Raw genomic sequence first — 57671 nt, forward strand, 5'->3', positions numbered from 1 at the left:
TGCGGTATGCTGTAAACTTGTCAATCGAATTTTTGCTGTAATCCGAAGACAATCACCCTTTGTTGAAGTTTATGAACAAAATTTTATCAATTGATTTGGTTTTCTCTTAGAATTCGCAAAAGAAAAATCCACTCGACTTGATTTGAGAATGGTCGAAACAAAAAAGAGCGAAGCAAATTTTCGTTTAGCAATCCTATATCATTTACTATATAAATCCGCTTACGAGTGATAACTATTTTAATGGAAAATTATAGGTTTTACAGCAAACTTTTTCAATGTTTACTGGGGTTTCCAGCGTTTTTACAGTAAACTTTTTAACGACACATTTTAAAAATGCAATAATTTGAAGTCGTAAACTTCTCATTTTCAGTTTCATGGATGAAATATCTAAACTAGTAACATCGCTTTAGCGTGTTGCCCTCTTGCTATTCAAATCTTCTCCGTTTCACTCCCAAGTTTTGAATACACCCTACGATACTTTAAAGAACAAATAGCAGGATGCGCCCTATCCTGTTTTTGCTTAACGCTTATCTACCGGAACACTACAAAAACAGGACAGGAACCATGTGCAAAGTTTTGGGTAAGATCTGGGGTCTTGTTTTTATTACATAACTCTCATTTAATATTTACCAACTATCCGCTTCATATCATTCATTAATTTCTTATCAATAACCATAGCATAAATTTGTGTCGTCTTTAAAGACGAATGCCCGAGCATTTTACTTACGGATTCTATTGGCACTCCATTTGCCAAAGTCACGGTTGTCGCAAAAGTGTGCCTAGATAAATGAAATGTTAGCTTCTTCTCTATATTACAAATTGCAGCTATTTCCTTTAGGTAAGTATTTAACTTTTGATTACTGATTACGGGAAGTAACTTATTTTGATTGTTATCTAAAGTGGCACTATATTTTTGAAGTATTTTCTCAGCTATCGGAAGCAAAGGAACACTGCTTTTTGTATCGGTTTTCGAACGATTGATTTTTATCCACTTTTCACCTTTTATATTAAGGACTATATGATTGTCCGACAGTTTTTCCACATCTATATAGGACAAACCGGTAAAACAACAGAATATAAAGATATCTCTTACTTGTTCCAGTCTTTGCAATGGCAATTCGGTTTCCATCAAAATTTTCAGCTCTCTTTCATTAAGAATATCACGTTCTACTTTTTTCCATTTTGCTTTCCAATGATAAAAGGGGTCTTTGCTTATCCAATCATTGGCATAACATATGCGCATAATCTTTTTTAGGTTGGTTACATATTTAGTCACCGTATTCTGTCCACAGGCTTTTAAATTCGTTTTTAAATAGTGTTCAAAACGGTTGATAAACTTTAAATCTACTTCCTTGACATATACATCCTCTTGGCCATACTCCTTATCGATAAAAGCTTTTAAGTGTCGAAGTGTTCTGAGGTGCCTTTGGTAAGCTCCTGAAGAGAATTCCCTGCCGACTATTTCGGATATTTCCTTGTTATGACCTTCATAGATGTTCAATAGTGTTTTATGTCTAGAGCTTTTTCCTTGAAAAGAGTTTTTTATCATTTGGGACGTGTATGACCTGCCGTCCGCTTCGTATTTTCCTTGAATTCGATATAATCGGGCACGCAGATCTTCCAAATATTTGTTCAATTCACGATTGGAAGGCTTGGAGTTTTTGGCACGCCCAGAAGCACAGTTCCAATCATCAACTTTCACTTTTCGTTTTGCACTTATTTCGGAGCGTTTTCCGCTTACCGTAATCCTGAGATAGATGGGACACAAACCGTTTCTATCAGGCATGTTTTTCCTGATATAGAATAAAATAGAGAAGGAATCATTCATTTTTTTAAGCTTTTAAGTTGTTCAATTTCAACTAACTTTTTGCTTAAAAAACTGATTGTCAATTTTTTAACATATTATCATCGGTGTTTTTGCGAATATGAAAACTACTCACCGAATTACTCACCAGATAGGGTGATTTTATATGATATCAAACGATACTTGTTAAAATGAAAAAGTCCGTAAATCATTGATTTACAGACTTTTTGAATTTAATTGATAAATCTAAGTGACCTCGACAGGATTCAAACCTGTAACCTCTTGAGCCGTAATCAAGTGCGCTATTCAGTTGCGCCACGAGGCCGTTTTTCCCTTTTAAAAGGGCTGCAAATATATTTCTTTTTACTTTTAACGCAAAATAACTACTGACAAAAGAAATGGATTTTAATAGCTACATACGCGATATCAAAGATTTCCCCAAAGAAGGAATTGTTTTTAAAGATATTACACCCCTTTTAAAAGATCCCTCTGCTTTAAATAAAGCGGTGAATGCCTTATATGAACTGGTGGGAAATCAAAAAATCAATAAAGTCGTAGGAATGGAAAGTAGAGGTTTTTTCTTTGCACCGATTTTAGCTACGAAACTCAATGCTGGTTTTGTACCTGTACGTAAGTCTGGTAAGCTTCCTTATAGAACCATCAGCGAAGTGTATACATTAGAATACGGAGAGGATATTTTAGAAGTACACGAAGATGCAATTGCCCCTGGCGAACGTGTTTTAATCCATGATGACGTCTTGGCAACAGGTGGCACAGCACAAGCAGTGTGCAAGCTAGTTGAAAAAATGGGTGGAGAAATTGTTCAGTTCAATTTCTTGATTGAATTGGATTTTTTGAATGGTAAGGACCAAATAAGAGGATATGAGGTAAAATCCCTTTTACATTATTAGTCCAACGCATTCGTAGTCACGAAATATCGCCATCCAATAATTGCCAATTGAAATTTTGAAGCCTTGGCCAAATTCAATCTTTTTTTGGTGTAGGATGGAAGTAGTAACTTGTTTGCCTTCGCCAGGAATTTAAAAATCGATTTTTTCAAGAGTTTGGTTTTTTCAAAAATACAAAATAAAAAATGCGGTCATCGACCGCATTTTTCAGATAGAAATTGTGTACTATTTTTGACCATTGGATTCCATCATCTTTTTGGCCAAATCTGCTCCAATAAGAGACTGAAGTAGATTGCTATCGGTGCTTTTAGAACTTCCTCCTTCAATGAATATTTCAGGAAGACTTAACTCCTTTAGTTCTCTAGCGACTCCTACAGAAGTTTTATATTCCCATTCCGCTTTTTCCTGCGGCGTAAGTCCGGCGCTTACTAGTTTAGCATTCTGATACGACTCCGCATCAGCAGCTACTTTTTTACTTAAGGCCTTGAACTTTTCCACTTCAAATTGCTTCTTCTCTTTGACTAAATTGAATTCAGCAACTTTAGCTTCGGTTTCTGCAGCAATGGTTTTTTGTATTTGCTCCTTTTCTAATCGGGCCCTTTCGGTAGCTTTATCGGCTTCACCTCGGGCTTTTTCCTTCTGGGCTCTATAAAACTCACGCTCAGCTTGTTGTTTCTCTAATTGGGTTTGCGCCACCTCTTCCTTTTGCAGTTGTAGGCGCTTATCAAAAGTTTGTTCCCAATCAATTTCAGTTACCACTGCCTGTATGACGGTTAGCCCATAAGCTTTCAATGAGTTTCCTTTCTCACGAACGGGTTCTCCATTTCTTATTTGAATACGAAACCTTTTATGCTTCGTTTCCTTATTGACAATCGTTCGAACAGTACTACTATCTCCAATTATCTCACGGGTTTGATTATCTGCATATTCCTCAAGTACATACATACCATTTTCTAATTGGTCTTTGAAGTACCTATCAAAATCAGAAGCTTGTCCGGAGATGTAGTCTTGGGCATCCATCAATTTACAGGTGTTTTTTATGGACTGGTCAATATTTGGGATGACCCTAGAGCGAATCATATTTTGTTCTGTCTTATTGCGATCGGCCACGGATAAGAATTGATCCTTATCGTCGGTATTTATGCTTATAACCACAGAAGTAGCGATTCTCGCTTTTACCGCATCGCTAAACGCCCAATACTTTGCCGCATCAACATTGGCGTATTCGCTTTGATCTCCAAGATTACCTTCCGAATTCGGAATGACGTATTTAATGGGTAATTCAAATTGTAAGGGAATCAGTCTACCCCACATTTTAGTGTTTATACCTTGGCGAAAAACCGCTTTTTGACCTCCCCAGGGATATTGAACCGCATAAGCGGTGCCAGGTTCAGCATAAAAGAACGCACCAGAGATTATGCTTAACGCGATTCCCAAGACCATAAGCTGCAAACTCCGCTTAATGGTAAATTTGGTCAAAATCTCATTGGTTTTGAAAATGGGTTTAAGTATCAATATGATTGCGCCTGTTAGCGCTATTAAAATTCCAATATATAGTATCATAATGTTTTGAATTAAGGGTTATCATAAACGTGTGAATGGTCAATTGAATTGAAAAGACCGCCTATTAGGCGGTCTTTTATATATAGGCCTATATGATTCTACTTAAGCTATTATCGTGATCAAGGATAACAACAAGAACAACAAAATTTTAGCTAGTGTAATCATAACAAAGGTTTTTTAGGGTTAATAAATAGTTGCTGATAATCGATTATCCAAATAAGATATATTTAAAAAATGTTCACTTGCAACTATTTTGACCAAAATCAATACAAGTGAATACACTATTGAAATCAAAATAACGAATCATATTATACTTTTTTAATGAGTTTCTTGATTATTGTTATAAACTGTAATTATTTATTACTGAAAACATTATAAAATTTAACATTTGTAGAGGTGTTTTCGTTGCTTTTTAATTTAGCAAGGCAGTTTTGGGCTCAAAAAAGGTGATTTTTGATGATTTCGTTTCAGGATTCAAAAAAACCGACTAAAAAAAAGTCGGTTCATATGATTAAATTTTGGTAACAAAAGTGTATCTCCTTAATTATTTTTCGTGGTTATTTCCACAACACCGTTCTTAGCTTTTTTACCGTATTTTTCTTTAGCACTCTCGCCTTTCGATACTTCGATTTTCTCAATTTTATCTTTTGAAAGCGCTTTAAATTCTTTCTTTGTGGTTTGTTTTCCGTCAATATAATATATGGGGTCACCATCACCATCTTCATGAAGGAAGAAAAAAGAATTCCCACCCTCTTCTATCCATTCGATATCGTCATCTTCATTATCATCGGTACTTTTGATTATGATTATACGATTATCTTCACCATTTTCTGATTTTTTGATTTTAATATGATGTCCATCAGACTCTTCATCTTCCTTTAGTTTATTATACTCCTCTTCGCTCACTTTTTTACCATTCACACGTATGGTTTTCTTCCCATTCTCTTCTGATATGTTTACCGTTTTAATTTTTGTACTGCCATTATGTACCCAGACTGAATGATCTTCGTCTTCATGTATAACTTCTGCATTCTTATCACCCATAAAAATCATGGTGTTCTCATCGTCCATAACCAAGGTAACTGGATTAATGGGCTCCTCGTCATTATAGAAAGTTGAAGAACCGCTCATTTGTTGTTTTTTGGAGCCTTTTGACTTTACATCTATTGACAGGCTAATAATTTCGTTATTTTCATTATGGACCGCGGTATAGGAAAAATCAAAACCTTTTTCTGCGAGGTCTTGTTTAATTTTTTTAAGCTCTTCATCCGATGTGTCTTTGTCTATTCGGATTTCAATCTTTTTTTCGGTATCTGCCCTAGTCTTTACCAGATTACCAACCGTTCTGAATGGAATCTTGCTTTCAGGGTTAATGGCCTTTCCAGAATTTAAAATCTCAAAATGTAAATGAGGTCCGGTGGATTTTCCAGTATTCCCTACATGACCTATAATAGCACCCATTTCAACTTTTTCGCCACTTTTGACATTCCTGTTCTTTAAGTGCATGTATTTTGTACTATAACCGGATTCATGTTCAATAACAATATAGTTTCCACTGGATGGCGTCTTGGAAGATACTTTGACAGTTCCCGAATTACTTGCCAGAACTTTTGTTCCAGTCGAAGCCACCAAGTCGATTCCGTTGTGGAATTTATCCTTTTCAAGTTTATGTTGCCCTAGTCCGAAACGGGCCGATATCTGCTTGATGTCCTTTTGATTTAATGGACTTTGAAATTCGACAGTCTCAGTTTTGTAACCGGAGGTTAAACTAGTAGGTTCATAAAACTTAACTTCCTCACGAACGTTGAAAGCCAATAAAAAACCCATTAGGCACGGAAGAACAATGAATAACTTTAAAAAATTTCCTTTTTTTGATTGATTTTGATTTAACATGACTATTCGTTTTTTGATGAGTGAATTAAAAAATGGATTCGCGATAGTAACCTTATTCGCTCCGACCACTTTTTGCAATAAGAGATATTGGTAATGTTTTTTGCCTTTTTGATCTATGCAAGTGTATGCATCCGCTAGGTATTCTAAATTTTCTTTTATAGATTTTCGATACAACCAAATTACAGGGTTAAACCATTGCAAAATCAAAACGATTTCAGAAAGTAGTATGTCTAATGAATGTAATTGGGTAGCATGAACTTTCTCATGATTCAAAATGATATTTAAATCACTCTTTTTGAACAACTGCGGATTATAGAAAATGTATTTGAAAAAAGAGAAGGGTGATATCTCTTTTTCAGTTTTTATATGAGTTAAATTGTCTTGTTTTGTAACATTAGCATTCTTTTTTATCTTTTGAAGTGCCCGAAGTTGTACTAAAAGACGAAAACCAAAAGCAACAATCCCAATAGCATATATAAATGCCAAAAGTCCGAACCAATTAAAAGGCTGAGTTACTTCGGTAGTCGTGAAAACAATTTCAGAAGGGGAGAAATTACTTTCAGCAAATGGCTTGGGTTCAATAAATATGGTTCTGGTAAAGGTGATAAAAGGTAATACGAAAGAAGCGACTAACCCGAATACCAGAAAGATTCTATTGCTAACAAAGAAGGTTTCTTTCCTTAGAAAAAGCTGATAGGAAATTAAGAACAATGCTAAGACTGCCCCTGACTTTAAAAGGTATAGAAGAAAAGGTTCCATCTATTTTTTATTTTCAATGAGGTTAATAATTTCTTTTAATTCTTTCACCGATATTTTTTCCTCCTTAGCAAAAGAAGATACCAGGTTCTTGTATGAATTGTCGAAATAATCAACGATGCTTGAGTTGATGAACTTTTTTCGGTAGGCATCTTTAGTTATCAAAGGGTAGTACCGATGTGTATTTCCGAACGCTTCATGACCAACATATTTCTTGTCCTCTAGATTTCTTACAATCGTGGATAAGGTATTGTAGTGCGGCTTCTCGCCATCTAGCTCAGCCCTGATTTCTTTGACAAAAGCTTTTTCAAGCTGCCAAAGAATTTTCATGATTTCTTCTTCTTTATTGGTCAGTTTTTGCATAAAAATTCAAATTTGAAATCAAACTTATTACTATTTTTTTAGTTGAACAACTATTTTAGTAGTTATTTAACTATTTATGCAGGAGTTCAATGGGTCCTCGTAGCAAATAGTTAATGATTTAAGTTAAAATGTTCTGTTATCTTTGTGAAAACCTAACCAATGCAAAACCCCCTTTTTATACTTGCAGGTCTTGCCCTATTAATCTTAGGGGGCAATTGGCTATTGAAGTCTGCGGTCGCATTATCCTTAAAATTAAATATTCCAAAGATTGTTATTGGAATGACTGTGGTATCTTTTGCCACTTCTGCTCCAGAACTAATTGTGAGTGTTAACTCAGCCTTAGAAGGATACCCTGATTTGGCTCTAGGTAATGTGGTCGGATCTAATGTTGCGAACCTAGGATTGGTTTTGGCCGTTACTATAGTACTCGGAAGTATTGACGTAAAAAAGAGTTTTTATACTACGGACTGGCCAGTGATGATGCTTGCCTCACTTCTCTTTTTTGGCTTTATTTATTTCGATGGTGTGCTTGTTCGTTACGAGGGTATTATTATGTTGATTTTTCTGTTTGTGTTTTTGGTTTATTTATTACGTTTTCAGAAAACCGCTGTCATTGATGAGCTTCCGGAAGATGACGTTCCTTTGCCATTATATAAGACCGTCTTGTTTTTAGGTCTGGGAGCAATTGCACTTTGGGGCGGTTCTGAACTTTTAATAAATGGTGCAGTTGGTATGGCAATGAAGTATGGTATAAGTGAAAGGATAATTGCGATTACAGTAGTATCGATTGGCACAAGTATTCCCGAACTGGCAGCCTCTATAATTGCTGTTATAAAAAAGGAAAAGGCAATTTCTCTGGGAAATCTTATCGGGTCGAATATTTTCAACTTATTGGCAGTGTTAGGAATAACTTCAATAATCACGCCCATAAAAGTTATGGATGAAGGTTTACTAAGCAACGACATCTTCTGGATGTTGGGTATTTCTTTTCTTATCCTTCCCTTGGTATTTCTGCCAAATAAATTACGTTTAGGCTGGCGCGATGGCTTGGTGCTTTTAGCGGTCTATTTCACCTTTGTATATTTTACGATTCAATAGTTTTCCCTCAGAATCCTGCCTGCCAGCAAGCACGGCGACATTTAAAATATCCTGAGTTTATATACTTGTTAAATGGTATAATTTTTGTGGCTTAATATTTACTTTCCCCCTCCAAAAAGCCAAACTATCAATGAAGCAACATATTTACGGAATTGCTGTATTTCTTGTACTATTTCTCATTTCAAATCCTGCTTTCTCGCAGCAACGTGAATATATTACAGGAAAATTACTTGATACCAAAACCCAAGAGCCCATTGCTTTTGCCAGTATTCGAATTAAGGATAGAGCTTTGGGCATTATTTCAAATACCGATGGTAGTTTTAAGATTCCTTTAAAGTATAAGGAGTATGGTGATGTTATTGAAATTTCTTCGATGGGGTATCAAAAAAAGGAGGTGCCTTTACTGGAATTCTCATTAACTGATTTCAATACAGTAGTTCTGTCGCCGAGTATTCTTGAACTCTCCGAGGCGGTCGTTCAGGCCAAAAGAAGAAAAAAGGTCAAAGGACCTAAAAGACTCTCTGCAGCCCAAATTGTTAGAAAAGCCATAGAAGCAATACCAGAAAATTATCCTTCCCGTACTTTTTCCTCTATTGGCTATTATAGGGATTACCAAGTTAAAAAGGACAAGTATGTTAATCTGAATGAAGCTGTATTGGAAGTTGTCGATTCAGGTTTTCAACAACATGACCTTGCGACCACCCAAGTAAGAATCTACAATTACCAAAGTAATGAAGATTTTGATCAGGATCTCGAAGGGCGTTTTAAATATGATTACAAGAAGTACAAAAAATATATTGACAAGGCCTACCTCTTTAATTATGGGGGTAATGAGTTTACCATTCTAAGAATACATGATGCTATTCGAAATTTCAAATACAATTCATATGATTTCATAAACGTAATGGAACGTGATTTTGTAGATAGTCACTTTATTAAAAAGGAAGAGGAAATCAATCTTGACGGGGAAGTACTATATGCAATTAGCTTCGCTAAAATCTTGGTTAAATATAGAATCATCGGTAAAATATATATTTCAAAGAAAGACTTTGCGATTCATAAAATGCGGTACACCCTTTATGACAAAACAAGAACAACGGAAAGTGGAGAATTTGATGAGAATGATGTTAATGAAGTAACACTCTTTAAAGTAATCTCAGAATACGCCAGAAGTTACAATAAAATGTATCCCAATTTCATTTCATTTTTCAATACTTTTCAAGTGAACAAACCTCCAAAGTTTATTTTAGAAGAGACCTACCTTGATACCGAGTGCACATGCTTTCAATTGACTTTTAATAACAGGGTTGACCAACTGCGGGCAAAGACCAAAGAATACTACGATATTAGGTTTCATGGGAAAAAGATACCTATCGATAAGATTCTAACGAAAAAAGGCTTTGAAGATTTAGTGTTTATATATCCTAAAATAAGTAGAAAAGAATTTTTGAATATGAGCAGTGAACTAAATGTAGCTTCCAGAAAAAGACTAGAGTTCACTGATTTATTGACGGTAGAAGTTACGGGATTGCGAGATGAATATTCAAATGTAATAAACGAAATGGAGTATAATACCTACAAACAGTTTCGTGAATTTTTTATCCAAAAAATACAGCCCAATGGTAGCACTTTGAAAGATACCCTTTACATGAAAAAAGACATTCCTATTTTTAAAGACCAGCCCATCGTAAAACCAGATAATTTTGATGACTATTGGATGAATACACCGCTCCAAAATTTGAAAAACTAAAAGCTTTCCACAATGCAAAAAAGAGTTACCACCATCATGTCTTTTCTTCTATTATTGCTAGTATTTAGTTCCGCTTTGGCGCAGCAACGGGAATATATTATCGGAAAGTTGCTTGACGCCAAAACACAGGAGCCTGTTGCCTTCGCTAGCATCCGAATTAAGGATAGAGCTTTAGGTATTATTTCAAATACCGATGGTAGTTTTAAAATTCCTTTAAAGTACAAGGAGTACGGAGATATTATCGAGATATCTTCAATGGGCTATCAAACTCAGGAAATACTAATCCAAGACTTTTCTATCTACGAATTAAATAATGTGAGACTGCAACCTGCAATTTTCGAGTTGCAGGAAGCCATCGTATCTGCCAAAAAGAAAAGGAAACTAACAGCAAAACAAATAGTGCGCAGGGCCATACGAGCGATACCAGAGAACTACCCATTAGAGCCTTTTTCAACGGTTGGTTACTATCGCGATTACCAATTGGACAGCCTACGGCAGTATGTAAACCTCAATGAAGCCATACTAGAAGTATTTGACCAAGGGTTCGACGCTACGGATTCCGTGACCACTAAAGTTAGAATATATGACTATTCGGAAAATACCGATTTTAAACGTGATACGTCAGCCTTAAGGTCATATAACTACAATGCCAATAAAAGACGGAAAGTAATCGAGAAAGCTTTTCTGCCCGCATATGGCGGTAATGAATTTAATATCTTAAGGGTTCACGATGCAGTAAGGAATTACGATATTGATTCATATTCTTTTGTACATCGGTTGAAGTCCGACCTGATTTCAGAGCATCAGTTCAAAAAAGAAGCTGATACCTATTTTGATGGTGAACCTTTATACACGATTGGTTTTACCAAGTTTCTTCTGAATTATAGCGCCTATGGAAAGCTCCATATTTCTAAAGATGATTTTGCTATTCATAAGTTGGAATACTCAGTTTACGATCGTAATAAGAAGCGAGGTGATGGTAATTTGAACAAGCATGAAAATGAAAATGAACTGATTTTTGAAACGAATACGGAATATCGAAAGAATAGTACTAAAATGTATCTTAGCCATATTTCTTTTCACAATACTTTTAAGCTTTGGGACCCACCCAAATTTGTGCCTGAATATATTATCCCAGACTTTGAATTAAAATGCTTTGTTATAGGATTCAACAACAAAGTGATACTGGAAGATGCTTCTTCTTTAGATAATTATGAGGTCAAAGTGAAGGGAAAGTCTATTGAATTGGGAAAAGCCGAACTATTAGATTCTCAGAATGTAGTTCGGTTATACCCTAAAATGTACCCAAACAGGGCTGAGAAAATGTTGCGAGAAATTGAAATCGCTGCACGCAAAAGGAAAATCACCAATGCCCTTTTTGAAATAAAAATTTCGAACATTAGAGATTTTGAAGGGAACCTAATCAATCAATGGACTTCTCGAGACTTCAATCAATTCCGTGAGTTTTTTGCCCAAGAGCTAAAGACGAGCTCCTTTGCTCCCGTAGACGCACTTTATATGAAAAGACAAAATCCTATTTTCAAGGATCAACCGATAGTTAAACCAGAGAATTTCAATGATTATTGGATGAATACCCCACTCCAAAATATTGATAACTAAAAAAGTATACAGATGCAAAAAAGAACCTATCCATTTCTAGTATTCGTCGTAATCTTCTTGGTTTCTTGGCATGCTCAAGCACAAGAGCGGGATTTTATCTCAGGAAAACTTATGGATTCCAAAACAAATGAACCTGTTGTGTTCGCCAATATAAGAATCAAGGACCGGGCTTTAGGAATTATTACAAATGTTGATGGAAGTTTTAAAATACCCTTGATATATAAGGAATACGGAGATATTATCGAAATATCATCTATGGGTTATCAAACCAAGGAGATTGGCATAAGTCAATTGGTTCAAGATAAACTCAATATACTAACCATAGATCCTTCGGCAATAGATTTACAGGAAGCCGTGGTTAAAGGAAAAAGGAAAAGAAACCTAACTGCGAAACAAATAGTTCAAAAGGCTATAGATGCCATACCTAGAAACTACCCATCTACTTCTTTTTCAACGGTGGGTTATTATCGTGACTATCAGTTTAAGGACCAAGAATATATTAATCTTAACGAAGGTATTTTAGAAGTTTTTGATCAGGGTTTTGACCAATTGGATGATGGTACAACAGAAACTAGGTTATTTAATTTTGGACTAAACCGAGACTTCAAACAAGATTCATTGGCCCGAATGCCCTATGACTATCAAACCAATAAAAAAGTAATTAGAAAAGCACATTTGGATGCTTATGGAGGCAATGAATTTCGAATTTTGAGAATTCATGACGCCATTCGAAATTACAATGTTGGTTCCTATGATTTTATTGGTGCATTGAAGACTGATTTGTTAAAGAACCATTCTTTTTTAAGAAGCAAAGACACCAATATTGATGATGAGGAACTTTATGGTATTAAGTTTTGGGTGAGGTATGTGGATTATAGTGCCCACGGAATGATCTACATCTCAAAGACTGATTATTCCATTTATAAACTAACATATACTATGTATGATGAAACTAAAAGAATCAAATCAAAGGAGAAAAATAAACACGGACATCGACAAAAGGCCATATTCGATATTGTGACTGATTATAAAAAGATGGACCAAAAGATGTATTTAAATTATATTTCATTTCATAACAGTTTTGAAGTTAGAAAACCACCCAAGTTCGTTTTGGATTCTACTCTTGTAAATGCTCCTGGTGCTTATTGTATGTTATATTTCAATAATCCTGTGGATTCTATATCTGCAATAAAACCTAAGAATTATGATTTTTTTTTCAAGCAAAGAAAGTTCGGAATTGAAAAGATTGAAGCATTTCAAGACTCGGTTAAACTTTATGTTGACCCTAGTTTTAAAAAAGCAATGGCTATTTACAGGGGCGAGATGAGTACATTATTTAGAAAGGAAAGAAGTGAAGAGATTGAAGCGTTATTTGAAATAAATGCCAAGAAAATTATTGATGTTGACGGTAATCTACTTAATGACCCACAGATTTTTGATTATTTACAGTATCGGGAGTTCTTCGCACAAAGAGTAAAACCAGACTCTAGAGCACCTTTAGATGATCAGTTTATGGACAAAAGAAAACCAATATTTGAAAACCAACCCATGACCAAGCCAAAAGAGTACAAAGAGTATTGGATGAATACTCCGTTGCAAAAGAATGTCAACTAAAGAAATCGATTCGTGTTCAAAAAGCATTTTATAATTCTATCGTTTTTGACATCGGCCTTTTGTTTTTCGCAACAAGGGGATTACATTTTTGGCCAGTTGGTTGACTCCACTCAAAATGAACCGATTCCTTTTGCCAGTATTCGAATAAAAGAAAAGGCTTTAGGTGTCATTACCAATGTCGATGGAACCTTTAAAATTCCTTTTAGATATAACGATATAGGAGAGGTTTTGGAAATTTCTTGTCTGGGATATGAGACCAAAGAAATTAATATTCAAGGGTTAGACAATTCAAAAAGTAACATCATTATTCTTAAACCAAGTGCTTTTGAGCTTGAAGGAGCTGTAGTATCAGCAAACATTAAAAAGTTGAGTGCCAAACAGATTGTGAAAATCGCGATAAATAGTATTTCACAGAACTATCCTCAAGATGATTTTGGCCTTGTAGGGTATTATCGAGATTATCAAGTTAAAAATAGCACTTATACCAATCTCAACGAGGCAATTATCAAGGTTTTGGATAAAGGTTTCGGTAAAAAGAACAGTTTTTACAATCAATACCAATTGTTATCCTATGGAAAAAATCTAGATTTCAAGATTGACAAATTCGCCAAGCAGCCATACGATTATGAAGGTTACAATAAAATTGTGCCAAACGCGAAAATGAAAAATGACGGAGGTAACGAGTTTATTATGCTCGGCATGCATGATGCTATCCGTAATCATAAAGAAGAGTCCTTTTCATTCATTAATGATTTGAATTCTGATTTTACAGACAACCACCAATTTCGATTGATAGGTAAGTCTAATTATAAAAAAGAGCCCGTCTATGAAATTGAAATTCTACTTAAGAACAATAATTATATGGCAACAGGGAAAATTTTTATTAATTCAAAGGATTTTTCTATTCATAAATTGGACTATGCGCTACATAAATTGGACTATGACTCTATTAAAAGTAAGAAAGCCTTTGATTATAGTATCGCAGATAATGCATCAGAAAGATTTTCAGATGGTTTTAAGAAAATGAATACTGAAGTATTGTATCATATAACAACAGAATATGTTCGTAATTTAAACGGAAAAATGTTCCTGAATTATATTTCATTTTATAATAAGGTTCTGATTCAAAGACCTGCCAAATTTGAATCTAAATTTGTAATTAATTTAAAGGACAAATCTTTTCGTATAAGGTTAAATAACTTACCGGTAAACTTGGGTAAAATAAAGAACAAGGATTTTAGGATAAGGTACAAGAAGGATTTGGTGCCTATAAAAGAGTTCTATTTTCTTGAAGACGAACGCACTTTTGTGGTTTGCCCTAATTTGGATAATTCAAAAACAGAAAATTTTTTTAATCGCCTTTTTGAGGAAAGAGATGATTTGCAGGTTGCCGATGTAAAGTATTCATATCGGAATATAAGGGACAGCATTGGCAATAAACTTGATGAAAGAAAATGGGAGTACCTGCATCAATATCGGGAATTTTTTACACAAGAAATTCAGGCTAATGGTGGACAGATAGATAAAAATGATTTGATGATAAAAGGGCTTCCCTTAGACAGCGAATTACAACCAATATCAAGTGAACCAATGAAGAGTGACTATTGGAAAAACACACCATTACCAACACTTAATAATTAAAAAAACCGCCTCTGAGTAATCAAAGGCGGTTTCAATCACAACAATTTAATTTAACTATACATCAGCAGTTTTAACTGTTTTCACAATTCGAGCTGCAATTTTGTACGGATCTCCATTAGAAGCTGGTCTACGATCTTCCAGCCATCCTTTCCATCCTTTTTCAACTGTAATAATCGGAATACGAATAGAAGCACCTCTATCTGATATGCCGTAGCTGAAATCATGGATAGAAGCAGTTTCGTGAAGTCCGGTCAAACGCTGGTCATTGAACTCCCCGTAAACTGCAATATGTTCGGCAGTAACAGGTCTGAACGCTTCACAAATTTTCTCATATACTTCTTGAGAACCGCAAGTTCTTAGTGTAGTATTTGAGAAATTCGCGTGCATTCCAGAACCGTTCCAGTCACCTTTAACTGGTTTTGGGTGGTATTCGATGTACCATCCGTAGCTTTCTGTCAAACGGTCTAGTAAGTATCTAGCAACCCAGATTTCATCACCTGCTTTTTTAGCGCCTTTGGCGAATAATTGAAATTCCCATTGTCCACTTGCAACTTCTTGGTTGATACCTTCAAAGTTTAATCCGGCAGCAATACATAGATCGGCGTGTTCTTCAACAAATGATCTTCCGTGTGTGTTTTTTCCACCTACGGAGCAGTAGTACATCCCCTGAGGACCAGGATATCCACCAACTGGGAAACCTAAAGGCAATTGTGTAGCCGTATCCATAATGAAATACTCTTGTTCAAAACCGAACCAAAAATCATCATCTGCATCGTCAATAGTTGCTCTTGAATTTGATTCATGGGGAGTTCCGTCTGCATTCAACACTTCGGTCATTACCAAGAAGCCGTTTTCACGTGCTGGATCAGGATAAATAGCAACAGGTTTTAATAAACAGTCAGAAGATCCACCTTCTGCTTGTTTGGTTGAGCTTCCATCAAAAGACCACATCGGGCAGTCTTCCAATTTACCACTAAAATCTTCTTCGACTTTCGTTTTACTTCTAAGGTTAGCTGTTGGCTTGTAACCGTCCAACCAGATGTATTCTAATTTAGATTTACTCATAATATGGGATAGTTATTTTTTTGAAATTATAAAGACAGACAAAAATATGTTTTTTGATGAATTATTGTCATTTTCAAGGGGGTAATTTTATCAAAAGTTATTATTTTTTTGGTTTACCCCATTTTTTGTGGGGTAAATTGTGAAATATCTATTATTTGATAGTAATTTTGTCATATTTGTAAATAGCCATGGGGTAATTTGCCAAAGCATTCGTAAGAAAACGACCCAAAAATACTGAAGCACACCTCGGAAAATTTAAATCTCACCGTGCCTGGCGGCAGGCAGGATTATCGAGTAAAGAATTATAGCTTCTTAAGCACAAAGAATTATGTCAAAAATAAGATTCAAGGCTATCGAAGAAAGCCAAAAAAGAAAACGTATAACTATTGAAGAAAAGGGGAGACGCTCAAAGCTATTCGCTCAAAACGTTTTTAATGAAGAACGCATGCTTCAATATTTGACCAAAGATGCGCTTGATAGTGTACAAAGCGCTATTTTTTCTGGTTCGAAAATCGACCGCAAAATTGCAGACCAAGTTGCCGAAGCAATGAAAGGCTGGGCGATTAGCATGGGAGCTACGCACTACACACATTGGTTTCAGCCCTTGACAGGTTCAACGGCTGAAAAGCATGACGCTTTTTTTGATTTACTACCGGACGGAAGAGCATTGGAAAAATTTGGTGGAGGGCAATTGGTACAACAAGAACCCGACGCATCGAGCTTCCCTAGTGGAGGAATTCGGAACACGTTCGAGGCTAGGGGATACACGGCATGGGACCCAACATCACCTGCTTTTATTTATGAGACTACATTGTGTATTCCAACCATATTTGTTTCCTATACCGGAGAGGCTTTAGATAACAAAGCACCGCTTCTTAGAGCCCTACATGCCGTTGATGAAGCGGCAACGGCGGTAGCCAAATATTTTGACAAGAATGTTTCAAAAGTCAATGCGACCCTAGGATGGGAACAAGAGTATTTTCTGATTGACAAAGCGCTCGCGAATTCAAGACCTGATATTAGTTTGACTGGCCGTACGCTGGTGGGCCAATCCGCCGCAAAGGGGCAACAACTTGATGATCACTACTTTGGAGTTATTCCTGGTCGGGTTTTAAGCTTTATGAGCGATTTGGAAAAGGAATGTACTAAATTAGGAATTCCTGTAAAGACCCGACACAATGAGGTAGCCCCAAATCAATTTGAATTGGCCCCGGTTTTTGAGGAGGCCAACTTGGCCGTAGATCACAATCTATTGTTAATGGATGTGATGGACAAAATTGCTGACAAACATAGCTTTAAAGTTTTATTTCATGAAAAGCCTTTCGCAGGAATTAATGGGTCAGGTAAGCATAATAATTGGTCATTAGCCACTGATACAGGAGTGAATCTGTTGAGTCCGGGTTCCACACCCATGAAGAACCTTCAATTTTTAACCTTCTTTATCAATACCATAAAGGCAGTCGATACCTATGAAGAGCTAATGCGTTCATCAATAGCTTCGGCAGGAAATGACCATCGTCTAGGCGCAAATGAAGCTCCTCCCGCGATTCTTTCTATTTTTATTGGAACGCAATTAAGTCGCGTTTTGGACGAGTTAGAGGGAGTTTCAAAAGGTAAGCTATCCCCTGAAGAAAAAACGGAACTCAAATTGAATGTAGTTGGTAAGATCCCTGAAATCTTGATGGATAATACCGATCGCAATCGAACATCTCCTTTTGCATTCACCGGAAACAAATTTGAAATTCGGGGCGTGGGTTCCAAGGCAAATTGTGCCAAACCTATGACCATTTTAAATACAATCGTCGCAAAGCAATTAATAGCTTTCAAAAAAGAAGTTGATGCTTTAGTGGATAAAAAAGGTTTGAAGAAAGATGAGGCAGTCTTTAACGTCCTTCGAGAGTACATAAAGACTTCTAAAAGAATTCGTTTTGACGGTGATGGCTATAGTGATGATTGGGAAAAAGAAGCTAGAAAAAGAAAACTTAGCAATAACAAAACTACACCCGAAGCACTTCAAGTTTTGACTTCGAAGGAAAGTTTAGACCTTTTCAAATCGATGAAAGTGATGAGCGAAATTGAGGTGAAGGCACGACAAGAAGTTGAGCTTGAAGCTTATATTTTACACATTCAGATTGAAGGCCGCGTATTGAACGAATTGGTGTACGGACATATAATTCCAGCAGCTATTGAATATCAAAATACGCTTATTAAAAATGTTTTAGGATTGAAAGAGATTTATGGTGCGGCACATAAAAAGCTTTCAGAAGGGCAATCGAATATTATTGAACTGATGGCGGAGCATATGGTTGCTTTGAAAAAGCAAACAGACGGAATGACCGATGCTCGAAAGAAAGCAAACAAATTATCAGATAGTCATAAAAAAGCATTTTCATATTCGGAAAACGTCAAACCTTATTTTGATGAAATTCGCTATCATTCTGACAAATTAGAACAGTTGGTAGATGATGAAGTTTGGCCATTAACAAAATATCGAGAGCTTTTGTTTATAAAGTAAGTTCTAGTATGTGTTCTGATTTCATCAATTCAACTATTTTTGCCACAAACTTCAAAGAATGAGCTCATCACATAGTGAAAGGTACAACCAGCGAGGTGTCTCAGCTTCAAAGGAAGATGTTCACAATGCTATAAAAAATATTGATAAAGGCCTTTTTCCGAATGCCTTTTGTAAAATAGTACCAGATTATCTGACTAATGATGATGATTACTGTTTGATAATGCATGCGGATGGTGCAGGTACAAAATCTTCCTTAGCCTATATGTATTGGAAAGAAACGGGAGATGTTTCTGTTTGGAAAGGCATTGCCCAAGACGCACTTATCATGAATATTGATGATTTGATTTGTGTGGGAGCAACGGATAATATTATGCTTTCCTCAACTATCGGGCGTAATAAGAATTTGATTCCCGGGGAAGTGATTTCAGCTATTATTAACGGGACAGAAGAACTTATTTCAGATTTGCGGCAGCACGGCATAACCATTCATTCCACAGGAGGTGAAACCGCTGATGTTGGTGATTTGGTTCGAACCATTATTGTCGATTCCACGGTTACTGCACGAATGAAACGAAGAAATGTAATTGACAATTCAAATATTAAAGCAGGTGATGTTATAGTTGGTTTGGCTTCTTTTGGACAATCGACTTATGAAACAGAATACAACGGGGGAATGGGAAGTAACGGATTGACGTCTGCCCGCCATGATGTGTTTTCAAAATATTTAGCTGAGAATTATCCAGAGAGTTTTGATGCTTCAGTGCCTGAAGATTTAGTGTATTCAGGAAAAATGAAGTTAACTGATGCTGTTGCCAATTCTCCTTTAGATGCTGGTAAATTGGTGCTATCTCCAACAAGAACTTATGCTCCAATAGTAAAGAAAATTCTTGAGAAATATACATCTGAAGATGTTCACGGTATGGTGCATTGCAGCGGTGGTGCGCAAACAAAAATCCTTCATTTTATTGACCAATATCATATCATCAAAGACAACCTATTTCCGATTCCTCCTTTGTTCAAATTAATTCAGGAACAATCGGGTACGGACTGGAAAGAAATGTACCAAGTTTTCAATTGCGGACATCGTTTGGAGTTATATGTGAACGAGTTCGTGGCACAAGATTTGATTGGTATATCAAGCAGTTTTGGCGTCGAATCTCAAATCATTGGTCGTGTTGAGGAAAATCCGGAGAAGAAACTGACAATAAAAAGTGAGTTTGGAACCTTTGTCTATTAAGGCATACGATAAGAGCAAATACTGCGTTTTGTATAGTAAATATCAGTACTATGGAAAGAAAGCAGTTTTTAAAAACCCTAGGTGCAGGTGCCGCTTTTGCACTCACTTTTCCATGCGTTCATGGATGCTCAAAGGATGAAGCCCCAACGGGAAATATCGTAGAAGAACCAACAGGGGTAGACTTCACCATAGATTTGACCTCCTCGGAGGCGGCTAATTTAGCTTCAAATGGAGGTTTTATTTTGAAAAACTTAGTGGTTGTTGTCAAGAACCTTGAGGGAGAATACATTGCTGCGAGTCAAGTTTGTAGTCATCAAGCCTATGATCAGGTCAGGTTTGTAAATCAAGATGGTGGTATTTTTTATTGTGATGTTCATGGTTCTCGTTTCGAGCAAAACGGAACTCCATTGAATCAAGTAGATGGAAATCCTGCGAAAGTTTTAAAAGTGTATAATATTGAACTTACTGGAGATATGCTTCGGGTTTTTGAATAGTTCATTTAAATAGTCGGTATTGAAAATAGTTGCCCCAATACTATTCTTCTTCTTTTCCATTTGCACATTTGCGCAGGATTGGGAAGATACCTATGCTGAAACGGTAGCCACCTCAGTTGATCAAAATAAACCAATTGTTTTGGTTTTTGCAGGCTCGGATTGGTGCGCCCCTTGTATTAAGTTAGACAAAACCATTTGGCAATCTGAAGAATTCAAAACCTATTCGAAGGAGAATTACATTTTATATAAAGCAGATTTTCCAAGAAAGAAAGCAAATCAGCTTAGTGCTGAAATGGCTCAGCAGCATGCCTTACTTGCTGAACGCTTTAATCCCAAAGGTCATTTTCCTTTAGTTGTAGTTTTAAACCAAGAGGAAAAAGTTTTGGGCAAGATGGGGTACAAGAAAACTACACCTGAAGATTATATTTCACTTTTAAATAACTGCCTTAAGTGAAAACCTTCCTCATTATATGTTTTAGTTTTTTTACCCTAACGGGATATACACAAGAACGTGATTTGGTTACGGTAAAGAAAACTCTCAAACTAATGGGCAGTCGGTTTAGTATCACCGTAGTTTCACCCAGTGAGGAATTAGGACATATAAATATTGAGGAGGCCATTGCCGAGATTACCAGAATTGAAAAAATGATTTCTTCTTGGGATTCAGAATCGGAGACCTATCGCATCAATTCGAATGCAGGAATCAAACCTGTGAAAATAAGCGATGAATTGTTTAAGCTGATCGAGCGCTGCAAGCAGATTTCAGAATTAACTGATGGTGCTTTCGACATCTCGTATTCTTCCATGGACAAAATCTGGAAGTTCGATGGTTCGATGAAAGAAATGCCATCTGCGGAACGAATTAAAAAATCAGTAGAAAAAGTAGGTTATGAAAAGATTATTCTAAATAGCGATAACCAAACCGTTTATTTAAAGGAAAAGGGCATGAAAATTTCGTTTGGTGCTATTGGTAAGGGATATGCAGCTGACAAGGCAAAAGCATTTTTGGTCTCCAAACAGGTGCCCGGTGGTATTATTGATGCAGCAGGAGATCTATCTACATGGGGCACTGATGTTACAGGCAAAAAATGGATTATCGGAATTGTGAATCCACTCGCAAAAGATAAAATTGTTTCGTGGCTGCCCGTTGTGGAATCCTCTGTGGCAACTTCAGGTAATTATGAAAAGTATGTGACCTTTAAGGGCAAACGCTATTCCCATATTATCGATCCTCGAACTGGTTATCCATCCTCCGGAATACGTCAGGTTTCCATTTTTGCCAAAAGCGCAGAACTCTGTGATGCTTTGGCAACAGCTATTTTTATTATGGGAAAAGATGCGGGACTTTTCCGGATCAATCAACTCGACGGGGTTGAGGTAATTCTATTTGATAATTTTAACAAAGTCCACAAGAGTGATGGAATATTGTTTGAAAGAGATCCTTAACTTTAACGTATATGAAGAGAGTAATTCTAGTACTTTGCTTGACCTTTTTTGTAACCTCATGCGTTGCAGTTAAAGAATACGATAGAGCATATCTAAACGATGAAGAAATGCTTTTATCTGCTAAAGGGATGGAGCGTTTTGAAACCAATTTTCAGATTTACCGTGAAGCAGCAGCTGGTGCAAATGGAGGTAAGAGTGGTGGTGGTTGCGGTTGTAATTAAGTAGACATTTTCAAACTAAAAACATTTGAAAAAAAATCTTTTTTTTCTATTCATTCTAAGTACTTTCATGGGATTTGCTCAAGAAGAAACTTCCTATAAGAAAAGAGTTCTTGAAGCGGCTGAAATCGATTTGTTATTTAGCTATTACGGTCAAGACGGACAGAACGCCGCGGTAACAGGTGGAGAAGGTACTGAGGAGTTGACTGATGCTACTTCAAGTATAGTTGTCCGAATTCCGATTGGTGAGGATGATATCATAACCGTTGATGCAGGTATATCGGCTTACACTTCGGCATCTTCAAGCAATGTGAATCCTTTGGATGGCGATGTAAATCGAAATGCGAGTCCTTTTAGCGCTTCATCTGGGGCATCGCGGCAAGACGTGTTGGCCTATTTTAATCCTACCTATTCCCATAGTTCTGATGATCGCAATTCCATTGTAAACGCAAAAGCTTATGTTTCCTCGGAGTACGATTATTTCTCCGTGGGATTTGGAGGGGGGTACACGCGATTATTCAACGAAAAGAACACCGAAATTTCCATAAATGCCCAAGTGTTTTTGGACAAATGGAATCCGCAGTACCCTATAGAATTGCGAGAAGGGTTTTTCGACTCGCGAATTGCAAGTGATGAAACTTTTGAAGGAACCTACAATCCGAATTTTACTAAGTTTACGGATGAAACTAGAAATTCGTACTCCGTCTCTATAGGATTCTCACAAATACTGAGTAAAAAATTACAAGCATCGATTTTTATGGATATCGTCTCACAAAGTGGATTGTTGAGCACACCGTTTCAACGGGTGTACTTTGGAGATTCTCCCAATTTTTTCATTGAAGATTTTCAGCTGGCGGATGATGTCGAACGTTTACCTAACACACGTTTTAAAATTCCGATAGGGGCACGATTAAACTATTACCTGAGTGATACATTTGTACTTCGTACGTATTACCGCTTCTATACCGACAATTGGGGAATTACCGCCCATACAGCAAACTTGGAAGTACCTATTAAATTGAGCGATAAGTTCACTATTTATCCATCCTATCGTTATTATCAACAGACCGCCGCTGATTATTTTTATGCAAAGGATATTGCTTTGTCAACAACAGAGTTTTATACTTCAGATTATGATTTATCAGGCTATAACGCCAATCAATACGGAATGGGAATTCGTTACAAAGACATTTTTACCAAAGCCAAAATCCTCACTTTCGGATTGAAGACCTTAGACCTTCGGGTCAACAAGTATGACCGTAGCGACGGACTGAACGCATTTATAGTTTCAGTAGGTACTACGTTTGTTGGGGATTAAAACTGATATATCCTTCATTTTCCAAATCTTGTTGCGACTGTATCAATTTGGATGATCCATTTTTAATTAGGTAAATCGTATCGCTGACATCTAAGATTTCTCTATAAAAATGATCTGTGATGAGTATGGCACTTACATTTTTCTTCTCCCGAATGATATCTTTGAACTTTTCAACATAAAGAGGGGCTATAAAGGAAAAGGGCTCATCTAACAAAATAATTTCCTTGCCAGAATCTAGAACAAGATAAGTTTCAACAACTCTAAGTTCTCCGGAGGAAATTTCATTGATTTTGCTATTGCCATATATTTTAAAGGAATCAAAGATAGCTGTAAAGGTCTTCCAGTCCGATTGAAATAAATGAAAAGCCTTTTTAAGGGAAAGATTATTTGGTAATAATTGGTGCTGTGGAAGATAGGCAACTTTACCGGTGTTAAATAGGTTGGTTTTTAAATATTTCCCATCAAGTCTTACACTTTTGTATTTTGGTTTTAAATCACCAAAAAGAATACGCAAAAGACATGTTTTTCCACAACCATTTCTACCTAACACCCCAGTTACTTTTCCAGTCTCCGTTTTTAGATAAACTCCGTAAAGTATCTTTTTGTTATCAAAACTTAGTTCGACGCTATCAATTTCTATTTTCAAAATTGATTTCGTATTAAAACTATGATGCTAGTAATTATGGTGTCAAAAAAGAAAGAAGTAAAAAAGAGCGGCATCGAAGAAATCCCGAAGTTTTTATAAAAAATCAATTTTTTCCTTAAGCTTGGTTCAATATGAGATGCTAACACTATTCCAAGGAGCAAAAATTTCAATGTTATCATAAGCAGCAATGACATTTTTAAAAACACAAACCATAGCGTAATTAGAAGGCTGGTAAGCAGAAATTTTCTGTAAAAGTGAAAACCAAGTTGAAGTGTTTTTAAACTAAAAAAGTGCTGCATGAAGTACTTGTGATATCTTTAAATGTACAAATTTATTGTAAATTCGCAGTCCAAGTGATGCTACACTATGATCGACAAATTAAACATTGTAAAACAACGTTTTGATGAGGTTTCTGACCTGATTATTCAACCTGATGTGATTTCAGACCAAAAGCGTTATGTGAAATTAACTAAGGAGTATAGTGATCTCAAAGAGCTTGTAGCGAAACGCGATCAATATGTTGAGCTGACAAGTAATCTCGAGGAAGCCGAGGAAATAATTGCAGATGGTAGCGACCCTGAAATGGTTGAAATGGCCAAAATGCAGTTGGATGAAGCCAAGGAAGGCATTCCTAAGTTAGAAGAGGAAATCAGATTGATGTTGATTCCTAAAGATCCTGAAGATGAGAAAGATGTGGTTATGGAGATTCGGGCTGGAACCGGTGGAGATGAGGCCAGTATTTTCGCTGGAGATCTTTTCCGTATGTATACCAAATATTGTGAATCAAGAGGTTGGAAAACCAATGTAATTGATTTAAGTGAGGGAACCAGCGGTGGTTACAAAGAAATTCAATTTGAAGTTTCTGGAGCGGATGTCTACGGGACGCTGAAATTCGAAGCTGGCGTACATCGTGTGCAGCGTGTGCCACAAACTGAAACCCAGGGCCGAGTGCATACAAGTGCTGCTACGGTAATGGTGCTTCCTGAGGCCGAGGATTTTGATGTGCAGATTGACCCAAAAGATGTTCGAATCGATTTTTTCTGTTCCTCTGGTCCTGGAGGGCAATCTGTGAATACAACCTATTCGGCGGTTCGCTTAACGCACATTCCAACAGGATTAGTAGCACAATGTCAAGACCAAAAATCACAACATAAAAATAAGGACAAAGCTTTTCGGGTTTTACGTTCACGTTTGTATGATTTAGAACTTGCCAAAAAGCAAGAAGAAGATGCTGCCAAACGAAATTCGCAAGTGAGTAGTGGTGACCGTTCTGCGAAGATTAGAACCTATAACTATGCCCAAGGCAGGGTTACAGACCACCGTATCGGACTTACGCTTTATGATTTACAGAATATCATTAATGGTGATATTAAAAAAATAGTAGAAGAACTTCGCGCCGTTGAGAATACGGAGAAATTAAAGGAGGCCTCAGAGACCTTCTAATCGAAATTGAATGACTACAGAAGAGCTAGTACAGCAAATCCATAAAAAACAATCTTTTCTCTGTATTGGTTTAGACACTGATTTAGAGAAGATTCCTAATCATTTATTGGAAGAGGAAGACCCTATTTTTGCTTTTAATAAAGCGATTATTGACGCTACTCATCATTTGTGTGTTGCTTATAAACCAAACATTGCTTTTTATGAAGCCTACGGTATCAAGGGTTGGCAGGCTTTAGAAAAGACCATAAAATACCTGAATGTAAATCATCCAGAGATATTTACCATTGCTGATGCAAAACGGGGGGATATTGGGAATACTTCAACACGATACGCAAAAGCATTTTTCGAGGATTTAGAGTTTGATTCGATTACCATTGCCCCTTATATGGGTAAAGATTCCGTAGAACCTTTTTTAGCATTTGAAAATAAGCATACCATACTCTTGGCCTTAACTTCTAACCAAGGGGCTTATGATTATCAAACTAAAATGATTGATGGTAAAGAATTGTATAAAACAGTTTTAGAAACCTCTCAAAGTTATGAGAATGCTAAAAACCTGATGTATGTGGTAGGAGCAACAAAAGCTAGTTTCTTGACTGAAATCCGTGAATTGATTCCCAATAGCTTTTTATTGGTGCCAGGAGTAGGAGCCCAGGGTGGAAGCTTAGAAGAAGTATGCAAATACGGGATGAACAATCAAGTAGGATTGCTCATTAATTCCTCAAGAGGAATTATATACGCTTCAAATAATCAGGATTTTGCGGAAGCCGCTGCAGAAAGTGCTAAATATATTCAGGTCAAGATGGCAGGGGAACTGGGGAAACTAAAATAGTTATACCAAATTCTCTAAAATCTTTTTGATTTTTTGAGCTTTTCCTTCAAAATACTCTACAAGCTTTGCATCATTAATACTTGATGCTCTTTCCATAAAGTTTTGGTACTGATACTCCAAAATGTGAACTGCTTGTCTTCCGTTACTCATAGGTGTTACTGCACCTACTTTGCAATATTGCTTTTCCATAGTCTTAATCTTTGTTCTGATAAAGATACGTGCAGAATGCATTTTTGGACGTAAAGAATCGTCATATTTGTCTATAAATCAGTTCTTTTGATAATTTCTTAACACTTTCGTAATCAGACGTAACAAACGTCGTTCGATGATTATGTTAAATTATCCGTTAAAAGGGAATGCTCTAGTAAAAGTTTTTTTACCTTGCAATGTTGCTCTTTTAGCAACGTCGAGAGAACACTTTGTTAAATTATACTACATATACTCATCAAGAGTCTACTATTTGGGTGACATTCGTGCATGGTGCGGGTGGTAGTTCTTCTATATGGTTTAAGCAAGTACGTGAGTTTCGAAAGCACTTTAATGTTCTTCTTTTAGATTTGCGAGGACATGGCGATTCGAAACCTACTTTAAAGGACGCCTTTAGTGATCAGTATACCTTTGATTCCATTACAGATGATATTGTTGAAGTGATTCATCACCTCAAAATCAAGAAATCACATTTTATAGGTATTTCCTTAGGGACAATTCTTATCCGGAACATTGCGGAGCGTTATCCCGATATGGTGGAAAGTATGGTTATGGGTGGGGCGATTATGAAACTAAATTTCCGATCTCAGGTTTTGATTCGATTGGGAATTATTTTTAAATCGGTTGTACCTTATTTATGGTTGTATAAATTTTTTGCATTTGTAATTATGCCTAATAGCAATCACAAAGAATCAAGATTACTTTTTGTTCGGGAAGCTAAAAAGCTTTATCAAAAAGAATTTATCAGATGGTTTAAATTGACGGCAGAAATAAATCCGTTGCTTCGGTTTTTTAGAAGTGCGGATATTAAAATACCAACCTTATATGTAATGGGCGGGGAAGACTATCTTTTTCTTCCATCGGTTAAAAAGATAGTGGATAAACACACGAAATCAAGCCTTATTACTATAGAAGATTGCGGACATGTCGTAAATGTTGAGCAACCTCAAATTTTTAATAGGTTGGTCATTAATTATGTCTCCGATATAAGTTGGGAATCTATTCTTGTTCAGAAAACTTTGAAAGAACAGAATATGAATTTGTCTAAAGTATAATTTTTATTGTCTAAAGTAGAAATTTAGGATTCTAATTATATCCTCTTTTTTTTCTGGTTTAAGTTTCTCCATTTTCATAAACTTTTCGACTGATTTTCTTTTTCCTTTAAAAAGAGACAAAAAGTTTTTCTTTTTTCTAGGAACCTCCATTAATGAATCATTCGTTAGATTTAGATCGGTTAAATAGAAAAGAGCCCTTCCTTTTTTGAATTTTCCCGGAACATCTTGCTCATAGCTACTCTTGGCTTTTTTTGGCGGAGTATAAATTATACGCTCTTTTAAAAAGAGAGTGTATTTTTCTGAAGAGTGGAGCTTTTCAAAGAATGAACTTCCAGTAGTTCTATCCTCATTGATAAACACATGTGTTTCATACATTTTTTCGGAACCATCGAGTAGTTCTATTATATAATCGTACGAGTTGGATAGCGTTAGTACGTCGTCCATATCTTTAAGTTCAATAATGCTTTCTACAGCATTAAACCGCACGAATTGAGTTTCCTTTAGTCCGTTTATATTGGCTGGAATAAAGGCCTCGCTTAAATAAGGAGAACCCTCTGATTCATCATCATATTCAATAGAATTGGTACCCACATAAAAAACCAATTCATCTAGGCGACCATTGTTTACCTGTTGTATTTGCCCGTAGGTTGAGGCGCATGCCAGCACTAGAATAGGAATGAAGGATATTCGTTTCATAATTCTTTTTGTGTATCAATTTAATTCAAAGGCCACCGAACTTAAATGGTCAGGTGGCCTTCTATCTATATAGCACTAACTATAAATAGACTAAAAATTACCAGGGTTCTGAGTGATGTTTGGATTATTGGTAGTCTCATCTTCCACAATAGGAAATATTACCTTGTCGGCTCCTGGTGCAGAGTTTGCGCCACCACTAGGTCGTAGGTTTTGATTATTTCGTAACAAATCCATTCTACGGTGCCCTTCAAAGCATAGTTCTTTTCTTCTTTCTAATAGAATCGCTTCTAGGTTCACTGAACCTAAGTCAGCCAATCCAGCTCTTGAGCGCAAACGATTTATATCATTTATCGGTGTATCGCCTACAGAAGTACTATTTTGAAAATTAGCTTCAGCTCGAATCAAATACATTTCGGTAATACGAAGTATCATGCCATCCGAAGCGTTGTTTACCACGTCAGGATATTTAGTAGTGAAAAATGTGTCATTACCCCCGGCATCCGAAGCTGGTACCGATAACTCACTGAACCTTCGGTCACCCGTCTCTGCTGCAAAAGTATCAATCAGGTCTTGGCTAAAAGGAGCATCGCCCCTACCACCTGGCGCAGCATTATAAAAATTCACATACACCTCGTCTGATCCCGCCGTTTCCTGAGGACCATCTGTCGCTGTATTGATTGCAGAGAAGATATTTTCAGTAGAACCCGGATTGTCATCATAGAAATCATAATCAGCTGCTAAAGCATATTGGCCTGAAGAAATCACCTGATTTGCAAAATCTGCAGCCTGTGTCCATTCTTCCCGGTATAGATGTAGTCTAGCCAATAATGCCCTAGCGGCCCCGGCACTAGCTCTTAACGCATTATCTTCTGGTAAGGTTGCGATTGCGTCGAGCAGATCTTGCTGTACTGCAGCGTGTACTTCATTGACCGTTGAGCGTTCCAGTTGGAACTCTGAAATATCGCCTCCTTCAAAAGGTTGTGTGACCAGAGGAATTCCGAGGTTGGTGCCCGCCGATATTTGAAAAGGTTGAGCAAAAAGATTCACAAGTTGAAAATTCGTCAATGCCCTAAGAAATTTTGCTTCTGCAATAAATTTTGACTTATCAGCCTCCGTCAAACCCGTTACTTCATCAGGGCTTACATCGGGTAAATTGACAATTATATTGTTGGCGGCACCAATCAACTCGTAGGCATCTAACCAAATATTGTCAATAGAAGCATTCGTTGCCAGGGTTTCGAATTGGTCTATTTCTTGTAAGGAAGGAAAACTTCCTACGAAATTGACATCGTCTGCCATAAAATCTGTGGTCAGTTGTGGCATTCCATTTAAATCACCACTTTGGTTCTTGCTATAGATACCTACAACTGCTCCATTTATAGTGGCTAGACTTCCAAATACGGTATTAGAAGCAACGTTATCTTCAGGTACTACATTCAATTGGTCTTCACACGAAAAAGTAAATGTAAGGACAAACAGTACTACTATTATTTTTATTGTTTTCATTGCTATTATTATTAAAAAGTTAAACGGACGCCTAGTGAGTATGCCTGAGATTGCGGAGCTGTAAAAAACGTTTCTCCTTGAAATAGTGGATCTATGTCATCAGTTACTTCAGGATCAATACCATCTAGTTCATCTCCTTTAATTGTAAATAGATTTGTTGCCGTTGCATAAAAGCGTACGTTAGAGACAAAATTCCCTAAACGATCAAGTGCTCTTTCGGGAAGATTGTATCCTAGAGTTATATTTTTTAGTCTCAAATAGGATCCATCTAATAACTGTTGTGATGATCTTTGATTGAACAAATTAAAAGTAGGGCTTGAAGGACTTGGTAAAAAAGCATTATCACCTGCTTGTCTCCAGTAGTTCAAGTTTTGTCTTCGAATGTTAACAATTCCTCCAATAGCATCATTACCATCTGCGAATCGCAGTCCGTCAAGAACAATATCGTTACCGTAGGAGTAGTTCATTAAGACAGATAGGTCGAAATTTTTGTATTTGAAGGTATTGGTCATACCCCCTGAGAATTCAGGCAACGGACTACCTACAACAACCCTATCACCCGTTCCAGGATCCGTTGTAATATTTCCATCGACATCCAACCATTCTGCGTCTCCGGTTTGAGGGTTTACACCCACATATCGAATCAAGAAAAAATTATTCAGAGATTCACCCTCAATAGCACGTTGGATGGGCCCATCGATAATTCTTCTACCTTCTGCATCTGTTGCTGCATCTTCATTGAGTTGTATGACCTGGTTATCGATTGTTGTAAGATTAAAGTTCGTACGCCAAGTGAAATTTTCTGTGCGAACGTTCACTGTGCTTAACTCAAATTCAAAACCGGAATTTTCCATTTCCCCAATATTTCTGCTTATAGAAGTAAAGCCAGTTTGAGGGGGTAAAATTTGATTCAGCAGTAAATCAGTTGTATTTTTCTTGAAATACGAAACATTAAAATTAACCCGGCCCTTTAAGAATGAAGATTTTAAACCAATATCAATGGTTTTACTTTCTTCCCATTTTAAATCTGGGTTCTCTGGTTGATTTGGTATTACACCTGATTCGCCGTTATAATCTCCTAACCCTCCAGCACTAAATAGGCCCAATGAAGGAAATGTCCCTAAACGATCATTACCTACGGTACCAATACTTCCTCTAATAGATAAATAATCAAAGAAATTGAGGTCTTGAATAAATGGTTCTTCGGATAGTATCCAACCAGCAGCTGCTGACCAGAAATAACCAAAACGATTGTTCGCGCCAAAACGTGAGGAACCATCTCTACGAATAGACCCTTCTACCAAGTACTTTCCTTTATAGTCATAGGATAGTCTTGAGAATAGACCAAATAAACGGGAAGGAAATCGATCACCGTTAAGTACGGTGGGTGTTGCCCCAGAGCCTAGGTTTCTTAGGTCATCGGTCAGGAATCCTGTCGAGGTCACATTTAAACGGGTTCTTAAAGTTTCTTCATAGTTAAGACCTGCGAGTATCGTGAGGTTATGATTTTCATTAAAGCTTGCCGTGTAATTTAATGTTTGATTTGTCAACCATCGTTCTTCACGTACACTTACCTGTTGCGCGGAGCCTCCTGGTGTATTGAATTCTGCATTTCTAAGGGTTTCTTCTAGGTCTAACCTATCAGTTCCGAATTCGGAACGCCATGTCAACCCCTCGAAGGGAGTTATCTCAGTAAAAGCGTTTCCGATGACTCTAAATGTTTTTAGCTCATCCGTATTCAAAGCAACTCTCGCAAAAATATTCGGAATAAATGAACCGGATTGGGCAAAATTACCTTCATCATCAAAAGCTGCCACCACCGGACTTTGTAAAAAGGCAGTTGTGAAAGGGGCATTGATACTATTCTCAACACTAACACGATTGAGACGATTATTTGTTATTCCCAAGTTCATACCGGCCTTTAACCAGTCATTAACTTCCGTATCTATATTTATTCTTGCACCGGCTCTTTGTTGATCGTTTCCTATAATGAACCCTTCGGTATCCTGGTAATCCAGTCCGAAGAAGAAGGTGGTTTTTTCTCCACCTCCTCTGATGCCCATATTATAGTTTTGTGATATACCTGTTCTTTGTACACCAGCCAACCAATCTGTCCCACCAGAACCAATAGCACCTAGATTTAAATCTTCAGGAGATGTTGGTGTTCCATTTTGAATCGTTGCTACTTCCGATTTAAATTGACGAAACTCATCAGCTGTTAAAATATCTGGAACATCAGTAGATTGGGAAAATTGAGTGTTGACATCCAAGGTTAAGGTCGTTTTTGAATTCTTTTTCCCCTTCTTCGTGGTAATCAAGATAACCCCATTCGCGCCTCTAGATCCATAAATAGAAGTTGCCCCTGCATCTTTTAATACAGTAAGGGAAGCAATATCATTGGGGTTTACATAGGATAATGGATTGATTCCCGTATTTCCACCTCTATTTAAGGTATTACCAGCGGTATCGGTGATTGGTACACCATCAATTACAATCAAAGGTTGACTACCAGAGTTTATGGAATTCACTCCACGAACCCGTATAACAGCGGCCGAACCCAATACCCCTGAGGCATTTACAATCTGGGTTCCTGCACTTTGACCTTGTAAAAGTTGGTCTGCGGATACGACCTGAAGATTTTCAATGGCCTCTTCTTTTATTAGAGCCACATTTTGAATAATCTTCTTTTCCAATTGATTTCCGTATCCAACAACAACTACCTCTTCTAAGGCTTCGGCATCCTCTTGCATTTGAACATTTATTGTATTGGATTCCGTAATTCGCCTTTCAGTCGTAGCCTGTCCTAAATATGAAAAGACTAAAACGTCTCCCATACTAGCTTGGATGGCGTAGTTGCCATCAAAATCAGATTGTGTCCCCGTCGTTGTACCTTTTACCAAAATGTTCACACCGGGTAAGTGTACATCATCTTGGTCGGTAATGTTACCGGTAATAGATTTTTCTTGTGCCTGTGTCCATGATATACCAAGTAGACATAGCATGAACATCCAATGAATTCTTTTTCTCATATTTAAATAGATTTTAGATGTAAAGTGCAGCCCTGAATGTTGATAGCTAATTCAAATAATTACCCTAAAAACTGAGACAGAAGTTCTTTTTTAGAAGTAAAGTTTCAGAGCTGCTTTTTTTACATTGAGTTAGTCACTGATATCAAAGTAACAGGCTCTTAACTTTTTTTTGGGAAAGACTGATAAACGTTTCCTTTTCCGACGAATTTTTACCTTCGATTTACGGTATTCAGAATGGTATTCAGACGGTTTCGTTAATGTGATATCGGAATTGAATTTCTGAAGTAATTCCAATACAAGAAATCGAGTTGAGCTCAAAGTAGGGAAATGATAATATGAACATCTATTATTTTTTTAACGTAAGACTAGAAATGTGAAGTTTACAATAAAGGCAGTTCCGAATGGGTTCTTTGATGACTAATTCAAATAACTACTCCAAAATGAGAAAAGAAGAATGATTTCTACGAGTATAACCTTCAGAACTGCCGTTTATAATTTGATTGATGGACTTGAAATTAAAGACTTTGGAGCAATGCTTAGGAAAGTCTGATAAACGTTTACTTTTCCGATAAAAGTTTACGAGAGGTTTACCTCTAAGTAGTAATTGCGATTCTTTGATATTGGCTAGGGGTGAGCTGAGTATCTTTCTTAAAAGCTTTGTTAAATGTAACTTTGTTATTGTAGCCAACTTCATAGGCGACATCTATGATGTTCAAATTCTTTTTGATGTCACTATTTAAAATTGCTTTTGCTTCCTGTATCCTATATGTGTTAATTAATTCATGAAAACTCATTTTAAAATGCTCATTGATTACCTGTGAAGCATTGTGTCTTGTTGTATTGAGCTTATCAGAAAGGGTATCAAGGCAAAGATTACTCTCTTTATAGATTTTTTCTTTATCAAATAAATAAATCAGATTTTCCTTTAATTCAAGCGACAAACTCTTGGTAAGTCCCGATTTTTTGTACTTAAATAAGAGTTTATTGAATGAAAAAGACCCATTGAAAACACCAGGTTGGACATTTGCAGAATATCCGAGATACATGACCATTGAAGCCATACACACTACTTGAATATGGTATAAAACCCCAAAATTAATATTATTTGCCAACAGTGTCCCATACACTGAATAACATACAACATAAAGCATGTGGATTATAAAAATGTTTTTCTGCCATATTTTATTTTCTCTATCAAGTTGAATATTCTTTTTTGATGCCATGTACATTCTTCTTATGAAATACCCATAAATCAATAAGGATAATAGTTTTAAAACGATTATAGAAACATCGGAAAAACTTCTTCCAATGTTGGCGCGCCCTAGCATGATTTCCAGCTTTTCATCTGCAGACATTAAATAGCCTGGAAATAGGTAAATAGCAAATATCAAAGTTGGTAAAAAATGTAAAAGGTCAATTTTTTTGAATCTATGTTGTTGTGTTATTCTCTTAAAATATAGATAGAGTAGGGGCCCATACAAAAAAGAAAAAACTGTTGATAGACGATAAGTGTGCGGAAATTGAAATTGATATTTTGTTATACTAAGAAAAATATGAAGTATAAAAATAGAATGGATAAATATAAAGGCGCTTATCAATATCTTGGCAGTGGATTCAACTTTCTTATTAAAATGAAGAATAATCGCAATATAAAAACCGATTAATGCGACATATAAATATGTAAAGGATAGAAAAGTGAAATCGGGAGATGAATCAAAAGCAGGCTTTACAAGTGTTTCAGCTACACCCGGAAAATTAATATTCAAAAACAATTGTTGAAGGGTATTGGGGTCTACCACACCAGCAATACCACTAAAGTCTATGGACGGACTAGAGTAGCTTGGCGTTATTGTGAGCAAGAATGTGATTAGTATTCCCAGTAGTCTCATAATGATTGATGAATGAATTAGCCAGTATTAAGGTAGGAATAAATACAAGTCAAATCCAGAAATCATAAAAAAAAAAGTAATTCCCGATAATAACTTACCTTTTATTTGGGTAAATAAAAGGTAGGTCTTATGGGTGAAACGTAGTATTTGTTAAGACTTAAGAGTTTTTGACCAACCCATAATATAAAAGCGGTAAGTTCAAAAAAAGCACAAAAAAAACCGGTGCTCCCACCGGTTTTAACTAACTAACTCAAAAAATTACTAACTCAAATTTGTACTAAAAAGTTCCTTGAAACTTTCGAAATATTTTTAATAAGGTTCTCTAAAAATACAACGCTATAAAAGCGAGAATAGTATAAAAGAGGGTAATAATTTTAACATTAATCTTGAAGTACAAACACCTTTCTCAAAAGATCTGTAGTTCTCGAAGAAACTTTAGTTCTTATTTCTTTTTCTTCTACGGCAATCATTGTATAAACTCCATTCAAGGCTTCCTGGGTGACGTAGTCAGTCAGGTCAGGATTTACGTTTTTCGTTAGAGGAATGTTGTTATACTTTGTAATTAAATTGTTCCATATTCGGTCGGCCCCGACCTTTTCGAATGAATTCTTTATTACGGGATTAAACTTTGAATAAAGTGCCGTTTGAGTTGCATTGGTAAGGTATTGTGTAGCCGCATCGTCTTTGCCTAAAAGAATTCCTTTAGCATCATTAAATGTAATACCTTTTACGGCATCTACGAAAATTGGTGTTGCCTCCCCAACGGCATCTTCAGCAGCACGGTTCAATACCTTGAGCCCTTCATCCGCTAACTTGCCCAAACCGACATCACGAAGTGTTTTGTCTACTTTTTGTAATTCCTCGGGGAGTAAAATTTTGACCAGCTCGTTTTTCAAGAAACCATCTTCTTGAGTCAATCTGCTAACCTGTTTGTCAATTCCTAAATCTAATGCTTCACGAAGACCTGCGGCTATATCTAAAGTTCCAACACCCGAAGTTCCTTGAGGAAGTTGATTTACCACTTGTTGTAGTTCGCCACAACCAAAAAGTTGAAATATGAGCAATACTAAGATTAATTTTTTCATTTTGAAATGTTTAGAGGTGTAACATCCCTACAACGAAAAAGCCTTGCCTATCGTATTTAAATTGGTACTAAAAGAAAAAGAAACCTTTTATGCGAAGATTACGGTCTTATTGTTATAAACCATTGTTTTGCGCTGTAGATGTAATTTTACGGCACGAGATAATACTATTTTCTCTAAGTCTCTTCCTTTGGCGATAAAGTCCTTAATACTATGTGAGTGCGAAACTGTAGCCACGTCTTGTTCAATAATTGGCCCAGCATCTAAAGCCTCTGTTACATAGTGACTAGTAGCTCCGATAATTTTGACGCCTCGTTTAAAGGCCGCATGGTAGGGCTTTGCACCTGCAAAGGCGGGTAAAAAAGAGTGATGGATGTTTATAATTTTATTAGGATAATGGCTAATAATCTTCTCACTTACGATTTGCATGTAACGTGCAAGAACAAAAAAATCAACTTGATGTTCTTTCAACAATTTCAATTGTTCATCTTCGGCTGCCGACTTGTTTTCTTTCGATATGGGAATATGGTAAAAAGGAATGTCAAACTGATTTGCAATATAGCGCAAGTCCTCATGATTGCTAATAATAAAAGGAATCTCAACATGTAATTCCCCAGACTTATATCTACTTAAAATATCATAAAGACAATGGTTGTATTTTGATACAAAAAGAGCCATTTTAGGAACCACGGTATCTATATAAATTTCACACTCCATTTTATATGGCGCCGCTATGGAACTTAAAAACTCTTCTTTGAAAGTAGTTGCTGAAAATTGGTCAGACCCATTGAAATCAGTCTCTAAACGCATGAAAAAAATATTGGCTTGTTTATCGACGTGTTGATCTAGGTAGATTACATTTCCTCCTTTCGCTTGAATAAATCCCGTTACTGAACAGATGATACCGGATTGATCTGGACAATTAATAAGAATAGTTGTTTTCAATAGTTCCAATTTTAAATACAAAATTAGAATATTAAAAACAGCAAACTAAGCGAAAATTGTGATTTTACGTGAAGTAGTCTTTTTGGAACAAAACTTAGCTAGGAGAATCATCGGATGAATTCGGTAAAGTTCGAATCCACTTTAAATACGATTTTCGAAAACTTTTGATTTCTGAGCGTAATAGATTTAGGTATTCTTTTTCCTTAACGCCATCTTTTTCCAAGCCGGTGCAATATGAGTTAATATTGCGAATCATGATATTGATAAAGGTAGCGTTCCGTAGTCTTTCACTGTATGATTTTGAAGACAAGGCCTGGGCCATATTCTTAGAGATTAAACGAGCATCAGTAAGAAGGGAATTTGCTATTATGTCCCGTAAGCTATTCGATTGATATAGTTTCACAAGGTCCTTATTGAATGAAACATACGATACCAGATGCCGACTAAGCTCATAAAGAGATTCGGCTTTTTGATAAACCTTTACAGCGCCAAAATTTTCTGAAGACATGTTTTCTTTGTAATAGCAATTATATTATAAAGTTACGTCACAAACCAACTATATTTCTTTAGAATCAATAGGGAAATAGTATATTTACTTTCGATACTAATATATTTATCTGATTTACCTATGAATATTAAGATAGATGATTTGAATTGGAAGATACTGGAATGCCTGCAGGAAAATGCAAGAACTTCTTTCGCTGATATTGGTCGAAAAGTAGGCCTAACTCCACCTGCTGTAGCAGAGCGAGTTAAGAAAATGGAAGACCTAGAAATACTTGAAGGCTATACTGCCAAAGTCTCTCATGCCAAAACGGGACATCAGTTAAAAGCCATAATCACACTTCGTGCTTTTATGGGAAAGTTGAAGCCTTTTCTTAATACAGTTATTGACTTTAAAGAGGTAATAAATTGCTACCGAATTACGGGTAATGAGAACATTGTAATGGAGGTGGTTTTAAAAGATCAATTCCATTTAGAAAAGTTTATTGATAAACTTATTCAATATGGTGAAACACGAACGCATATTATTCTTTCTAATGTTGTTTCGAATGCACCGATACTAAAAAGGGATGGTTAAGCATTGATTACATAGTGGGAAGCACACAATTTTGGCTAAATTTAAAATCAAATAGAACTTAGGAATGCAAGTTATTTTGGAATATGCGATTACGGCTATAGTCTGTTTGATTACAGCTATTGTCATTCAACGCATTTACAAAAAAGAAAAAAGCAATGTGGCCAATGCAGATGAGGTCAAAGGCATCCTATGGTTTGGGCTAGCTATTTTCGTGTGGGGCCTTGGGGCCTTATTCAACCTGATTGCAGTTTCCCATTTAGATTGGTCACCTACCAACAAAATTCTTACCTATTTTGGCGTACTGATTTCCCTATTGAACTCACTATTTATACTCCTGTCTATACCATCCATTGAATATAAAGGCCAACGGAGTATAATTATTCGTTTGGTTGAACGCTTTTCTGAGAGGGAATTTATTTCTATTTATTTGGGCATTATGGGAATGCTCACTTTTGTTTTTTTTGCTGCTTCTTTCACCAATTCGGCTATCAGCAATTCATTGATATGGTTAATCGATATTCCAATTTCTATAGTGGTTGCTATTGCCTTGCTGAATGCTTTAAATAAAGCTTTTAGTAATAGAAATATGCGATTCATGGTTTTACCATGTCTTGCGCTTTTTATGCTCATTTTGATTGCCGTGACACATCGAATAATACCCGAAGAACGAATCCCGGATTTTATTTCAAAGGATTCCTGGATTACCCTTGGCACCGTTACTTCCATTTCATTTAAGTTTCTTTTTATTCTTTTGTTTTCCATTCTATTGTACAGCTGGAAATTCTTGTCAGAAAAGGAGAAGAAGCAATCTCGCTTGGACGAAGTATTGATTGAAAAAGGAAAATTGGAAGAAGAGAATTCGAAATTAAAAATTGCAAACAGCAGCCATCTAGATACCATTTCAAGATTGACTACCGATTTGGAAACCCTTACAGAGACTACTAAAATTAACCTTTCCGATAGACAAAAGGAAGTCCTGGGGAATTTAGGGATTTTAGGAAATGAAAAATCGTACACCGAAATCGCCGAGGCAATGCACATAAGTGTCGACGGATTCCAAACCCATATACATCAAATTAAAAAGGCCTTGCATATTAGTGGTTCTGCGGGAAAGAATCAGCTTATTCAATATGCGCTTGAAAATGACATGTTGCGATATGCTACCCTAAAAGCCAATTAATTCTACATTAAACTTATCTATTTAGCTAGTATTTCACCAACGCCATTCTGATTTTTAACCAATGTTTAGTCTTGTTGTTTCTTAGCTTAAAATGCACCTTGTCAGGAATTAATCTAAAGTAAATGGCACGTGCAATTCTATTCCTAATTCTATTTTTGATTTCCCATTTTATCAATGCGCAGAGCTCTTTAGACGACCAAATCAATGAAAAATTTGAAAACGCAACTGGTTGGTTCGTTGATGCTATTTTTGCCCAGATTCCAATTACTGATGAAGTTGGTGTTCCATGGGTTTTGGTGGTACTCCTTCTAGGGGCAAGTTGTTTCACCTTTTATTTCAGAGGGATAAATTTTACAGGATTTCGTACCGCGATTCGAATTGTTCAGGGGAAGTATGACGATTTGGAAAATAATACCCCGTTACAAGTTTCAGAATCGGTTTATACAGATGTTGGGTATAATCCGGATACGGTTCGAATAGAAGGTCATGACGGAGAAGTTACGCATTTCCAGGCATTAACTGCAGCACTTTCTGCGACCGTGGGTTTGGGAAATATTGCAGGTGTCGCTATTGCACTTTCCATCGGTGGACCCGGAGCAACCTTTTGGATGATTTTGGTAGGTTTTTTAGGAATGGCTTCCAAGTTTGTGGAGTGTACGCTTGGAGTAAAGTACCGCGAAATCGATGAAAATGGAAGGGTTTTTGGTGGACCAATGTACTATTTGACGAAAGGACTCAAAGAGAAGGGGCTGGAAAAACTAGGAAAGGTACTAGCCATAATTTTCGCGGTCATGTGCATTGGTGGATCCTTCGGTGGCGGTAATATGTTTCAAGTAAATCAAGCTTTTCAATTATTTGAATATGTCTCAGGAGGTGAAGAAAGTTTTATTCATGGAAAGGGATGGCTCTTCGGATTGATTATGGCAAGTCTTGTAGGTATCGTAATTATTGGTGGTATTAAGAAAATCGCAAGTGTGACCGATAAAATTGTTCCGGCCATGGTAGTACTATACGTGCTAGCGGTAATTACTATTTTGGTTATAAATTATTCGAGTATTCCGGACGCCATTATGGCTATCTATGATGGAGCCTTTGTACCGGAAGGAATTGTTGGCGGTTTCGTTGGAGTTCTAGTTCAAGGTTTCAAAAGAGCGGCTTTTTCTAACGAAGCGGGGATAGGATCGTCATCGATTGCACATTCCGCAGTTAAAACCAATTATGCGGCTAGTGAAGGTCTAGTAGCACTTTTAGAGCCTTTTATTGACACGGTAGTAATTTGTACGATGACCGCTTTGGTACTCATTATTACGGGACAACTTGAAGTAGGGGCCGAAATTTCTGATGCGCAGGGGGTGGTGCTTACGTCAAACGCCTTAAAAAGTGGAATTTCATGGTTTCCGTACTTGCTGTCTTTTGCGGTAGTACTCTTTGCATTCTCTTCAATGATATCGTGGTCATACTATGGGCATCAAGCTTGGTCTTTTCTTTTTGGGCGGGGCAGGAAAATGGAGTACCTCTATAAAACCATTTTTTGTGTGTTTGTTGTAATTGGTTCAGCGGCCACTTTAGGTTCGGTAACAGATTTTTCTGACGCCATGATATTTGCCATGTTGGTACCTAATATGATAGGTTTGTTCCTTCTTATACCAAGGGTAAAAGAAGAGCTGATCAAATATCAGAAGGCTATTAAAAATCAGTCATAAAATACATCCTAATATTTGTAGGTAAAGGATTTTATCGTTTATTTTAAGCTATGGAAATGGATAAAATCAACGAGTATCTTCAAATCGCCATCGACAAGGTCGTTTTCTTTTTGCCCAAGATTGTTTTAGCAGGAGTAATTCTTTGGATCGGCTTTAAAGTAGTAAAAAAATTAGTCCAATTATTGAATCTTGCCCTTGAGAAATCGGGCTTTTCAGAAACCCTTCGCCCATTTATTGGTTCCACCGCGTCGGTTCTTCTAAAGGGTGCCGTTCTTTTTGCAATAGCATCGGTAATTGGTGCAGATCTTACAGGTTTGTTTGCAATATTAGCTGCTGCGGGATTTGCTATTGGAATGGCGCTACAAGGCAGCTTAGGAAATTTTGCCTCAGGTATTTTGATACTTTCCCTAAAACCATACAAAATTGGGGATTGGATTCAATTGGATGATAAATTCGGTAGGGTGGAAGAGATTGGTATTTTTAGCACCGATGTATTGACTCCAGGAAATAAGATTTTGATTATTCCCAATTCCATGATTACCGAGTCGGTGGTTACCAACTTTTCAGAAAAAGGAATGATACGCCTTGAACTTATGATTACCATGCCTTATGACGAGAGTTTTCCAAAAGTTAAGAAAATAATCATCGAAGCCTTGCTAGAGCTGCCTAAAGTATTAAAAGATCCCCTTCCTGATATTGGAATACAAACATTTGATAGTCATAACATTACGCTCTTGGTAAGACCTTATGTTGTACCCGATGATTATTGGTCGGTTATATTTGAAGCTAACAAGGCAATGAAAGCGGCCTTTAGTTCTAATAATATCAAAGTTGCTTACTCTGAAGGAGTTGAGATGGGGGCAATTGGAGAATAGTTTTTTGAAAATCTTAACGTAATTATTGCGTAACTTTAGTTCATTACTTTTTTGGCTAGATTTTTGATGCCAATTTGATATATGAAGAAAAAATTACTACTCCTATTCCTTAGTGTGGCTTTTTATGGCACTGCGCAACAGTTGACTCTAAAAAAAGGAATTATAATAGATGCCATTCCGGTAAACGATACTATTCCCGAAAATTTTGCCCTATATCTTCCAACTAGTTTTGATCCTTCAAAAAAGTGGCCCATCGTCTTTGTGTTCGATATGAAGGGAAGGGGTAAGCAAGTGCTAAGTATGTTACGACAGGCGGCGGAAGAACAAGAGTATGTTTTGGCGGCTTCCAATAACATAAATGATAGTATCACACTTTCAAAAAACATTCTCATTTCTAGTAGAATGTTCAGTACGGTATACTCCATATTACCAATAAAGAAAAACCGAAGCTACACAGCTGGGTTTTCAGGTGGAGCACGTTTGGCCTCTTTGATGCCGACCTTTGTAAAAAAAATTAAGGGTGTTATCTCTTGTGGGTCTGCCGTTGCAAATGAAGCGGTTTTGAGCAGCAAGAATAAGTTTCATTTCATAGGTATTGTAGGTAACGAAGACTACAACTTCTTATCTATGAAAAATAATCAAAAAGTGCTGGACAAATTAAAGTTTCCCAATCAACTTTTTGTATTTGATGGCGGAAAGAAATGGCCGGAATCAAGCTATTTAGCCAAGGCTATGGAAATTTTCACCTTGTCAGCAATGAATAGTGGAATTGAACCGAGAAATGATGCTTTTATTAGTAATACGTATAAAACGAACCTAGGGGAGGTGAGTGCCTTGCTGACTTCAGGGAAAGCTCTTAGGGCTGACAAACGCTTAACAGAAATGACCGGTATTTACCGGAATTTCAAAAATGTAGATTCGCTTAAGGAAAGCACTAAAACACTAAGAAAAACAAAACTATTTCGCTCAAATAAGCGAAGTCAGAATGCTACCTTTTTTAAGGAGAACCTTATCAAAGATGATTATTCGTATTATCTTGAAGAAGATGTGCTGAGCTATAACTACAACAATTTAGGTTGGTGGAAATATCAAATGGAGGAATTGGATAAATATGAAAAGGGCAGCAATCTTTATGAAAAGCAAATGGGCAGAAGATTAAAATCTTTTGTTAACGATTTAATTGCTGATAATATTGACATTGTAAAAGCTCCCAGTGCAGTTGATGAAGAAGCTTTACTTTTTTTATGGATGTTAAATACCATAACCGATGCGAAAAATAAAAGTCCGTATTTGAAAATAATTTCCCTGAGTTCAAAAGTCGAAGACTATGGCACAGCACTTTTTTATTTAGAAGAACTTCTAAAAACGGGGTATACAAATACTGATGAGTTGTATGCTTTGGAAAATACGGCACTATTTCGAATTACCCCAGAGTTTAATGAAATTGTAGCGAAGTATTTAAAAGATGCGCGATACGAAACCAAAGACGAGTAGCTTTTCTACTTTTTGACAATTAGCTTTGGAAAGCTTTCTAGGTCCCAATCTATTACCAATCCTCCTGCGAGCGATTCTGTTATTTCCTTTCCATAAAGTACTTCACATAGGTAAAGTGCTGCCTCAAAACTTTTGGCACCTCCAGCAGAAGTAATATATTTTCCATCATGAACAAATAATACGCTATCCTTTACTTTCAAATGGGGAAACATTTTTCGGTAAGTTTTAATATCACTTGGAAAAGTAGTAGACGTCACATCGTTCAGAATACCTGCTTTTGCCAAAACGAAAGCGCCATCACAATGGCTAGTCATATACATTGCGTTTTTGTCCACTTTTTTCACAAAGTTTATCATAATAGAATCATTCAAATCGGTGTCTAAATGATGTTCCGCACTGGGCACTACTAAAATATCGATGATAGGAAGTGAATCTCTAGTATAGTCAAAATCTGGTAAAATCCGCACCCCTTCAAATGTGGTTATAGGTTCTAATGTATTGGCTATAGTAAAGGTATTCATAGCTTTTATGTTTTTCCGATATTGAGTATGTTGAAAAATATCGAAAGGCGCCGTGAATTCCGTATTGAACGTACCATCCATTAGTAAGAAAGCAACATTGTACCGGTCTGTTTTCAATTCGGGTAAAATTCTTTCTTTAGATGTACTTGTGACTTCTTTTTTAGTCTCATCGCAAGAAATTAATATAAAAACAATGGATATAACCGAGAGCAGTTTTTTCATCAGGTTTGATTTATGTCTGCAAAGTACAACAGAAACCAAGAAGTGGGAAATACTTTAAATTGTATTTTTACTTAAAATTTAACTATGAAATCTAAGGTTTTGTTCTTTCTTTTTTTAGGATTTTTCTTGTTGATGGCCTGTAAGCAAAAGAAGAAGTATCATGATGTTGCTGAAAAAGAAATGGCACTAATTCAGACTGATGCTACCGCTGATATTCTAAATTTTCAAAGGGAGTTGAATGAATCGTTTAAAAACCCTGAAACTTCCCCATTGCCTGACAGGCTTAGAAAAAACTTCGAATCATTAGATTTTTTTCTTCCGGATACGTCCTACGTCATTGAGGCGAGATTGCTACGTACCCCAGATGCTATTCCTTTTATGATGCCAACCACAACTGGCGAAAAATCAGAAGAAGTGGTCTACGGAATTGCCCATTTTACTTTAAACGGAGATGCTAGGCAACTGGAAATATATCAAAATAAGGAACTTATGTTGGATGCGGAATACGTAGACTATCTCTTTCTGCCCTTTACGGATATGACCAATGAAGAAGAGACCTATGGGGGAGGACGATATATTGACTTGAGAATTCCGGAAGGGGATACGATTATAATAGATTTTAATCGTGCCTACAATCCCTATTGCGCTTATAATAAAAAGTACTCTTGCCCTATAGTTCCTTCGGTAAATCATCTTGAAACCAAAGTTATGGCTGGAGTAAAGGATTTTAGAGATGAATACAAATAAAAAACCCTGACAGTTTTATCAGGGTTTTTCTAAATTTAAAAATATAACTCAACCAACTTAATTCATTTTAGAAAGAGTAAATTGCTGCCAAGGCAAAAGAAGATAAACTATCAGAAGCAGCACCATCACTATCAACAAAACCATCAGTTAGGTTATCTAGTCTAATTTCTGGCTTTAAGATTAAGTTATCAACTGAATAGCTACCAGTAAGCGTGAAAGCTGTAACTGATACATCATCAATATCGCCTAAACCATCAATGTCAGCGGTGGTAGCAAAATATTCACCTCTTAGACCAATGGAAAAAGAATCGGAAGTGGCTATTTGGGGATATAAAGCTACTCCATAAAAACCACTAGTACCTTCTAGAAATGATCCATCTTCTTGTTCAAATAATGCATTTGAATTTGTGTTATAGGCCGCGTTAATTCCGAAGAAAAAAGAATCAGATAAATCGAAACCACCTGTATAATCAATCTCAGTACCTAGACCACCGTTCTTACCACTATCATAGTAGAAGTTTAAATATTGACCATAGAAACCTAATTGAGCACCAAGGGAAATTTCACCGGTAGAAGTTACATCATTGGTATCCCATGGATTCATTACGCCAACCATTAAACTCCAATCATCAGATAGGGTAAAATCAGCTTTAAGACCCATATGTGAGAAAGGTCCATTGGAGAATAAATAAGAAGTACTGTAATTGAAGTTTGCCTGAGGAGCGATTACTTCATACCCTAAGAATGTATTGAAACGACCCATTGTTAGGGTAGTACCCTCAGACACGTTCCAGTATACGTAAGCTTGATTTACGATGCCATCAACGATATCGTTACTAAAAGTTGCACCAGCACCTCTTGGCCCTACAACTAAGTCAAGTACAGCGCCGACCTTACCGCCGTCATAGCTAGCAATTAAGTTGCCCATTCCAAGAGCAAAACCGGTTTGATTCGCAAATGCAGTACCTGGATCTTGAGAGGCACCACTTTCAGCATCAACAAAGGCTGTTCTGTAATACCCATCTACACTGCCGCTGAAGCTTAATTTTGGCTTTGATTCTTCAGCAACTTCTTCATCTTGAGCAAAAGAGTTAACAGTTGCAAAAAGCATAAATGCCGCGATGAATATATTTTTTACGAAATTTGTTTTTGTAATCATGTTCATAAATTTAGATTTTGAATATCCCGGTGGGATTTAAAAGATTTGATGTTGATTGTGAAAAGGTTACAAAACGGAGCGTTCTGCAAAACGCTCCGTTTACCTTTATTTTAATTAGTCATTCATAAAGTCTGGGTATGCATCCATACCGTGTTCGTGAAGATCAAGACCTTCAATTTCTTCTTCTTTAGAAACTCGAATCCCCGTGATGGCTTTTAAAGCTCCTATGATAATTCCTGAAGTAACTATGCAAAAAGCACCGATAATTAAAACACCGTACAACTGGGTCATAAATTGAGCTCCGCTTGCCATTTTACCAAAGATACCTACCGCTAAAGTACCCCAGATACCACAAATCAAGTGAACAGCAACAGCACCAACAGGGTCATCGAGTTTTAATTTATCTACCAATGCTACTCCCAAAACAATTATGATTCCTGAAAGTAAACCGATAACAATTGCATTGTCAGGTGACATTTGATCGGCACCTGCCGTGATTCCTACCAAGCCACCTAAAATTCCGTTTAAGAACATGGTAAGATCAAGATTCTTATAAAGTATATAAGAAAGTACCATTGCGGCTATTCCCCCCGCAGCAGCAGATAAACTTGTTGTAACCAGTACCAAAGAAGTCAATTCGGGATCCGCAGATAATACAGAGCCGCCGTTAAATCCGAACCAGCCTAGCCATAGAATCAATACACCAGCAGTAGCCAAAGGAATGCTATGACCCGGTATCGCTTTTGGTTTGCCGTCTTCTCCGAATTTACCAATTCTAGAACCTAATAAATAGATAGCTACCAAAGCAGCCCAACCCCCAACAGAGTGAACTAAAGTAGAACCTGCGAAATCATAGAATCCCCATGAATCTAAGAAACCTCCACCCCATTTCCATGCACCAACAATAGGATAAACTAAACCTACGTAAAGTACCGTGAAAATCATGAATGCCCCAATTTTCATACGCTCCGCAACAGCACCTGAAACAATTGTGGCCGCAGTTGCTGCGAACATGCCTTGAAACAAGAAGTCGGTCCACCAAGTGTAGCCACCATCAGCGTAGCCTGGAGTCATTCCATTTTCAGGAGCGCCTATTCCGAATCCGGCAAAACCGAATATTCCTGAAGATCCATCTTCGAAGCCGGGGTACATCATATTAAAGCCCCATGCATAGTAGAGTAGTAACCCTACGGTAATGATAAAAATATTTTTAAATAATATATTGATGGTATTTTTTGATCTTGTTAATCCTATTTCTAAAAATGCAAATCCGGTGTGCATGAAGAATACTAGGGCGGTAGCCACCATCATCCATACGTTGTTTGCTGTAAATAATCCTGCGTCCATTTTCTTAAAAGTTTAGTGGGTTGTTTTTAGTTGATTCCTGCGTGTCCGCTTTCCTTGGTTCGTATTCTGTAGGCTTCTTTGACTTCTGAGACGAAAATTTTACCGTCGCCTACATTTCCGGTATAGGCCGATTCTAGAATACAGTTTACTGTTCTCTCTAAAAACTCATCAGATACTACAATAGATAGGTAGCGTCTTTGAATATCGGTTGTACTATAAGAGATGCCGCGATAGACATGCCCTTGCTTTTCATTTCCTACTCCAGTTACATCCCAGTAACTGAAGAAATTAACCTCGATGCTATGCAAAGCTTTCTTCACTTCATCGAATTTTGATTTTCTGATAATTGCTTCGATTTGTTTCATAATGATTCTAACGGTATTAATTGAAGTGCCAAATGTATGTTAAAAAAATTAACACCCTAAAATATTAGGGGGTATGTTATTCATTTTTATTTAAATTGAAAATTATACCCTATAAATTTGAGGGTTCTACATAATTTGATATATAAAATTGATTATTTAGGGATTCAGATTTTTCAAAAATTGATATTTTTTGAATTAAATGGACTTATTGGATAAATTTTTTGCGAATTGTTTAAAAAAACACCGCAACAGGTGTATTCTTATAAAAAAGAGAAAAGTGGTGAAGAATGTTAAATCTATAACATTTTCGACACCCAAAGGCCAATAGCAATGGCAATAACGCCGATAACAATGCTAGTGATTGTGTAGATAGAAAAGTGCATTATTTCACCAGCCTTTAATAAAGAGTGTTTTTCGAAAGCGAAAGTTGAAAATGTGGTAAAGCCTCCGCAAAAGCCAGTAGATAATAATAAAGTCTGATTTTGAGTGAGGTAATCGCTCTTTAATGAGAAACCTAGAATGATACCAATTAATAAGCAACCTATAATATTTACAAGAAAGGTGCCTAGAAAAAAATGTTGAAAATAGTTGTTGAAGTTTTTGGAGATGAGAAAGCGCAGTATACTTCCAATGCCTCCACCAAAAAATACAAGTAACAATTGCTTCATACCCTAAAGGTATAAAACTAAACTGCTTTCTTATACTTCGAAGAAATTAAATCAATTGGGTTGATTTCCGAGATAGAAGTCTTGGAAATTCCATTAGATGGTTTCTTCGCCTTTTGATTTGTACCACTTAGGCTGAAAAACATCATAACGGCGTTAACTCCAATCATGATAAAAAGAATTGTAAAAAAAGTTGTCATTTGTTGCCCCTTATGGATGAATAACGCAAAATTACGTTGTTTGGTATATAATACGTTCAAAAAGATGAAATAGTCTTCAAAAATGTAAGTTTTATCGTATGCTTAAGAAAAACGTTAATTTTTAAGCAAATACTTAATAATAAAGAGAAGTAGTATAAATATTAGGAAAGTAAGTGCAACCCATTTAACACCTTTGTAATTACTCAGGTGTAATTTTTTGTCTTTTTGGTAGGTAAATACAATTATTACTGCAAAAACGATAACAAAAAAAGCCGCGAAAATTAATTGTCCGGAGCTGAACATATTTTATATTTTTACGCAAAGCTAACTCAAAAACCAATAGCAATGCAAGACAAGATTAATGCAGTAAAAGAATTTCATACTTCATTTGGACTAGGATATTCCGAAACCATGAAAGCTGACCTCGGGGAGAATAAAAATCGGTTACGGTTTAATTTAATGGATGAGGAGAACAAAGAATATTTTGAAGCCGCCCAAGCTAATGACATGGTAGAGGTAGCAGATGCATTAGGGGATATGCTATACATTTTATGCGGAACAATTATCGAACACGGCATGCAGCATAAAATCGAGGAAGTGTTTGAGGAAATCCAAAGAAGTAATATGAGCAAACTGGGAGCCGATGGAAAACCTATTTACCGTGAGGATGGAAAGGTGCTTAAAGGACCCAATTACTTCAAGCCTGACATACAAGAGATTTTAGACCGTTAGTTATTTGCTTGAAGCTATCAGCTTGGGACGTCTATTTAGATGATTTGTGATTCTTTCATAAGCCAAAGCAAATTCCAATACTCTTTTATCATCACCGAATTTACCCATTATCTGCATGCCCATGGGTCGACCTTTTACGTCGAAACCAACGGGAACATTTACTACCGGAATACCACCAAGACTACCCAGGATAACAACTTCCATCCAGCGATGGTATGTGTCCATGGCCCTTCCATTGATTTCTTTTGGCCAATGAATTTCTTTGGAATATGGAAATACTTGAGCTGTGGGCAATACTAAGAAATCATATTTTTCGAACAGGCTATCTAATGTGTTATTCCAATCTTTTCGTATTCTTTTGGCATTCGAAATATCCGCTTCACTTAAAACAAGACTTTGCTCAATTTCCCAAATCAATTCCGGTTTTAGTAGTTTCCTATGTACAGGGTTTACATAATACTCCATCATGCTGGTACGACCAGAATGGCGCAGGGTTATCCAGCTTTGCCATAAGTCCGATAGTATAAAGTTTGGCTTTATCGAGTCAATCTTGGCACCTGCATCTGAAACTTTGGTCAAACTAGACTCGCAGAGTTCGACTATTCCCGGTTCCATGGCCAGATAATTATCGAGATTGCCCATCCAACCCATCTTGATTTTAGTAAGGTCAAGAGCATTTAGGTTATCAAAAACAGGGTCTATCGCCATGGTTTGTAATAGTCGTATGGTATCTCTGGTATCACGCCCCATCGGTCCTGAAGTCCAAAGCAGACGGTCTTTGGCGTCACCTTCTTCCATGACCACAGTAGTGCTTGGTCGAAAACCAATTACATTATTAAATGCCCCCGGGTTTCGCAACGAACCCATCATATCGCCCCCATCTGCAGCGGGTAACATATGTGTACCCAGTCCGCAGGCTGCTCCTCCGCTACTTCCCCCAGAGGTCAATTTAGGGTTGTAGGCGCTACCTGTGGCTCCGAATACGGGATTGTAACATTGTGACCCCAATCCAAATTCAGGGGTATTGGTTTTTCCTATAAAAATTGCACCTTGATTTCGAATTTTGGTAACTAATGAACCATCTTCTTCAGCGATTCTATTGGCAAACATAGGCGAGCCACTGGTGAAAGGAAGTCCTTTCACAGGCGCCAGATCTTTAATGGCATGGGGCATACCATGCATCCATCCCCAATATTCACCTTTACTTAAAGCCTCATCTGCTTTTTTTGCTTGTTTTAGCAATTCATCATGGTCGACCATGCTCACAATGGCATTGTAAACAGGATTGTAACGCTCGATTCGGCTGAGGTAGGCCTGCATTACTTCAAAGCAACTGATTTGCTTTGCCCCTATAGCTACGGAAAGGTCTGAAGCGCTTAAATCAGTTATATCAGAAGGTAAATTACCAGTAAATAATCCATGCGAATATGAAATGGGGGTAGAAAGTAGTGCAGCAAAAGCAGTTGAGCTTTTTAAAAATTCACGTCTTTTCATATGCCGGTTTGTTTCTTGTCTATATCTAAATCCTTAAGATTTAGCGACATTATAAATATAAGCAGACCTTTCGGTTTTGCCTTAAAGCCTGCATTACGTTTAGGTATTGTTAGCAACTGTTATTTTACCTTCAATAATCGTTGTCGAGCAATATTTCTAAAGCCTGTCCAGGCATTTATGGAGTCAAATGGTAAATCCTTTTCAATTTGGTTATCGGCGAACCTCGTTTTCCAATTTCCTCCTTTAGAAATTCCATTTTTGGAGGTCAGTTCGGAAACATTTCCGTGAATTCCATATAATCCATAAATGTTTGCTCCCAAAGCCATTACTTCGCATGTTGCAATTCCACATCTACTTTTCTTAATTTTCATTTTGGTATTCGAATGGAATTCTGCGGTATTATATAAGTAATTGTACTTCTTTAATGTTTTTTGTTTTCTGTCAAATTAGAATCAATTCCTTTAGGAAGATTTGAACCCTTACCAGCGATTAATTCCCATTCATTTTTGTTAGGTAGAATGTATTCAGGTACTAATATATTTTCTTTGGATATTATCCAGTCGTAATTACCGTTTGTATATTTTTCTATTGTAAAATAATTGTCCTTCGAATATGTGAATTCGGGTTTAATCAGCCCTTTTCTAATTAGTAATATTTCAGCTACCCTATCAGTTCTCCATTTACTAAATAATTCTGCCTGTTTAAGAGAAATTCCAACAACAGGATACTCAGCAAAATGTGGTTGAGTAAAATATTGTTCATTTAATTTACCCGAAAATTCAGTGTTATCCCAAATCGATTTATCCAACTGTATTTGTTCAAATTCAATAGAGTTTTTTCCAAATATTTCTTCAGTCCAATCTATAAATTCTAGATACATTACATTGGTCGTTTCTGTTTCGTCGGCATATAGATTTTCATTAATAAATATGAGCCCTGGTCCAGTAACAACTTCATATTGTCGATTGTCAATCATCAAATATTTGGTTGTATCACAGGATGATAAAAGGATAAAAAGAAGAATTAATGTTATTCTATAAATCATTTGTTGGTAATGGCTGCTAAAAGTTGGGCTAATCGTTGTGCGGAGGCAAGGAAACTTTTCGTTTCCGTCTGTGCACGAAGCTAAAGCTTATTGTTTTGATTTATTTTTTCTATTCTAAAGCTAAATCCATAAGATTTAGCGACTTTATAAAAATACACAGACTTTTCGATTTAGCCCAAGAGTACGCATTACGTTTAGGTATTGTTATCTTCTGTAGCAACACGCACGGGTAAGCACGGAACATTGCGTTTTCATTTCTTCTCCGTCTAGTAAAGTCCATTTATTCAACAGTTGCGTTTCAGTGAAGCCCATCTGCGAAACTTGCTAATTCTGTTGGAGAAGAAGGTCCTTTGTTTGCTTTAATATAAGTTTTCAGCAATAAAGTGTCATATTTAAAAGATTTTGGTAACTAAAATAGTAGAGAGAAGATTTATCAATGAAAAAAGAACAGGAAACCATATTTCTAAAAGCTCTAGAATTAAATCAGGAAAAGCTATTTAGAATTTGCTCGATTTATTCTAAAGATGATGAAGATGCTAAGGATCTTTTTCAAGAAGTTTTGGTTCATATTTGGAGGTCCATGAGCACATTTAAAGCTAATTCTAGTATGGGAACTTGGATGTTTAGAGTTGCCTTGAATGTTTGTCTACGTTTTAAATCTAAGCATACTAAGAATCAAAATCGTTTCATAAGAATAGATAGTATTACTATTGCCAATTTCGGTTATAAAGAAAATAGCGAGGTGGAAAATGAAAAACTCAATAGTTTGAGAAAATGTGTGAAACAACTGAATGAAGCAGATAAGGCTATAGTTGCACTTTACTTGGAGGGTATAGCTTACAAAGAAATTTCAAGTATACTAGGATTATCTGAAAACCACATAGCTGTAAAAATCAAGCGAATCAAGTCAAAGTTGTTGAATTGTATAAATAAAAGATTATGATAGAAGATGAACTAATTAAAATTTGGCAATCATCTAGTAATCCAGAACGAGTAAAATTTGAGAAATCTAAATTGATGTTGGAGTTAGATTCAAGTTTAGAACGTTTCCAAATTTGGTGGAAGAATATGGAACGTGTAAATGTTATTTCTGGATGGGTAACTGTTTTGGGGTTTATTCCTGGTATTATTTGGGTGCCCTATACTTCCATGAAAATTTCGTCAGTACTAATAATGGTTTGGGCAATATATATAGGAAGGCGAGGGAAAAGTGTTAAGAAATTCAAACCGAACGAACTAGAAGAGAATTACTTACAATATTTAGAAAAAACTAAAACCTATCTTCTTGCCCAAAAGCGATTTTTTGAAACTTCCTTGAATTGGCGTGTTTTGACTATTTTACCGATATATGCTTTCTTTTTTACTGGTATTTGGGATAAACCTTTAGCCCGATACGTAGGAGTTATATCATTTTTTGGTTTGGTGGGAATCTTAATCTATTCATATTACAAAAGCAAAAGAATTGTAAGAAATAAAATTAGTCCAAGAATAAATAAGGTTGAGGAATTGATAAAAAAGTTAAAGGAATAGCTAATAAAACAAATTTTTCGAGCTATTGAAGATAACAACTAGTATAAGACCAGTAGCCTGCTCCGTGGCTCTCTACTATCATGTTACAAGAAAATTGAAGCTGACTAAACTCCCTGAATTTAATAATATTTCGATTACTTTTAAACCGTGTTTTGCGCTGTCTTTATTTCTTTCTTTTTTTCAATCGTTCAGGATAAAATACTACTTGTATTAAATTAAATTCCAATTGGCTAAAGTCAAAGTTATTTCCATCAACTTGAAATGAAGAATACGGAAACCATCTTAAATTGGTTCTCAAAACTAGGGCCTCGTTTGTTTTACCCGGAACAATATCCCAACCTAGCGTAACACCAGGTTCGATTTTTTCAAAGGTTAGCTTCTTGTTTACATTATCAATACTTTCGGTGTAATTCAGTTTATCATATGCTATATTTAAGCCAATGTAAGGCGCAAAACCAACATAGTCAGTTAAGAATTTATTAATCTCAAATGTAAAAGAGGTTTTTTTAATAGTTTGTTTGGCGCCATAACCTTCTGTTTCAAATTTTGGGTTTCTGAACGAAATTGCTGTGAACAAGTTCCAATGGTTAAATTGGTAGCCACCGGTAATATCAAAATAGTTTGATGAAGTCAGCTTATCATCCAAATAGGGACGACTACTTTGATTGTAATCAGATTTTGCTAGTGAAAATGAACTGGATGGTCCGGCGGCGATAAAGAAGTCGCCAAATTTGGTAGAACCATACCCTAAAGGTGAGTTAATTGGAAAGTTATTCCACTGCTCATTAACCTTAGGATCTTTACTTTTCGTGTCTTCATAGGAATACCTCACGCCGATTTGAAAGTTAAATTTTGGAGTCTCAATGGCAGAAAATTCAGTTCTTGAAACAGGGTAATTCCATTTATTGTCATAAAGGTAGCTAACACCCAACCGAAGCATAAAAGCTTTGTAGCCAAAGATTAGCCCGGCTTCAGGAACAAGCATAAAATCTTTAGAAAGTACGGGCTGATTTTCTTCAGGTTTTATTTTTTGTTGAAAATCCGTAGCACCCCAACCAACGCCAATATAGGGCCTTAATGCCCCGTCTCTATATGCCCAAGGTAAAAACCGTGCTCCGGTAACAATACTATTGGTAAGTTGGAAATCTGTTTCTTCGTTTTTTTTGAAATTCTCCTGCCCTATGGGGATAGAAACATAAAATTCCGCATGACCCCAAAAATGAAATGCTCCCCAAGTAATGGTTTGATTCACTGAAGCTGCGTTACTAAAGGAAATCACTTCATTGTTCAACAATCTTTTACCGTTAAAAGACGGCGAAAAAACACCACCTAGCTCCAAATAAGATTTGGCAAAGTCAAGACGTTTTTTGTCTTTTTGCAAAGAATCATTCTGGGAAAATATGTTTAAAGAACACAATGTCAAAATAGCTGCAAACAATTTCTGCTTCATAATCTAGGATTTATTCAGCAAAAATATTTAATGGAGTTGCGCGTAACAATCGGGTAAAAGTATGAAATCCCTTCTAAAAGCTATTTTCATACAAAAGTATGAATGTTGATAATCAGATGGTTACACAGTTTTAATTAATTAATAAAGCAGCTAATTCAGTTCTATTTTTAACGCCGCACTTTTTATAAATAGTGCTTGTATGCGTTTTTACTGTTGGAATGGAGATATGTAATTCCTCCGATATTTGTTTATATGTTTTTCCTTTTATCAAAAGTAAAGCAACTTCTTTTTCTCTTTTAGAAATAGCATAATTTTTTAAGAGTTGATTACTGTATTCTGATCTAGGTTTAAAAAGTGATAAACGTTGAAGGTCGTCTAAAAATTTATTTCCAGCAAGAAATATAAAAACTAGCGGGAGCGTAAATCCAATTTTTAGATTGTATTCCTCATTAATAAAAACGTAATTGGCAAGCAGTGATAGCGGTAAAATGACTAAAAACGCAATGGCGAAAATTCGTTCCGTTTTTTCTCGGTGTTTAATGAATTGTTTGGGTTTGGTTGTTCTAACCAATATCATAGAAAATAGAACAGTAATGGCAAGGAAAATAATTACAATATATTCAACCTTAGCTAGTATATTTAATAAAAAAGCAATACTAGTAGTTACGAATAATAATATAGAGCAAGCAAAAAGTAGTTTTTTCCATAGCGGAGGTATTTTATGCTGCCTTTCCCTCATAATATTTAATGGTGTAGTTAAGGCAACCAAAATCATAGATAATAAAGTAAAAACGCTCGTAGTGTTTTTGGAATATGTTGTGTCAAAAAAAGAAGAAAAGGTCATTGACAAAATTAAAAGTAATAAAGAAAAGGTAAAGGCAATAGTCTCCCATTTTTCAAGTCCTTTTTTGTAGCATACTATTTCCAAGAATATTGTAACGATAAGCAAAGTATAAGCAAATACTAATAAAGTAATTTCTACATATTTCATTTAAACTCTTGATGTTTTTGATTGCTCACAACGTTCAGTGTTTGGTGCGTTTCCCAAAGGGCATACACTATACACCTTGTTGGCAACCTTTTTTATCTTTATTTAATAGTATCACTTAGTGTACCACTCATTGCAGCCGGAAATGCCACAATGATTACTCTTTTTATAGCTAATGCATTGTCTATTCCCCAAGGGCATTTTTGAATTACTGTTAGAATCAAAGCCACAACAATCAATGAAATAATATATGTTCCCAAAACTCTTTTTATGTAATCAGTAACATATCCTTTTAAGGTTACTCTGTAAAAATTGAAATAGACAAAAACTGAAACCAGAATTAACGATATTATAGCTATAATCGAAACATTTATAATCGGTAGTGATTTGCCAAGATTCCAAGCTTCTTCAGTTAGTGATACAGGAATTGCTAGTAAAGCTGAACCGATTATAACTTGCATAATATCTCGTGGCTTGAATTCAAGCATTAGAGGTTTCAATGCATAACTAATTATCTCTCCTGATTTATCAGCAATTGGAACAATCCTATGTAAATAGCCACCAATTCTTTTTATAGTTGATTCCTTAATTTCTACTTTTTGTTCCATTCTCTTGTTTCAATGGTTGCAAACGGTCTCGGCTATGATTTCGTTACGGACATTTCCAACGGAAATTGTCCGTGCGGAATACAGCCGCTTGTGGGTTAATAAGATTGAAGTTAGTTAAAATGCAGCAATGAATTATAGCTATTGTTGAAACAGGTTTTTTTTAGTTACAATTGGTTTCAGAATTTGTACAAATATATTCAGGGGAAAGCCACCCTTTATTCCCTTCTTTTTCTACAAAAACCCAATCATTTTTGCAATTCAGCACATTTAGATAAGATTCTTCAATTATAACACCAGTAATTTCAGAATCCCTTGCTGGCTCTTTAAGTAGTGATATTTCTTGTCCTTTATAATTATTTGTTCCCACTTCAATAAAGTCCGATTTAATCCAATAGTTTTCTAGTTCAGGGTTGTTTTCGTCCCTACCGATTTGGAGCCAGCCTAGTTCTGAATTTTTAAATAAAAAGCCACCTCCAAAATCGTAATTTGGATTATCCTCAAACCGAAAATATTTTATGATTTGTCCATTTGCATTATCGTATAGAGGCAAAGAATCAGTGTATTTAATGTATGTTTCAAAATGACATTCATTGTTAAGAGAAGCTTTAGGAAAATCCTTAGTCACTGATTCCGTATTATTGGATAGGTCTTTTTTCTTGGATTCTCCACAAGCAGAGAATATAAGTAAAAGAAGAATGTAAAATATAACTTTCATTATTTAAATGTGTTTCAACGGTTGGGCTATGATTATTGCGGTGCGGAAATCCGTTAGATTTCCAGCTGCGGACTAGGCAAAAGCTCTTGGTTTTGTTTTAATTTTTTTGGTCGAAAGCAAAATCCCAAAGATTTTGCGACATAATAAATATACACAGACCTTTTGGCAAGTTTAACCTGCCCTAAGTTTTTTATACATTGTTACCTACTGGCTATTTCTATCACCTCTCCATCTTCGGGAATAAGAACTTTATCCATTAAGCTGTTCTTAATCAATATTTCTCTTAGTTTTTTTCGAGTTAATGGACAATGATTTATAGATTCCATATGATTAGCAATTACTTTTCCTGATGTATTTTTAACAAACTTTAAAATATCATTTATATCCATAATAAGTTTGCTGAATAAATCAAATTGAGCCGTTCCACAAGCTAAAACACTAATCTCTGGTTTGTAATTCTTTAGTACTTTGTCAACCGACTCTGTGTATATTGTATCAGAGCTTAAATAGATAGATTTTTGTTGTGGAAGTTTGATGAAAAAACCAATTACATTACCCATTAATTTAGAAATAAAACCATAACCGTGTTTAGCTGGTATTCCTTCAATTGTACCTCCTAAAAAATTTTGTCTTTCCCAGTATTTCAGTGTTTGAACTATATTAAGTCCTCTTTTCGTTAATGCCTTTTCATCTTTTATACTACAAGTAACAGGAATATTATTTTTAATCAAGAACTGTATTCCCTTACTATCTATGTGGTCAGGATGTTGATGTGTTATTAAACAATGAGTTACTTTTTCAAGTATAGAATTTATGTTGTGTGGTAGTGGAACGATAGGGTTTTTTCTTGCTTTATGCCTGAATATTGTAAATGCAGGCATAATTCCTATATCTCCTAACATCGGGTCAATTAAAAT

General features: G+C 36.2%; 54 protein-coding genes and 1 tRNA gene (1 of these 55 running past the window's edge). 25 read left to right on the plus strand and 30 right to left on the minus strand.

The annotated features are described in order from the left end of the window. Positions 1-619: 619 nt before the first annotated feature. Both FEE95_RS18825 and FEE95_RS18830 read right to left on the minus strand, forming a co-directional pair. Positions 620-1828, minus strand: a complete 1209-nt coding sequence (locus FEE95_RS18825; RefSeq protein ID WP_138659585.1) for a site-specific integrase — start codon at positions 1826-1828, stop codon at positions 620-622. A gap of 227 nt (positions 1829-2055) precedes the next feature. Beyond that, positions 2056-2129, minus strand: a tRNA-Arg gene (locus tag FEE95_RS18830). Between the two features lie 73 nt (positions 2130-2202). Between FEE95_RS18830 and FEE95_RS18835 the strand changes: the two genes are divergently transcribed. After that, a complete protein-coding gene (locus FEE95_RS18835; RefSeq protein ID WP_138659586.1) occupies positions 2203-2715 on the plus strand; it encodes an adenine phosphoribosyltransferase in 513 nt (170 codons plus the stop codon). On the opposite strand, the gene FEE95_RS22360 is transcribed toward FEE95_RS18835, so the two are convergent. The 4 genes from FEE95_RS22360 to FEE95_RS18855 form a co-directional block, all read right to left on the minus strand. Further along, the gene (locus FEE95_RS22360; RefSeq protein ID WP_138659587.1) at positions 2712-2864 is read right to left on the minus strand and encodes an SsrA-binding protein; all 153 of its coding nucleotides are present in this window, start codon (positions 2862-2864) and stop codon (positions 2712-2714) included. The genes FEE95_RS18835 and FEE95_RS22360 overlap by 4 nt on opposite strands. A 73-nt stretch (positions 2865-2937) precedes the next feature. Further along, a complete protein-coding gene (locus tag FEE95_RS18845; RefSeq protein WP_138659588.1) occupies positions 2938-4275 on the minus strand; it encodes an SPFH domain-containing protein in 1338 nt (445 codons plus the stop codon). Positions 4276-4815: 540 nt separating this feature from the next. Further along, positions 4816-6927 carry a peptidoglycan DD-metalloendopeptidase family protein gene (locus tag FEE95_RS18850; RefSeq protein ID WP_138659589.1) on the minus strand — a complete coding sequence of 704 codons (2112 nt, stop codon included), beginning with the start codon at positions 6925-6927 and terminating at the stop codon, positions 4816-4818. Then, positions 6928-7287, minus strand: a complete 360-nt coding sequence (locus FEE95_RS18855; protein WP_138659590.1) for a BlaI/MecI/CopY family transcriptional regulator — start codon at positions 7285-7287, stop codon at positions 6928-6930. Between the two features lie 159 nt (positions 7288-7446). Here FEE95_RS18855 and FEE95_RS18860 point away from each other — a divergent pair, with 159 nt between their 5' ends. The 5 genes from FEE95_RS18860 to FEE95_RS18880 all read left to right on the plus strand — a co-directional run bounded on the left by FEE95_RS18860 (position 7447) and on the right by FEE95_RS18880 (position 15010). Further along, positions 7447-8385, plus strand: a complete 939-nt coding sequence (locus tag FEE95_RS18860; protein ID WP_138659591.1) for a calcium/sodium antiporter — start codon at positions 7447-7449, stop codon at positions 8383-8385. Between the two features lie 130 nt (positions 8386-8515). After that, positions 8516-10135 carry a carboxypeptidase-like regulatory domain-containing protein gene (locus FEE95_RS18865; RefSeq protein WP_138659592.1) on the plus strand — a complete coding sequence of 540 codons (1620 nt, stop codon included), beginning with the start codon at positions 8516-8518 and terminating at the stop codon, positions 10133-10135. Between the two features lie 12 nt (positions 10136-10147). Continuing rightward, positions 10148-11755, plus strand: a complete 1608-nt coding sequence (locus FEE95_RS18870; protein WP_138659593.1) for a carboxypeptidase-like regulatory domain-containing protein — start codon at positions 10148-10150, stop codon at positions 11753-11755. Positions 11756-11767: 12 nt separating this feature from the next. Further along, positions 11768-13369 (plus strand): carboxypeptidase-like regulatory domain-containing protein, encoded by a 1602-nt coding sequence (locus tag FEE95_RS18875; protein WP_138659594.1) that lies wholly within the window; start codon positions 11768-11770, stop codon positions 13367-13369. Positions 13370-13381: 12 nt separating this feature from the next. Beyond that, entirely contained in the window at positions 13382-15010 is a 1629-nt protein-coding gene (locus tag FEE95_RS18880; RefSeq protein ID WP_138659595.1) for a carboxypeptidase-like regulatory domain-containing protein, read from the plus strand. A 54-nt stretch (positions 15011-15064) separates the two neighbouring features. Here the strand turns inward: FEE95_RS18880 and FEE95_RS18885 are convergent, their stop codons facing one another. After that, the gene (locus FEE95_RS18885) at positions 15065-16075 is read right to left on the minus strand and encodes a glutamine synthetase beta-grasp domain-containing protein (protein WP_138659596.1); all 1011 of its coding nucleotides are present in this window, start codon (positions 16073-16075) and stop codon (positions 15065-15067) included. 328 nt (positions 16076-16403) lie between these two features. Between FEE95_RS18885 and FEE95_RS18890 the strand changes: the two genes are divergently transcribed. The 7 genes from FEE95_RS18890 to FEE95_RS18920 all read left to right on the plus strand — a co-directional run bounded on the left by FEE95_RS18890 (position 16404) and on the right by FEE95_RS18920 (position 23303). Next, positions 16404-18590, plus strand: a complete 2187-nt coding sequence (locus tag FEE95_RS18890; protein ID WP_138659597.1) for a glutamine synthetase III family protein — start codon at positions 16404-16406, stop codon at positions 18588-18590. 58 nt (positions 18591-18648) lie between these two features. Then, the gene (locus FEE95_RS18895; RefSeq protein ID WP_138659598.1) at positions 18649-19827 is read left to right on the plus strand and encodes an AIR synthase related protein; all 1179 of its coding nucleotides are present in this window, start codon (positions 18649-18651) and stop codon (positions 19825-19827) included. A 50-nt stretch (positions 19828-19877) separates the two neighbouring features. Continuing rightward, the gene (locus tag FEE95_RS18900; protein ID WP_138659599.1) at positions 19878-20321 is read left to right on the plus strand and encodes a QcrA and Rieske domain-containing protein; all 444 of its coding nucleotides are present in this window, start codon (positions 19878-19880) and stop codon (positions 20319-20321) included. 19 nt (positions 20322-20340) lie between these two features. Continuing rightward, entirely contained in the window at positions 20341-20775 is a 435-nt protein-coding gene (locus FEE95_RS18905) for a thioredoxin family protein (RefSeq protein WP_138659600.1), read from the plus strand. Beyond that, positions 20772-21767 (plus strand): FAD:protein FMN transferase, encoded by a 996-nt coding sequence (locus FEE95_RS18910; protein WP_394347961.1) that lies wholly within the window; start codon positions 20772-20774, stop codon positions 21765-21767. Before FEE95_RS18905 ends, FEE95_RS18910 begins: the two co-directional genes overlap by 4 nt. A gap of 11 nt (positions 21768-21778) precedes the next feature. Next, complete coding sequence (locus FEE95_RS18915; RefSeq protein ID WP_138659601.1) at positions 21779-21988, plus strand: DUF4266 domain-containing protein; 210 nt, start codon at positions 21779-21781, stop codon at positions 21986-21988. A 67-nt stretch (positions 21989-22055) separates the two neighbouring features. Next, entirely contained in the window at positions 22056-23303 is a 1248-nt protein-coding gene (locus FEE95_RS18920; protein ID WP_138659924.1) for a DUF3570 domain-containing protein, read from the plus strand. Here the strand turns inward: FEE95_RS18920 and FEE95_RS18925 are convergent. Then, the gene (locus tag FEE95_RS18925; RefSeq protein WP_138659602.1) at positions 23284-23949 is read right to left on the minus strand and encodes an ATP-binding cassette domain-containing protein; all 666 of its coding nucleotides are present in this window, start codon (positions 23947-23949) and stop codon (positions 23284-23286) included. The two genes, FEE95_RS18920 and FEE95_RS18925, sit on opposite strands and share 20 nt — an antisense overlap. A gap of 366 nt (positions 23950-24315) precedes the next feature. Here FEE95_RS18925 and prfA point away from each other — a divergent pair, with 366 nt between their 5' ends. Beyond that, complete coding sequence (prfA, locus tag FEE95_RS18930) at positions 24316-25392, plus strand: peptide chain release factor 1 (protein WP_138659603.1); 1077 nt, start codon at positions 24316-24318, stop codon at positions 25390-25392. A gap of 10 nt (positions 25393-25402) precedes the next feature. Beyond that, positions 25403-26224, plus strand: coding sequence for an orotidine-5'-phosphate decarboxylase (gene pyrF / locus FEE95_RS18935; protein WP_138659604.1), 822 nt, complete (start codon positions 25403-25405; stop codon positions 26222-26224). On the opposite strand, the gene FEE95_RS18940 is transcribed toward pyrF, so the two are convergent. Then, the gene (locus FEE95_RS18940; RefSeq protein WP_138659605.1) at positions 26225-26413 is read right to left on the minus strand and encodes a hypothetical protein; all 189 of its coding nucleotides are present in this window, start codon (positions 26411-26413) and stop codon (positions 26225-26227) included. A 230-nt stretch (positions 26414-26643) separates the two neighbouring features. Here FEE95_RS18940 and FEE95_RS18945 point away from each other — a divergent pair, with 230 nt between their 5' ends. Next, the gene (locus FEE95_RS18945; RefSeq protein WP_138659606.1) at positions 26644-27486 is read left to right on the plus strand and encodes an alpha/beta fold hydrolase; all 843 of its coding nucleotides are present in this window, start codon (positions 26644-26646) and stop codon (positions 27484-27486) included. Positions 27487-27489: 3 nt separating this feature from the next. Here the strand turns inward: FEE95_RS18945 and FEE95_RS18950 are convergent, their stop codons facing one another. The 7 genes from FEE95_RS18950 to FEE95_RS18980 form a co-directional block, all read right to left on the minus strand. Then, entirely contained in the window at positions 27490-28182 is a 693-nt protein-coding gene (locus FEE95_RS18950; protein ID WP_138659607.1) for a hypothetical protein, read from the minus strand. A gap of 90 nt (positions 28183-28272) precedes the next feature. Continuing rightward, the gene (locus FEE95_RS18955) at positions 28273-29688 is read right to left on the minus strand and encodes a RagB/SusD family nutrient uptake outer membrane protein (protein WP_138659608.1); all 1416 of its coding nucleotides are present in this window, start codon (positions 29686-29688) and stop codon (positions 28273-28275) included. A gap of 11 nt (positions 29689-29699) precedes the next feature. Next, positions 29700-32717 carry a SusC/RagA family TonB-linked outer membrane protein gene (locus FEE95_RS18960; protein ID WP_138659609.1) on the minus strand — a complete coding sequence of 1006 codons (3018 nt, stop codon included), beginning with the start codon at positions 32715-32717 and terminating at the stop codon, positions 29700-29702. A gap of 593 nt (positions 32718-33310) precedes the next feature. After that, positions 33311-34606 carry a helix-turn-helix domain-containing protein gene (locus FEE95_RS18965; RefSeq protein ID WP_138659610.1) on the minus strand — a complete coding sequence of 432 codons (1296 nt, stop codon included), beginning with the start codon at positions 34604-34606 and terminating at the stop codon, positions 33311-33313. Positions 34607-34986: 380 nt separating this feature from the next. Beyond that, positions 34987-35691 (minus strand): DUF4197 domain-containing protein, encoded by a 705-nt coding sequence (locus FEE95_RS18970; RefSeq protein ID WP_138659611.1) that lies wholly within the window; start codon positions 35689-35691, stop codon positions 34987-34989. 87 nt (positions 35692-35778) lie between these two features. After that, on the minus strand, positions 35779-36633 hold the full coding sequence (purU, locus tag FEE95_RS18975) for a formyltetrahydrofolate deformylase (protein WP_138659612.1): 855 nt from the start codon (positions 36631-36633) through the stop codon (positions 35779-35781). A 94-nt stretch (positions 36634-36727) separates the two neighbouring features. Next, positions 36728-37141 carry a hypothetical protein gene (locus FEE95_RS18980; protein WP_138659613.1) on the minus strand — a complete coding sequence of 138 codons (414 nt, stop codon included), beginning with the start codon at positions 37139-37141 and terminating at the stop codon, positions 36728-36730. Positions 37142-37261: 120 nt separating this feature from the next. Here FEE95_RS18980 and FEE95_RS18985 point away from each other — a divergent pair, with 120 nt between their 5' ends. The 5 genes from FEE95_RS18985 to FEE95_RS19005 all read left to right on the plus strand — a co-directional run bounded on the left by FEE95_RS18985 (position 37262) and on the right by FEE95_RS19005 (position 42966). Beyond that, positions 37262-37714, plus strand: a complete 453-nt coding sequence (locus FEE95_RS18985; protein WP_138659614.1) for an Lrp/AsnC family transcriptional regulator — start codon at positions 37262-37264, stop codon at positions 37712-37714. Between the two features lie 64 nt (positions 37715-37778). Beyond that, entirely contained in the window at positions 37779-38894 is a 1116-nt protein-coding gene (locus FEE95_RS18990) for a helix-turn-helix domain-containing protein (RefSeq protein WP_138659615.1), read from the plus strand. Positions 38895-39016: 122 nt separating this feature from the next. Further along, the gene (locus FEE95_RS18995; RefSeq protein WP_138659616.1) at positions 39017-40597 is read left to right on the plus strand and encodes an alanine/glycine:cation symporter family protein; all 1581 of its coding nucleotides are present in this window, start codon (positions 39017-39019) and stop codon (positions 40595-40597) included. A 56-nt stretch (positions 40598-40653) separates the two neighbouring features. After that, positions 40654-41472, plus strand: coding sequence for a mechanosensitive ion channel family protein (locus tag FEE95_RS19000; protein WP_138659617.1), 819 nt, complete (start codon positions 40654-40656; stop codon positions 41470-41472). Positions 41473-41553: 81 nt separating this feature from the next. Next, a complete protein-coding gene (locus FEE95_RS19005; RefSeq protein WP_138659618.1) occupies positions 41554-42966 on the plus strand; it encodes an alpha/beta hydrolase in 1413 nt (470 codons plus the stop codon). Positions 42967-42971: 5 nt separating this feature from the next. On the opposite strand, the gene FEE95_RS19010 is transcribed toward FEE95_RS19005, so the two are convergent. Next, positions 42972-43709 carry a DJ-1/PfpI family protein gene (locus FEE95_RS19010; protein WP_138659619.1) on the minus strand — a complete coding sequence of 246 codons (738 nt, stop codon included), beginning with the start codon at positions 43707-43709 and terminating at the stop codon, positions 42972-42974. 84 nt (positions 43710-43793) lie between these two features. Here FEE95_RS19010 and FEE95_RS19015 point away from each other — a divergent pair, with 84 nt between their 5' ends. Further along, positions 43794-44456 (plus strand): DUF1684 domain-containing protein, encoded by a 663-nt coding sequence (locus FEE95_RS19015; RefSeq protein ID WP_138659620.1) that lies wholly within the window; start codon positions 43794-43796, stop codon positions 44454-44456. Between the two features lie 67 nt (positions 44457-44523). Here FEE95_RS19015 and FEE95_RS19020 read toward each other — a convergent pair whose 3' ends face one another. The 5 genes from FEE95_RS19020 to FEE95_RS22185 all read right to left on the minus strand — a co-directional run bounded on the left by FEE95_RS19020 (position 44524) and on the right by FEE95_RS22185 (position 48162). Then, on the minus strand, positions 44524-45621 hold the full coding sequence (locus tag FEE95_RS19020) for an outer membrane beta-barrel protein (RefSeq protein ID WP_138659621.1): 1098 nt from the start codon (positions 45619-45621) through the stop codon (positions 44524-44526). Between the two features lie 108 nt (positions 45622-45729). Continuing rightward, on the minus strand, positions 45730-46962 hold the full coding sequence (locus FEE95_RS19025; RefSeq protein ID WP_138659622.1) for an ammonium transporter: 1233 nt from the start codon (positions 46960-46962) through the stop codon (positions 45730-45732). Positions 46963-46988: 26 nt separating this feature from the next. After that, positions 46989-47327: a P-II family nitrogen regulator gene (locus FEE95_RS19030; RefSeq protein WP_138659623.1), complete on the minus strand. Its 339-nt coding sequence runs from the start codon at positions 47325-47327 to the stop codon at positions 46989-46991. Positions 47328-47623: 296 nt separating this feature from the next. Next, complete coding sequence (crcB, locus tag FEE95_RS19035) at positions 47624-47995, minus strand: fluoride efflux transporter CrcB (RefSeq protein ID WP_138659624.1); 372 nt, start codon at positions 47993-47995, stop codon at positions 47624-47626. A gap of 17 nt (positions 47996-48012) precedes the next feature. After that, positions 48013-48162, minus strand: a complete 150-nt coding sequence (locus tag FEE95_RS22185) for a hypothetical protein (protein ID WP_171037089.1) — start codon at positions 48160-48162, stop codon at positions 48013-48015. A 375-nt stretch (positions 48163-48537) separates the two neighbouring features. Between FEE95_RS22185 and FEE95_RS19045 the strand changes: the two genes are divergently transcribed. Beyond that, positions 48538-48924, plus strand: a complete 387-nt coding sequence (locus tag FEE95_RS19045) for a pyrophosphohydrolase domain-containing protein (RefSeq protein ID WP_138659626.1) — start codon at positions 48538-48540, stop codon at positions 48922-48924. Here FEE95_RS19045 and FEE95_RS19050 read toward each other — a convergent pair whose 3' ends face one another. The 3 genes from FEE95_RS19050 to FEE95_RS19060 form a co-directional block, all read right to left on the minus strand. Continuing rightward, positions 48925-50418: an amidase gene (locus FEE95_RS19050; RefSeq protein ID WP_138659627.1), complete on the minus strand. Its 1494-nt coding sequence runs from the start codon at positions 50416-50418 to the stop codon at positions 48925-48927. Between the two features lie 119 nt (positions 50419-50537). Further along, on the minus strand, positions 50538-50789 hold the full coding sequence (locus FEE95_RS19055) for a formylglycine-generating enzyme family protein (RefSeq protein WP_138659628.1): 252 nt from the start codon (positions 50787-50789) through the stop codon (positions 50538-50540). A 50-nt stretch (positions 50790-50839) separates the two neighbouring features. Beyond that, positions 50840-51394: an SUMF1/EgtB/PvdO family nonheme iron enzyme gene (locus FEE95_RS19060; protein ID WP_171037090.1), complete on the minus strand. Its 555-nt coding sequence runs from the start codon at positions 51392-51394 to the stop codon at positions 50840-50842. 505 nt (positions 51395-51899) lie between these two features. Here FEE95_RS19060 and FEE95_RS19065 point away from each other — a divergent pair. Together FEE95_RS19065 and FEE95_RS19070 are read left to right on the plus strand one after the other, a co-directional pair. Then, positions 51900-52406, plus strand: coding sequence for an RNA polymerase sigma factor (locus FEE95_RS19065; protein ID WP_138659630.1), 507 nt, complete (start codon positions 51900-51902; stop codon positions 52404-52406). Further along, positions 52403-52993 (plus strand): hypothetical protein, encoded by a 591-nt coding sequence (locus FEE95_RS19070; RefSeq protein WP_138659631.1) that lies wholly within the window; start codon positions 52403-52405, stop codon positions 52991-52993. Before FEE95_RS19065 ends, FEE95_RS19070 begins: the two co-directional genes overlap by 4 nt. Positions 52994-53156: 163 nt before the next feature. Here FEE95_RS19070 and FEE95_RS19075 read toward each other — a convergent pair whose 3' ends face one another. From FEE95_RS19075 to FEE95_RS19095, 5 genes are all read right to left on the minus strand, one after another. Further along, on the minus strand, positions 53157-54443 hold the full coding sequence (locus tag FEE95_RS19075) for a hypothetical protein (protein ID WP_138659632.1): 1287 nt from the start codon (positions 54441-54443) through the stop codon (positions 53157-53159). A gap of 130 nt (positions 54444-54573) precedes the next feature. Next, positions 54574-55434: a response regulator transcription factor gene (locus tag FEE95_RS19080; protein WP_138659633.1), complete on the minus strand. Its 861-nt coding sequence runs from the start codon at positions 55432-55434 to the stop codon at positions 54574-54576. A gap of 98 nt (positions 55435-55532) precedes the next feature. Beyond that, complete coding sequence (locus FEE95_RS19085; protein ID WP_138659634.1) at positions 55533-56039, minus strand: DUF2391 family protein; 507 nt, start codon at positions 56037-56039, stop codon at positions 55533-55535. A 160-nt stretch (positions 56040-56199) separates the two neighbouring features. After that, the gene (locus tag FEE95_RS19090; protein WP_138659635.1) at positions 56200-56754 is read right to left on the minus strand and encodes an SH3 domain-containing protein; all 555 of its coding nucleotides are present in this window, start codon (positions 56752-56754) and stop codon (positions 56200-56202) included. Between the two features lie 200 nt (positions 56755-56954). Beyond that, positions 56955-57671, minus strand: partial view of an MBL fold metallo-hydrolase gene (locus tag FEE95_RS19095; RefSeq protein WP_138659636.1) — the 3' portion only. 60 nt of this gene lie beyond the right edge of the window; 717 of the gene's 777 nt are visible here — the last part of the coding sequence; the start codon falls outside the window, past its right edge; it ends in the stop codon at positions 56955-56957.

It is taken from the genome of Maribacter algarum (ex Zhang et al. 2020), from assembly GCF_005885635.1.
Taxonomy (GTDB): Bacteria; Bacteroidota; Bacteroidia; order Flavobacteriales; family Flavobacteriaceae; genus Maribacter_C; species Maribacter_C algarum.

Bases quoted from the DNA above. Each gene is read 5' to 3' on its own strand.
- FEE95_RS18825 (WP_138659585.1), bottom strand. From the start codon at position 1,828: ATGAATGATTCCTTCTCTATTTTATTCTATATCAGGAAAAACATGCCT.
- FEE95_RS18835 (WP_138659586.1), top strand. From the start codon at position 2,203: ATGGATTTTAATAGCTACATACGCGATATCAAAGATTTCCCCAAAGAA.
- FEE95_RS18845 (WP_138659588.1), bottom strand. From the start codon at position 4,275: ATGATACTATATATTGGAATTTTAATAGCGCTAACAGGCGCAATCATA.
- FEE95_RS18850 (WP_138659589.1), bottom strand. From the start codon at position 6,927: ATGGAACCTTTTCTTCTATACCTTTTAAAGTCAGGGGCAGTCTTAGCA.
- FEE95_RS18855 (WP_138659590.1), bottom strand. From the start codon at position 7,287: ATGCAAAAACTGACCAATAAAGAAGAAGAAATCATGAAAATTCTTTGG.
- FEE95_RS18860 (WP_138659591.1), top strand. From the start codon at position 7,447: ATGCAAAACCCCCTTTTTATACTTGCAGGTCTTGCCCTATTAATCTTA.
- FEE95_RS18865 (WP_138659592.1), top strand. From the start codon at position 8,516: ATGAAGCAACATATTTACGGAATTGCTGTATTTCTTGTACTATTTCTC.
- FEE95_RS18870 (WP_138659593.1), top strand. From the start codon at position 10,148: ATGCAAAAAAGAGTTACCACCATCATGTCTTTTCTTCTATTATTGCTA.
- FEE95_RS18875 (WP_138659594.1), top strand. From the start codon at position 11,768: ATGCAAAAAAGAACCTATCCATTTCTAGTATTCGTCGTAATCTTCTTG.
- FEE95_RS18885 (WP_138659596.1), bottom strand. From the start codon at position 16,075: ATGAGTAAATCTAAATTAGAATACATCTGGTTGGACGGTTACAAGCCA.
- FEE95_RS18890 (WP_138659597.1), top strand. From the start codon at position 16,404: ATGTCAAAAATAAGATTCAAGGCTATCGAAGAAAGCCAAAAAAGAAAA.
- FEE95_RS18895 (WP_138659598.1), top strand. From the start codon at position 18,649: ATGAGCTCATCACATAGTGAAAGGTACAACCAGCGAGGTGTCTCAGCT.
- FEE95_RS18900 (WP_138659599.1), top strand. From the start codon at position 19,878: ATGGAAAGAAAGCAGTTTTTAAAAACCCTAGGTGCAGGTGCCGCTTTT.
- FEE95_RS18915 (WP_138659601.1), top strand. From the start codon at position 21,779: ATGAAGAGAGTAATTCTAGTACTTTGCTTGACCTTTTTTGTAACCTCA.
- FEE95_RS18920 (WP_138659924.1), top strand. From the start codon at position 22,056: ATGGGATTTGCTCAAGAAGAAACTTCCTATAAGAAAAGAGTTCTTGAA.
- prfA (WP_138659603.1), top strand. From the start codon at position 24,316: ATGATCGACAAATTAAACATTGTAAAACAACGTTTTGATGAGGTTTCT.
- pyrF (WP_138659604.1), top strand. From the start codon at position 25,403: ATGACTACAGAAGAGCTAGTACAGCAAATCCATAAAAAACAATCTTTT.
- FEE95_RS18940 (WP_138659605.1), bottom strand. From the start codon at position 26,413: ATGGAAAAGCAATATTGCAAAGTAGGTGCAGTAACACCTATGAGTAAC.
- FEE95_RS18950 (WP_138659607.1), bottom strand. From the start codon at position 28,182: ATGAAACGAATATCCTTCATTCCTATTCTAGTGCTGGCATGCGCCTCA.
- FEE95_RS18955 (WP_138659608.1), bottom strand. From the start codon at position 29,688: ATGAAAACAATAAAAATAATAGTAGTACTGTTTGTCCTTACATTTACT.
- FEE95_RS18960 (WP_138659609.1), bottom strand. From the start codon at position 32,717: ATGAGAAAAAGAATTCATTGGATGTTCATGCTATGTCTACTTGGTATA.
- FEE95_RS18965 (WP_138659610.1), bottom strand. From the start codon at position 34,606: ATGAGACTACTGGGAATACTAATCACATTCTTGCTCACAATAACGCCA.
- FEE95_RS18970 (WP_138659611.1), bottom strand. From the start codon at position 35,691: ATGAAAAAATTAATCTTAGTATTGCTCATATTTCAACTTTTTGGTTGT.
- FEE95_RS18980 (WP_138659613.1), bottom strand. From the start codon at position 37,141: ATGTCTTCAGAAAATTTTGGCGCTGTAAAGGTTTATCAAAAAGCCGAA.
- FEE95_RS18985 (WP_138659614.1), top strand. From the start codon at position 37,262: ATGAATATTAAGATAGATGATTTGAATTGGAAGATACTGGAATGCCTG.
- FEE95_RS18990 (WP_138659615.1), top strand. From the start codon at position 37,779: ATGCAAGTTATTTTGGAATATGCGATTACGGCTATAGTCTGTTTGATT.
- FEE95_RS18995 (WP_138659616.1), top strand. From the start codon at position 39,017: ATGGCACGTGCAATTCTATTCCTAATTCTATTTTTGATTTCCCATTTT.
- FEE95_RS19000 (WP_138659617.1), top strand. From the start codon at position 40,654: ATGGATAAAATCAACGAGTATCTTCAAATCGCCATCGACAAGGTCGTT.
- FEE95_RS19005 (WP_138659618.1), top strand. From the start codon at position 41,554: ATGAAGAAAAAATTACTACTCCTATTCCTTAGTGTGGCTTTTTATGGC.
- FEE95_RS19010 (WP_138659619.1), bottom strand. From the start codon at position 43,709: ATGAAAAAACTGCTCTCGGTTATATCCATTGTTTTTATATTAATTTCT.
- FEE95_RS19015 (WP_138659620.1), top strand. From the start codon at position 43,794: ATGAAATCTAAGGTTTTGTTCTTTCTTTTTTTAGGATTTTTCTTGTTG.
- FEE95_RS19020 (WP_138659621.1), bottom strand. From the start codon at position 45,621: ATGAACATGATTACAAAAACAAATTTCGTAAAAAATATATTCATCGCG.
- FEE95_RS19025 (WP_138659622.1), bottom strand. From the start codon at position 46,962: ATGGACGCAGGATTATTTACAGCAAACAACGTATGGATGATGGTGGCT.
- FEE95_RS19030 (WP_138659623.1), bottom strand. From the start codon at position 47,327: ATGAAACAAATCGAAGCAATTATCAGAAAATCAAAATTCGATGAAGTG.
- crcB (WP_138659624.1), bottom strand. From the start codon at position 47,995: ATGAAGCAATTGTTACTTGTATTTTTTGGTGGAGGCATTGGAAGTATA.
- FEE95_RS22185 (WP_171037089.1), bottom strand. From the start codon at position 48,162: ATGATTGGAGTTAACGCCGTTATGATGTTTTTCAGCCTAAGTGGTACA.
- FEE95_RS19045 (WP_138659626.1), top strand. From the start codon at position 48,538: ATGCAAGACAAGATTAATGCAGTAAAAGAATTTCATACTTCATTTGGA.
- FEE95_RS19050 (WP_138659627.1), bottom strand. From the start codon at position 50,418: ATGAAAAGACGTGAATTTTTAAAAAGCTCAACTGCTTTTGCTGCACTA.
- FEE95_RS19055 (WP_138659628.1), bottom strand. From the start codon at position 50,789: ATGAAAATTAAGAAAAGTAGATGTGGAATTGCAACATGCGAAGTAATG.
- FEE95_RS19060 (WP_171037090.1), bottom strand. From the start codon at position 51,394: ATGATTGACAATCGACAATATGAAGTTGTTACTGGACCAGGGCTCATA.
- FEE95_RS19065 (WP_138659630.1), top strand. From the start codon at position 51,900: ATGAAAAAAGAACAGGAAACCATATTTCTAAAAGCTCTAGAATTAAAT.
- FEE95_RS19070 (WP_138659631.1), top strand. From the start codon at position 52,403: ATGATAGAAGATGAACTAATTAAAATTTGGCAATCATCTAGTAATCCA.
- FEE95_RS19075 (WP_138659632.1), bottom strand. From the start codon at position 54,443: ATGAAGCAGAAATTGTTTGCAGCTATTTTGACATTGTGTTCTTTAAAC.
- FEE95_RS19080 (WP_138659633.1), bottom strand. From the start codon at position 55,434: ATGAAATATGTAGAAATTACTTTATTAGTATTTGCTTATACTTTGCTT.
- FEE95_RS19085 (WP_138659634.1), bottom strand. From the start codon at position 56,039: ATGGAACAAAAAGTAGAAATTAAGGAATCAACTATAAAAAGAATTGGT.
- FEE95_RS19090 (WP_138659635.1), bottom strand. From the start codon at position 56,754: ATGAAAGTTATATTTTACATTCTTCTTTTACTTATATTCTCTGCTTGT.